The following is a 52,841-nucleotide window of genomic DNA, read 5'->3' on the forward strand; positions in this document are numbered from 1 at the left end:
CAAAGCGTCGTGCGAGTTCTTCACCGAAAAACTCGGCTTCGTGCTCGACTTTGTTTACGGCGACCCTCCATTCTACGGACAGGTTGTTCGTGACAACGCACGCCTCGCTCTGAGGTTAGTTTGCGAGCCTGTGTTTGTCGGCGACATCCGGCAACGTGAGCATCTGCTCTCCGGCTCGATCACGGTCGACACCGCCAGTGAGATCAAGCGACTCTTTCTGGATTTCCAAGCTGCCGGAGTGGATTTTCACCAAACGCTGAAGAAGGAGCCGTGGGGTGCTCGAAATTTCATTGTTAGGGACCCGGACGAAAATCTCATACTGTTTGCTGGTCCGGCCGACTAAATATATCTCAAATCTCTGAATACCGGCCTAGATTGCCGCAGAATTCCCGAAATCTGCGACACGCTTTTCCGGTAGATCAATGTCAGGTCTTCGTCGGCTCGACTGAGTCGGCGAACGTCCGCTCTAAAGGTCGAAAGACGACAATATCGAGTTGTGCAGTCATGTCTCCTATTGGCGCATTCCGGTCAATCAGGAGGATTTCACTGATACTCGCAGATAAGACTGTATGATTACAAGGAAATCGATTCCGCTTAATCAAGCTGATCGATAATGAATGTCCGCCGTCCTGGATGAACCGATCGGCCGGTTTTCCGGGCAATTCAGTTTGGGTAAACAGTCGATCTGCACTCATGTTTTCACCTGCCTTCTCGATTGTTCCGGATCATCTTCTTGAGCCACTTGTCCCAATCGTCGTTGCTCATTATTGACAGGGTCTTCGCGGCGTCCCGGTACCGATCTCATGGCAATCGTCGCAAGTAAGCATTGGAGCTGTTGCATGGCAATCTACAAGGGCGCGCTGGCATTGCTGGGAAAGTCGGAAACCGACGCAGCGGTCGTGGACTACTTGAAGTCGCTGGGTGCGACGCTCCCGCTCGAGCGGCCGCCACGCGGCGAGAAGGAAACGAACGTCGAGGTCCCCGGTCAACAGATTGAACTGCTCTTTACTCTCGGAAGCGAGTTGCCGAACGGGACGCGCTTTGCGGAAGGGGAGTTGGTTCTGCGTACATTCTTCGTTCTTCCGGAGGAAGCAGGAAGACCGATCGATGGAACGCCTTTCGATCTCGATATGACCATGACCCGGGAGCAGGCGCGAGCAAAGTTCGGGGAGCCGGAATGGAGCAGCGGTGGTAGTTTGAAAAACGATCGCTGGGTGCTTGGAGACAAGCGGATGCTTCTAAGCTTCACCTCGGACGAACGGCGCATCCGACAAGTGTCGGTGTCGCAATTGTTCGAGTGAGCGGGTGTTGACCCGATCATATGGTCCTCACCTGTTTCTGCAACCGGCAATTTTGATCTTGGTGGCGCAGAACAGACCTCCCGAAACCGGTATCCGTCACCGCGTGAGGGACCCGCTGTCATAAAACTGAAGCACTCCAGTTGCTAGTGATTTGCAATTGCAAATCAGGAATGATGTATGACCGAGTCCGCATCTGAGACGAAGATTCTGCTGCCTTTGATAGTGCTGTCTGTCGCCCAGTTGATAGGGTGGGGCGCGGTCAGTTTCCCGGCGGTCGTCAGTCGGGACATGGCGGCGGATCTCAACGTCGATATGTCGACGGTCTTTGTCGGAACGACCGTTTTCTACGTGACGATGGGTGCCTGCGCTCCTTTTCTCTCGCGCCTTTTCACAAGCGTTGGAGCGCGTCCGGTCATGATCGGCGGAACGATCATGTCGGCTTTGGGCCTGGTGCTTGTGTCATTGTCGCATTCGCCGATCACTTATTTCCTGGGCTGGCTGGTTCTCGGAGCGGCGGGAAGCGCCAGTCTCACCACGCCGGCACATATCCTGCTCAACGAGATCGCAGGCCGGAATGCCGCGCGGGCGATTGCCAGCCTGGCACTGGTTTCCGGCTTGTTCGGCACAGTGTTCTGGCCTCTCACGTCGTTCCTGTCGGCGGAAATCGGATGGCGCGGCACGTGCGAAATCTATGCCGCGGTCATGATCAGGGTCTGCCTGCCGCTCTACATTTTCGGCCTGCCGCGACGGAGCAAAGGCGCAGCGCCTATCAAGGCGACGACGTCTCAGGGTTCGGCAAGGTCCTATGACCGGACCTTTTATCTCATCGTCGCGGCCATCGCGCTCAATGCCTTCATCACCTTCGGCTTCAGCTCCATTCTGATCGAGCTCCTGAAGGCGGAGGGCCTGAACCCCGCGCAGGCGCTTGGCTACGGCTCGGCGCTCGGCATCGTGCAGATTTGCGCTCGGGGGCTTAATATCATCACGGAAAAACGGTGGGACGGCGTGACGATAGGAGTCGCGTCATCGGTAATTCTGTGCGGATCGCTGGTCATCCTCGTGATGGCCCAGGGGTCGGCGACGGCCGTGGCCATCTTCCTGGTTCTCTATGGCATCAGCAGCGGGGCGCTCGCCGTCGCAAGGTCAACCATACCGCTCGTCTTCTATGACAAGGGAGAGTTCGCAAAGGCGCTCTCGCGGATCGCCCTGCCATTGAACTGGATCTCGGCGATCTCTCCTCCGGTCTTGATTTCCCTGATGACCAGTCTTGGCAGCAGGGCGGTGCTGATCCTGTGTCTGGTCTGCTCCTGCAGCGCGATCTTCGTCCAGCTTCTTCTCAGGGGCCGGCGCCCGATGAGCGAAGCAGTCGCCGGCGCATCCTAGGCTGTGAACTCATAAATGCGTGCGGGATCATGTGGGTAGAGAAAGCGGAAGTTCCACTTGGAGCCGTCAACCGCTATCATTGCACGACCTAATCATTTTCCATGACGCAGAGACGTTAGGGTGCACATTGACACGACCGAACGAGAAATGGCTTGAGATTGCGAAGGGCTCCCTACCTTGTCGCATCTCCTTGCGAAGCTTGGATGCTTCAAACCTCGGTGATGTTGCCGAGAGCCGAATTCGTGAGGGCTATACGCAAGACGAGATTGATGAGGGTACAAAGATGCTCGATTCGGTGGAGCTCCTTGAACAATGGGAACCCGCCAATCCCAGAAGTGTTGCGCTGGCCATGTGTCTAACCATTGGGTGGGACGACGACGTAGGAGCCGACGATTTCCGTGTCTATGTCGTGACCAGCGATTTGAGATCCAGCCTGCCGCGGCGGTCTAACGCATGGGTTTATGTCGATGTGTTCAAATGGCACGATGTCTTAGCGAGTCTTCTCAACATCTTGGTGAAATGCGAGCGCGGGACGTGGGACGATAGTGTTCGAGAACTTAGAAGGTGTTTCGACTGGGAATATGAAGGCATGGCGGGAACGTGATCTAACGTCACCAACGGGTCGTTTTCCGATCTGGCTACGAAGTAATGAGTCTACGTTCTAGAATTCCTCCTCCCGGCTGGTGTCGTAGCGCAGGCGGTTGTCCTCGATGTTTTGCCTGTTTTCGGCCGCCCAATCGGCGAGGGGCCGCACGGTTTCCGACAGGGAAAGCCCGAGCGGGGTCAGCGTGTATTCGACCTGCGGCGGGGTGCTGGGGTGAACGGTTCTTGCGATCATGCCGTCGCGCTCCAGCGTCTTCAGCGTCCGCGTCAGCATCTGCTGCGAAATGCCGCCGACCTGCCGTTTGAGCCCGTTGAAGCGCAGCGCACCCAGCCGAAGCGCGACGACGACCTGGATCGTCCACTTGTCGCCGACGCGGCTCAGGATCTCGCTGACGCCCCTGCAGTCTGCCGCTGTCGGCCTGGCGGTCACATCCATCTGACCAGCTCCCAAAGATATGCTTTTGACGGACAATTCTAGGTCCCATAAATGGCCGTGGTCAACATTCCAGACCTTGTCTTCGACGAGATGGGTCTGCCACCAGGAGACCACCATGAACCTCATCTACTATCCGGGCGCCTGCAGCCTTGCCGATCATATTGCGCTCATCGAGACCGGGCTTTCCTATCGCCTCATCAGCATCGATCATGGCAAGAAGACGGAGGACGGCCGCGATTTCCTGTCGATCAATCCCAAGGGCTACATTCCGACGCTCGAACTGGAGAACGGAACGATCCTGACGGAGAACCAGGTCATCCTGGCCTATATCGCCGAGACGAGCGGCAAGCTCTTGCCCAAAGACGGCATCGTTCGCTGGCGGGCGCTGGAGGCGCTGGCCTTCATGTCCTCCGAGATCCATTCGCGGTACAACCCCTTCTTCCGGAATTTCTCCGAGCTGGAGAAGGAGCGTGCCCGCGAAAAGCTCGCGCAGGCCTTCGCAATCCTTGCCGACCAGATGGACGATAAAAAATTCCTCGTCAGCGACGAGATGACGATTGCCGATTGCTACCTGTTCTGGGTGCTGATGGTCGCGCCGAGAAGCGGCGTCGACCTGCCGGAGGCGCTGCGCCGGTTCTTCGAGCACATGCGGGCGCTGCCCTGCGTGGTCAGGGCATTGGCAGAGGAGGGGCTGGGCTGATCGGATGGCCGGGGCAAACTGACCGCGCACGTTCCCTGGCCACGCGTCGCTCCGCCTGCGGAGAGATATTTGCAACAGCACGTTGCCTGAAACCCTCAGTGCGCTCCTGATCGGAATCTTCAGACGGTCTGCAGGATATTTGCGACGTCATGCATTATCTCGGGAGTAAATGGCTTTCAGGCTTTCGCCTGTTCATAGGCCATGAACAGATCGGTTACGAGAACGCCGTTGATCCGCATCCCAGTCAAATCGGCATCCTTGATGTCCGAATCTGCCAACGTGACGCCGCTTATGGTCAGTCGCGACAGGTTTGCATTCGTGATGGCGGCTCCAGACAGATTGACGTTATTAAAGCGCGCGTCTGCAAGGGTGATATCGTCAAAAACCGCTTCGCTTAGATTGGTGTCCGTGAATCTTGCCTTGGTCAAAACAGCGTAAAACCGTGCGTCCGCGAGGTTGACGCCATCGAAATTAGCGCCTGACATATCGGCGCGTTCGTAATGCGCTCCCTGCATCTGAGGGCCATCAAACTGGTTGTGTTCCTGGCGATCGCTCATTGTTGTACCCTCCGGTTGATGATTGTGACCTGGAGAATGCCAGATTGCGTCATCGTTTGCGACCGTCGAATCTGACATAGAAACGAGCCCACGCAATTCTGGCCGCCGTTCGTCGCAGGTCACAAAAGTCGGCCGCGAAAACACGGCATCATCTTGAGGTCGCGGACTGAATGCGCCGGCGACCTGCGCCGCACTGTGGTCAATCCCAGCTTGAAGTTATCCGGCAAACCTTTAGTTTCTACCATAATAATCGCGGGAACATGCAGGCAATGACTGGGCAATCCGTTCATTCGTTCGAGATATTCGAGGAAGCAGCCTGCGATGCGGGAATCTATACTTGGGACATCGTCAGAAACCTCGTCTTCGCAGACAGCGCGCTCGCCGAGCTTTTCGGCCTCGACGCTGCCGCCACGGTGCGCGGCCTGCCGCTGGAGGACTATCTTGCGCGTGTCCATCCCGATGACCGGCCGCAACTGGCAAAGAAGATCTCGGAAGTGCTCGTTGCCGAAATCGCACAACAGAGCACCTATCGCGTAGAGGGCAGGGACGGGCGGTACCGGATGGTCGCCGCTTTCGGCCGAGCCTTTCGCGATCACAGCGGATCACCCATCCTCTATTCCGGCATCGTCGTTCCGATGGACGAGCGCGAGCATCAGGGATCGCTGACGCATTAGAACGGCCTTGCCGTCAATCCGCACAAGCTCGGGCGTTCAGCCGCAATGCAACTAACCCTTTGCACTCCACATCTGAAATGTCTCGGGCTGGTGTTCGTCCGCAACCGCCTCCAGATAACGCGGCTTCCATGAGTCTCTGATGAACGTTTCCATCGTGGCTGGAGAGGCCGGCTGCGCTGGACGATCAAAAAGCAAAAATCTAGAAGGGATTAACCGCAAACCTGTCTTTTGAAGGAGCAAAAAATGAAACGTATCGAGATGGAGGTCAGCGGCGGCTGCCAGTGCGGCGCCGTGCGCTACCACGCAACCGCCATGCTCGACAATTCGCATCTCTGCCATTGCCGCATGTGCCAGAAGGCCTCGGGCAACATCTTTGCCGCGCTCGTCGCCGCGCCCGATGACGCGCTCATCTGGACACGCGGCAAGCCTGATGTCTGGAAGAGCTCGGAGCTTGTCGAGCGCGGCTTCTGCGCCAATTGCGGCACGCCCTTGTTCTTCCACCACCTCGAAAACGGCCGCACGAACCTGATGATCGGTTCGCTCGACGATCCAAACGCCTTCGCGCCGCATGCCAATACCTGCACCGAGAACATGGTGGCATGGTTCGATACGATCACGGGCATCGAAAATACCGGCGCGACCGAAAACAACGGCGCTGACTGGGCGGCGGCGATCAAGGAGAGCAGCAACCAGCACCCCGATCACGACACGACCTCATGGGCGGTCAAAGGGGCGGTGAGGGGGGCGTGATGGCTGAGTCCTGTTCCACTGGTCACCGGTGGGCGGGCTACGGCTCTATGCCGACGTCGAGCAGATCGATCGAGACGGCGACCCGATCGAGGATGGGCCGGTTGTCCGGGCCGGTTGCGTAGACCCTGCGCTTCGTCGGGATCATCAAACCGCCGAAACTCCTGACGTCGCTGGCATAGTTGGCACTCTTGGTGCCGCCCATGATGTCGACGCTATAGTCATGGCGTCGCAACAGACCGTCCGCGTTGAAATAGAAGGTCTGCACGGTGGAATGGCTGGGGACAGTCGAGGGGAATGTTACCTTCAGCCGGCGCCAGATTTCATCCTCTTCCTGCCACGGCTCAATCTCCTGCGTCCTGAAACCGGGAAGCGTGAAGAGGAACGGCGTCGTCAGATAGGTCCACATGGCATAGCCGGTGAAATAGATCAGATGCTGCCGGTCCCACGGTGTGGGGATCGTATGCCCTTCGAAGAAGGAGCGCGGCGCGACGCGTTGCTCGACGACGTCGCCGCTATCCGCGACGATCGCCGTTCGCTCCGGCTCCCAGATGCAATGCTGCCCTTTCTCCAGGAAGGGAGTGAATTCGGTGTGCGGACGACGGGCGGAGACCGATGTGTGGATGTCGGCATAGACATCCGGCCAGCCCTTCACATGCCAGACCGCGCCGCCAATTTTGATATGGGCATGCAGTTGCTCGATCCGCTGCCAGCGTTGCAGGCCGCCATGCGCTTCGATTGCGAGATCCAATAGGTCGGTCACTCAAAGACCCTCCGGTTCGTGATGATCATAAAGGTTTAACTTTGAAACCTATCGACATCTATCTCCAATTGGTTTAACTTTGCAACCATAATTTGGATGAAAGGCGAGACAATGAAGGGCAAGCGGACTGACATGGGGGACGCCCAGTGCGGGATCGCGCGGTCTCTGCAAGCCGTCGGAGATTGGTGGTCGCTCCTCATCATCAGGGAGGCTTTCAAGGGGCTTCGACGGTTTTCCGAATTCCAGAAGAGCCTCGGGCTCGCAAAGAACATCTTGTCGGTTCGCCTGCGAAAGCTCGTGGAGGAGGGCATCTTCACGGTGGAGCCGGACCCCGACTCCGCACTCAGCCATCTCTATCTTCTGACGCCGAAAGGTTACGAGCTGAGCGTGGTCCTCGTCGCTCTCTGGCAATGGGGGGAGGAGCATTGCTTTGCGGAAGGTGAACTGAACTATGCAATCGTGGACAGCCTGAACGGACAGCCCTTGCAGAAGCTTCAGCTTGCGGCCGGGGATGGCCGGCCCCTGGGACCCCGGCAGTTTCGCATTGAAGCGTTCCCGGTCGACGGATAGGGATGACGAGCCTGGCAAGCGATGAGGTTATTCACGTCGCTCCGGTCAGGGTCTCGTCACCCCCGCTCATATCAGCCTGCGTTATTACAGCGCCGCGCGTCTTTTGAGACGCGCAAAGGACGCTGTAACACTTTGAGTTTCTGCATAATTTTGTTCTTAAATCGATTCCGATTTAAGGAATTATGCAGTGGGGATCGGCGTATTGAGGAGCTGCTGTTCCCAGAGATAGGCGATGCCGCTGCCGGCGAAGTGCTGGATGAGAATCTCGGTCAGCTCCTCGACATGCTCGGTGCGCGCCCAATCGCGTTGCCATTCGCCGGCGAGCGCCATCACGGTCATCGGGTTCGCACCGGCCGCGATCATGCGCTGGACGGCAACTTCGTGAGACTCCTTCGAAATCCCGCCCGACGCGTCGGTGATCACGGTCACGTCCCAGCCTTCGCCGGCGGCCTGGATCACCGGCATTGCGACGCAGACCTCGGTCCACAGGCCGGCGATGATCAGCTGCTTGCGGCCGGTCGCCTTGACGACATCAACCACATTCTCGTCCTGCCAGGTGTTCACCCAGGTGCGATCGATGACGTCCTGGTCCGGAAATACGTCGGTTATCTGCTTGAAGAGAAGTCCGCCGCGCGCCGCGATCACGCTGGTGAGAATGGTCGGAACATTGAAGGCTTTTGCCAGCTTCGCCAGCGCGGTCGTGTTGTTGACCACAGCTTGCGGATCGTGGCTGTTCAGGTTTGCGAGTTGATAAGGCTGGTGGTCGATCAGAACGAGTACGGAATCTTCGGGACGAAGAAGCGAGGCAAGGCCATTACGAAAGGTCATGAATATATCCTCTGCTGCCGTTTTATGTGTGAATTCGGGCTATCGGCAGACATGCGCTGACAGCCGCGCCGCCTGCGAAACGCACACTGTCATTCCTGTTTTCGTTACGGTAGCCTGCAACGGTGCCAAGCTGTGTCGCGAAATGGGGAACGCCAAATTGGAAATCGAAGATCTCAGGACATTCGTCGAAGTTGCCGATGCCGGCGGCGTTTCGCCTGCCGCGCGGCGGCTCGGCATCTCCAAGTCGATGGTCAGCCGGCGGCTCATCCGGCTTGAAGCCGAACTCGGCGTCCAGCTTCTGGCACGGACGACACGCGGCGCGGCGCTCACAGAAGCGGGGATCACGTTTCGGGATCATGCAGCCAGGGTCTGTGCCGAGATCGATGTGGCGAGAGAAACGATCCTGCCTTCCGGTGACCTTCGCGGCCGGCTGCGTGTTGCCGTGCCGCTGTCCTTCGGCCCCAGCCACTTCGCGCACGTGCTTGCGCAGATGGCGCAACGCCATCCCGAACTGCACATCCATGCCTCCTACAGCGATCGCTTCGTCGATCTCATCGCAGAGGGTTTCGATTGCGCGATCCGGGTCGGCTATCTGCCGGATTCCAACCTGGTCGCAAGGCGCATCGGTCCGCTCTACGGAAAACTGGTCGCAAGCCCTGATTATATCAGGAGGCATGGCGCGCCCGAGACGCCGGAGGATCTCGCCGGCCACGAGGCCCTCATGCAGGGAACGGAACCCTGGCAATTCCTCGACGGAGACGAGATCATCACGGTTCATCCGCGGGGGCGCTTCAAGGCAGACAATGCGCTCGCCCTTGCCGCCGCCGCCTTGGCGGGGCTCGGCATAGCCTGGATCCCCGAAGGCGTGACCCATGAGCATATCGCTTCCGGCGCGCTGGTGCCGGTCATGACACGCTATCCGCCACCGCCGGCGGGCATCTATCTCGTCCGCCCGGCGGGGCCGCATCCCGCACGGAAGATCCGCGTCCTCACGGACATGCTGATCGACTGTTTCGTGGAGGCTCCGCCGCCTTTGGGCGGAAGCCGCTGAGGGCACTGATGGCGCGAGGTCCGAATGGCGCCCGGCGCTCTCATCTGGCGGTATCTTTGGTCGCTTCCAGGCGATTGCGCTCGATTTCACTCATATTCGACAGAACCCAGCGCGTCAGCTGCGTTAAAGGCTCGGCAAGGGACCTGCCGAGGGTGGTAAGACTATATTCCACCTGAGGCGGGATTGTCGGATAGACCTTTCTGGAAACGAGACCATCGTTTTCAAGGGCACGCAAGGTGCGTGTCAGCATCTGCTGACTGATGCCCCCGATAAGCCGGCGCAGTTCGTTAAATCTCCTCGGACCATCGAGCAGCATCGTGATCGTCATGATCGTCCACTTGTCACCAATGCGACCAAGCATCTGGCTGATTGGACGACAGTCCATGCTCGTTCCCGGTTGCGGCGGCGGGGTAGGTAAATCCATGTGACCAGGCCCTAATTTTATGCGTTCTTGTGCTGATGCAGTCTGGCAGACATATCTAGTCAGCAAAACATACTACCACAGGAGATGTCATGACTGACCAGAAAACAATCGCGATTTTTGGTGCCGGCACAGGGTTGGGTGCTTCCGTCGCAAGGCGCTATGGAAAGGCCGGATTCCGCGTCGCACTCGTCGCCCGCAACGCCCAGTCTCTTGACCAGAGGGTGTCCGGGCTGTCGGCGCAGGGCGTAGACGCAACTGCCTTTCCCGGCGATCTCAGTGAGATCGACGCAATCGCGGCTCTGGTGGAAAAGATCGAAGAGAAGTCGGGACCGATTCACACCGCCGTTTTCGCGCCTGTCGGCAGCTTTCGTATGCTTCCGGCTGTCGATCTGACGGCCGCCTTGCTCAAGGAACTCGTCAATATCCTGACCTTGGCTCCAGTCGAAGTCGTCCGTGCGGTATTGCCGGGTATGCTTGCTCGCGGCAATGGGGCGATCATCGTCGCGGACGGTCTTTCGGCGGTAACGCCGATGGCCGGATTGAGCGGCCCAGGACCGGCCTTTGCCGCTACGCGCAATTACATCCTCGGCCTCCACGAAGAGATCAAGGCGCGCGGCGTGTTCGCCGGGATGCTCCACATCGGTGCCATGATCGACAACTCCACCGGCCTTCGAGTCGCGGCCGCAAGTGGCATGCCGCTCGATGATCCGCGCTTAACGACGATCGATCCCGACGTACTTGCGGAGGAAATCTGGTCGATGGCGGCCGACCGGTCCCGTGCCGAGTCGATCCTGCCGGCCAGTCGCTACCCGCATTGATCAACAGGGCCATCGTAAGGGGCCAGCGGCAACACCGCTGACCCCGCTCAAGATGAGCTTTGTTCTACGCATAGCCCGCCGTTGCGATCTCCTCACATCACGGCATAGCGGGCGCAGGACCAATCAGCGGACAAGGAACCCAAGCACGGCTGCGTTTGCCAGATCGATGAAGAATGCGGAGACGAGCGGCAGGATGATGAACGCGATGGTCGCTGCACCGTGGATCTTGGTGACCGCCGTCATATTGGCGATTGCCGTCGGGGTAGCGCCGAGCGCAATCCCGCAAAAGCCGGCGGAAATGACTGCCGCATTGTAGTTGCGCCCCATGGCCGGGAACACGACGAAGATGATGTAGACGATGGCCGCAAGCGTCTGCACCGCCAGCACGATTGCCAGCGAAAGGCCGAGCCCGCTCATGCCCCACAACTGCATGCTCATCAAGGACATCGCCAGGAATATGTTCAGCGAGAGATCGGATATGAGCGCCAGGCCGCGGGTGTGCGTCGGCCAGGGCAGGCGCGGCACCAGGAACGGAACGCTGTTCGTCATCACGATGGCGACCAGCAGGCAGACGACGAACAGCGGAAGATTGATTCCTGCGTCGAGGATAATCTCGTGCAGGGCGTAGCCGATGATGATTGCAACATTTGTCACCAGCAACGTGCGCAACAGGCTGATGTAACTGACATCGTCCTCGTGGCCGGCAACGGCCTCCCGCGACACCCCGATCGTCAGCTCCTCGTCCTTGGGGCCGCTCAAGCCATTCCGGGTGATCAGATACTGCGCGACCGGTCCCCCGACGAGGCTGGCGACGACCAGGCCGAGCGTTGCGCTGGCAATGCCGATTTCGAGAGCATTGGTGAGACCGAAACGGCTCGACACGATCGGAGCCCAGGCAATCGTCGTGCCGTGTCCGCCGATCAGCGAGGTCGAACCGAGAAGGATTGCCATGCCCGGCGGAAGACCGAGCACCGCGCCGGCTCCCATGGAGAGGAGGTTCTGGATCACAAGAAACGCGAGCGTGAGGGCCAGCAGGATGAGAAACGGCTTGCCGCCGGCAAGGAGATCGGAGACCCGCGCGTTCAGGCCGACGCCGGTGAAGAAATAAAGCAGCAGCATGTCGCGTGCGCCAAGCGCAAAGCTGATCTCGATGTCGAAGAACTCATAGGCGACGAGCGTCACGAGTGCTGCCAGGAGCCCGCCCGTGACCGCCTCCGGGATGCTCCAGCGGGTGAGGGCGGGGATGAGCCGATTGAGGTTCGCGCCGGCGAAGAACACGAGGATCGCTATGGTGAACGACAGCAGTCCCGGGACCTGTATTGTCGACATGTGCCACCTTCACCGCCACGCGCCTTGTCGGTTGCAAAACACTGACACACGCGCTTTGACTGAACCAGTGAAAATATTGTTTTGTCGTCTCGCCGCTATCAGGGCATGACCTTTGTTCGTCGGAACTTTAGCGCTCGGTGCGGGGCGCATTACGGCGCTTCAAGGCACACGCTCCATCTTTGATAGGCCGGTCGATCCGCCGAAACTGCTCAGACCGGTCGAACTTCGGCAAGCCGTCTGACTGCGTACTCGTCCTGCCAACAGACGGCGGCTTCCCATGCGGCTGATGCCTGCGCGGCTATGTCATGCGCGCCGTCATCGAGATCGGCGGCGTTGCCGGGCAGTACGAGGTCAAGATCGGGGACGTCGACGTGTGACTCATCCCAGTCGATCAACGCGACCCGATCTGCGGTCATGCGGACGTTGCCGGGGTTGTTCGGGTTGCCGTGGACAACGCATGTCTGACGCCCGATCAGCCGCGCCCACGCTGCTCGACATCGAATAACGCCCTCAGGCGGCATCGTGGAAAGGTTGATCCTCGTTCCGGTTTCGGCATGCAGGAGGTCGGTCGACGACCGCCAGCCTGGGCGCTGCGGCCAGCCCTGCGTCAACCGATGCAGCTCGCGGAGCGTGTCGGCCACGCGACGCCAGTCGGACTGCGTCTCGGGCGGTCCGCCTTCCATGTATTTCATCACCACCAGACCGTCCACGAACAGCCGGCCGTCAGCCGTCGGGATCGGCACTGGAACGGTCATGCCTTCACGGTCGAGGTGTTGGAGCAGCTCGGTTTCCCATGCGAGATCAGCGTCGGTTCTGGAGCCGAGACGACCGACTGCGATCTGCCCATGAACGCGAACGCTCCACACATCATTGGCAACTCCACCCGTAAGGGGTTCGATGCGAACCGCATCGTCACTCCATCGCTTGAGTGCTTCCCATCCCATTGGCGATATCCCTGGCGGCCTGATTAAATTGACGGAAGAAACAGCGAAAATTTGCGACGCCACGATGTTCCATGGTGGCGCAAAGCGGTCAAGGCTTTCGTCGGCTCGGCTCCAACTCGCTCGTTCGTCCGCCACCACCTCAACCAAGCCTATGCAGAGGTATTGTCAGATATCAGGGGAGGGGCTCATGGACAGCTACCGGAAATTGCTGGTCTTGGGAATGAACGAGGCAATCAGGCAGGGCGGAATATCCCTTGCTGCCCCGCCCGGTAATGGTCCAACCGACGAGGATGGTCACCTGTTTGCGGGTATCGCCGGACATCCGTCCGTGGTGCTCTGGAAAAGCATCAGCTACGGCGAGTTGCGTGTTTCGGTCTGGTGGAACTACGACCATTCGAAACACCCTCAGGCCGAAGCCTCAGGGAACCAACGCGAGACATTCTGTCTCAGCAAGCCGTTGGCCGACAGAGTCCAGTACCGGAAATTCGTCGGCGCGACCGCCAGCGCCTGGCTTGAACGGGAAACGGGCAGGCACCTTATGGGGCGTGGAAGAGGCTGTGTATTCGATACGTATCTTCGGGCTGACATGAAGGAAAAGCTTCATGCCATTCCTGATCCAAAACCGGAAGGCTACAAAGCCGAGGGGCGACTTTTCCTTTAGATCGCTGCTGCGCGCTCGCGGATACCGCAATACATCCCCAACGACTGCGTTCCCGCGTGCCTCAGGTCATGTCAGCATATGCGCTGTATTCACCGGATTGCCTGTCCCTGAAAAGATAGACGGCCGGCTGGCCTCCTCGGGTGATTTCCGCAACGTCGAAGTCCTCAGGAAAGTGCCACTCGTCCAGCGCCTTCCGGCAGGCCGCCATTTTTGCATCGTCCGCTTCGGCCAACAAGGCGGCCCCATCGATCTCGCCAACGAACACCATGGCGTCCGTCTCGGAAAAGAGCCATCGATTGGTCTGCCAGCTTTCAAATCCGGGCGTCCTCTTACACACCGTATCCTGGCGAGATTTTGCGAGATTTGCTACTTTTTCGTCTGGTCAGCAAAAAATACGATAGGCATACTTCCTAGGATCTTATTGTCTTCGTCGACTATCAGCATCGACGATGTTTTCGTCTCGAGATGATCGATGGACGTAGCTTCGATCTTCAGCTCGCCAGACATCCGGTTCCCGCCCGAGCCCCACATCCTTAGAAAAACTGGCCCGTCAGAGTTAAAGATAGCCATTTGAACTTTTGGATCGGCTATTTTAAATCCAATTATAGACATCTCGCCCCCACTGATTTCATATACGCAATCAAACGTGAGCCCTGTGATTTTTCCATCGTTTTGCGATGTGCCCGACCTGAACTCCATATAAAAATCACTTAGAGCATTATCGTTTTCCGCTAAATATTTCTCGATTTGATCGTCTGTCATTCCTTTAACGGCCCCCGAGTTAGGAACGGAGATCCTGCCTATTGAAAGGTGTGATGGACCTTTTGTTTCAGTATATTCTGCAAGAGCAATGGAGTCTGAGTGCTTATCAGGGTTATTCTGTTTTTTTATGGATATTTTTGGATATACTGTTGGTACTGTTGTGTGTTTTGGATTGTTATTTGGGCCATACTCTATTGTTGTATTTCTCTTTTCAATGCCATTGGCTTCATAAGAATACATCGAAAATAATGTTTGTTGGAGTCGGGGCCAGCCTGAAAGGTTAATTTCTTTCCACTCTATACGAGCTGGATTTGCAGCAAGGTTTCTAACGCAATGACAGATATACTTTGTATTGTCTTTTTCCCAAGCCCATGATTTAAATTCGAATGCGGAACTGCCGTCGTTGATAATTCCTGCGGCACCCTCTTTGCTATAATCCCCTTCGAAAAAATTGGTGGGACATGAAAACGACGACGCATAAGCAACACCTAAACCGGTACCTGCTAGCAATCCGAGGAAAGTAACCGTAGCCAACCACGCACGGACCTGACCAAAACTGCTTACTCGAACCATTTTGACCTCCCTCACGTTCGCCGGCGGCAGTTAACTGCGCGCGTCCTGCTGATTGCCCCGGACCTGATCCACGGCGTTGATGATTCCCATATAGTCCTTCACAAGATTTACGAATTGACCAAAATAAAACCCAAGTATTATTCCGCCCCAATTTGAAAGTTCTGGCGGTATTGCTCCTCTGCCGCTGACCGCGATCACGACAACACTTAAGATGATAATTAATGCTATCAGGCCGGCGATAACGCTAATTACGTTGATCAATCTTCCGATTGATGCGGCAGAGAGTTCAATTCTCCGCAGAATCATACGTTCTTGCGCACTCGTATTCTGCGAGACGTCAGATGCGTCCTCCATTCGCCACCCCCTAGGCAAAAAGTACAAATAAATACTAAAGTATGTATTTGTAATTTACAACCTTTAACTTGTATTTGAGGTTGATCTGAGAAATTACAACTCGGATGTAAAGACAGTGAAGCTTGCGGGCGGAGAGAAACGATCGTGAGACACGATTGGTGCAGGCGTCGCTACGATGAGCATAAAGTGAAGGTGCGGGGGACCGCCTTCGCCGCCCATCGGTCCTAACCGAATTTTCCCTCGCCAGCCGACACGGCCAGGAACACCGCCTTCTGCGCCTCGAAAGCACGCTTATATGCCGGCCGTGCCTGCCCGCGCGCGATGTAGGCGCAGAGGTTGGGATATTCCTCCAGCAGGGGCGATCCCTCCAGCCTCAAGAGAACCGAGATCATCTGTAGGTCGCCGGCGCTGAAGTTCCCGTCCAGCCATTCGGCAGTGCCAAGCCGGGCGGAGAGTTCGCCGAGCCGTTTGCGGATGCGCCCGTGGACGTAGGTCTGCCGCTCTTCGTACCAGCTCTCCTTGCCCTCCTGGAATCTGGCGGTTTCGCGGTCGACGATGACGGGCTCCATCGTCGAGACGGCAGCAAAGAGCCAGGCGATGGCGCGGGCGCGGGCGTTGGCATCGTCAGGCAGCAGGCCCGGATGGTGTTCGGCAATATGCAGGACGATCGCGCCGGATTCGAAGAGGGCGAGATCGCCTTCCTCATAGGTCGGGATCTGCCCGAAAGGCTGAAGTGCCAGATGGGCGGGCTCTCTCATCGCCTTGAACGAGACGAGGCGGACCTCATAGGGCTGCCCCACTTCTTCGAGCGCCCAGCGAACGCGCATATCGCGCGCCAGGCCTCTGCCGCGATCGGGCGAGCGTTCGAAGGCGGTAATGGTAATCGTCATAATATCCTCCATGATCTAGCCGTCTGGAAGACGAGCGGCCGGGCGGGAATCCGACAGATGATGCCGGACATAATCCCTGCGCGGACCTAGCGGGGCCGGCCTTGCGCCATCGGTCAACCCCTGGAACGATAGCGTGCCGGTCACAAAGAGCGAAGCTTGTCAGGCTGCGTTCAGGTCGGAGGGCAGGGTGCAAAAAAAACGCCTGCCTAATGCGAGCCGAAGGTGTCTGCTGTGGTCATGGCAAAGTCGTCGAGGCCGCCTTTGATAAATCGAGGATGGCGGATGCGAAGGCATGAGGGGCCTCCTGCGGTAGATTGTGACCGGCGCCGGGTATGATCCGCCGTTCGTATCCCGCTTTGAAGTGGCGTTCATCGAGGTCGATCGTTACAGGAGGATCGACGCCATCATCTCCGCCTTGAAGAACAATCGTCGGCACGGTGATGTCCGGCTGCCTTGCCAATTGATCTTCTATGGCTGCAACACCGGGATCGCCGGGGCCATAGCCGAAGCGATGCCTGTAGGAGTGAATGACGACATCGACGAAATCGGGATTGTCGAAAGATGAGGCAGTGCGGTCGAAGGTTGCGCTATCGAACATCCATGTCGGTGACCAGATTTTCCAGATGAATTCGCATAGGCCGCGGCGGTTTTGTTCCAGGGCCTTGCGACCGCGTTCCGAGTGAAAATAATACTGATACCAATATCGAGCTTCTTCCTCGGGTGGCGCGGGGTCTCCCGCCCGAGCGATGTCCTGAATGTTGTAGCCCACGCCGCAGCTTACCAAACCGCGTACCCTGGTTGGCCAGAGAGCCGCAACGATGCACGCTGCACGCCCGCCCCAGTCATAGCCGCCAAGAAAAGCGGCCTCTATCGAGAGCGCCTCCAACAGGGCCAGCAGGTCCGCGCCCAAGGCAGCTTGTTCACCGGAACGCGGGGTATTTCCGGAGACAAAACTTGTGGCTCCAAAGCCTCTGAGAAAGGGCACAATGCAGCGGTGGCCGGAGGCTGCCAGTATTTCTGCCGTCTCGTCGTAGGCGTGTGCGTCATAAGGGAAGCCATGTAGCAATATGGTTGTTACCCCATCCGCCGGGCCTGTGTCGAAATAGGCAATATCCAGCGTTCCAGCACGGACTTTTTTCATATCAATGTCCCCCGGGAGAGAATTTCAGCTTAGCGAGGTCGTGCATGTGGTCAATGCCGCCTCGATCGCCACGGGCGGCCTGGCTCTGGAGGGCATGGCGCAAAAAAAGGCCCGCCTGGCTAGGGCGAGCCCAAGGTTGCCCTGGTCGGGCAGGGGAACGTCAAACGGTGGAAAGAGCCTCGCCGCTCCAGGCCTCCGGAGCCGCAGGCCGCGGAGCTGCGTTTTCGGCGGCGCGGCGGGCCTGCCGCTGGCTGGCGGCATCGAGCAGCGCGGCGAAGGAGGCAAGGCTGATCCTGTCGGCGCGCAGCATCTCGCGGATCAGCGGATCCCTCAGCATGTCCGATGCGGTCATCTCATCCATGGCCTGTCCTCCATATCCTTACCTATGGTAGGCTGCATTTGCAAAGAACACATGTCAAGGTGGTGGCAAAAGCAAGGCAGGGGCGGTTTCTGCGATAGGGCCTGTGCCACGGGGCTCTGCGCTGCCGCTTTCACGCCGGCAAGCCTGTTGCGATATAAATAAAGTGCCACGAGGGGCAGACCAGACGATTAGAGCGCAGGTATCACAGCCAGCTATGGCCTGACCATGCGGGTGCTGGGCGGTCGATCCGATTATGCCGGTATATGTTCGGCGGAGCCGGAAGCAACTGCCTCGGGCTCGCGGGTATCGGCATATTCAGAGGGATTCGAGGAGATTGAGGGCAACGGGGCTTATGCTAAGCTGCGGCCAGGGTGACTAGGCGGGAGGTTCGAGTGGACCCCAAGATCTCTTCATATGGGACTGTGCAAGAGGCGTCTTCACGCCCTCCGGCTATTGGCCTGCTCTTGGCAGGCGACAAGACTTATCCGAGTTTCGCCGCCTTCATGGAAGAGATGCAGGAGCTCGGCTACAGGGACGGTGAGAACATCCGCTTCGACGCGCGCTTCGCCCAGGGTCATCTGGAGGCTCTGCCGGCACTGGCGGCGGATCTCGTTCAGTGCGGCGCCGATGTGATCGCCGTGATCGGCGCCGTGACTTATTGGGCGGCACGCAAGGCGGCGCCGAATCTACCGATCGTCTTCGCGATCGTGCTGGACCCAGTCTCGGCAGGCATTGTTGACAACGCGCAACGGCCCGGCGGCAACACGACGGGATGCACGAACTTCGATCCGGAGCAAATCGGCGAGCAGATTCGTATCCTCAAAAGGGTAGTCCCCGGCCTCCGTCGTCTGGCGGTTCTGGGAGATGCGGGCGTACCGGACATCCTGCCGAACCTGGCAAGGCAGGAGGCAGAGAAGGAAGACCTGGGCGCACACATCTTTCTCCTGAAATGCGAAGACGATTTCGCGCCGGCCTTTGAAGAGTTCGCGGCACAGGGCGCCCAGGCTCTCATCTGCCTGGAAGTGCCGCGAACGACCACCCATGGGGCCGAGATCGTTCGGCGCGCCGCCATAGCCCGGCTTCCGGCGATTTTCAGCAGGGATCATGCCAGATTCGATCCGCCGATAGCCTATGGCACAAGTCTCGCCGCCGCAGCTCGCCGTATGGCGGTACAGGTCGATGAGGTTCTCAAGGGGATAGAGGTTGCCAGGATTCCTGTTCAGCATATCCGCCGCCCCGAATTGATCGTCAATTTGAATGCTGCCAGAGAACTGGGGATCACGCTGCCGGCGGACCTGATGGATTCGGCTATCAACGTTTAGCAGCAAGCGGCGAGCGACGGCGGTCGTGGTCATCGTCATGGCTGTTCTCCGTGAGCTCTCTGGCAAGATGACGAGCGAGCGGGCGCGCATTCGACAGCTGGTGCCAAATTTTGCCAATGGTCATGCTGCAGAATATCCGTCAGTCCCAGGTGCCGAGCGAGGTCGGCCCATTGTTCGAGCCACTACACCCATCTGCCGGCAGGCGCCGTCAACTCTTCGGGCCGAAATTGGACTACTGTCAACAGTCTTGAATTTCGTCCATCCGGTTGACACATCTGACTTGCATTAAAAAACCGAAAATTGTAATCTAACAAAAATCTAATTTAGCGTTATCTGGATAAAATAAGTGACGACTGGGGACTTCCTAAGAAATTCCAGGGGTTGGCTTGCCTGCTGCTGAATTGGGCATCGGGCCTTTTCCGTGCATGAAATGTTGTCGCTGTTTGAGCGGCTGTTTTGGAACTCAACGTCCGATTGCGACTTCCATCGGCGGCGGTCGTAATGTGCTGCGCAGAGTGTTCTAGTGCTGGAGATGGGGGCAAAAAATTGAAAAGAGCCGCTTCGCATATTTGGCGTTGATCATTGTAACGGTGTGTTCTGCGCGGCCGTGGCGGCTGATGCCCGTCGCCTTCAGTCTTTGAAAGCGCTTGGTGGAGAACCCAGTCTTTCCGTATCCGACAAAGAGGCGAGCAATGTCAGTGGCCGGGAGGCCGGGAAGGTTCAGATCCTCATCTTTGAAGATGGCCCGCTGAACGGCGCACCCCGGCTTTACGAAATGTCGCCGCCGAATCCGTGACCCAGGCAACGGTCTCTCAGCAGGCTCAAACACTCCGATTCATCAAGGCCAACCTTGACCGATCAGACAGAGCATACGTGGTTCAACCGCACCTGCGCTGGTCAAGAACCGCTGACGTAGCAACCTTACGCCTTTGCAGAGCGATATCTGCATGTCGAACTTAAGGAGGAAGCCGTGCCATTTAGACTTTCACGTGGCGGACCGAACGTTATCGCCGAAGTCCAGCGCTGGCAGTATTTTCTGCTCAGAATTGGCATCAATCAGGCCGGACAAATTGACGGCGATTTTGGCATGAAAACGGAGACAGCGACCAAATTTTTCCAGGTACAGTCTGGTTTGACTTCAAACGGCAAGGTCAATGACCAGACGCTTCAAAAAGCTGCAGAGCTCGGCTACACGATACTGCCGGACAACTATTATTCAGATCGCGCGGGCACTTCCTTCCCAGCTGAACCAAACAATCTTGAAAGTCCGTCCAACGCGTCACGCAACGCGGCTTTTACATGCTTTAAGTTCACTCAACGACCACGAGCGCAACGCCCGGACGCGGAAGCGATCGTTATGAAGGGGAGTTGCGACGGCGCCCTGCCGGATTGGACCGCGGCAAAAATCACCGAGATCCCTATGCCGCAACTCAGGTTCGCGCGCGGGTTTAACGGCAAGGTGCGCTGCCACAAGCTCGCTGCACCAATGTTGACCAAGCTGTTCGAAGCATGGGAACGGGCTGACCTTCTGCATTTGATCATGAGCTATGAGGGTTGCTTCGTGCCACGTTACAAGCGTAACCAGGCTCCGCCCGGCGCAGGCGGACACGGCGAGAAAAAAAGTGTCGATGTCAGCGCCCTCAGCAACCATTCGTTTGGCTCTGCATTCGACATCAATTTTCCCGACAATATGTTGGGTCATGTTCCCGCGCGCTGTGGCATGCGAGGCTCGACCCGGGAGCTCGTTCGTGCCGCTAACGATCTTGGCCTGTTCTGGGGGGGACATTTCAGCACACAAGACGGCATGCATTTCGAGATCAGCAAAGTGTCCTGATCAAGAAGCTGCCTGCTTGCGCGAAGCAGCCAAGGAGGACTTTATGAAGCGCCGAATGAACCCACTGCTTGCCGCTGGTCTATTGGCAATGTTGCTGCAAGGAGAGATCCGCCAGGCCGAGGCCGCGGACTGCCCCTTCGCGGACTGGCGTACCTACAAGAACACGGAGCTGCGCCGTACCGCCGATCACAAAGCATATTTCTGGATTACCAGCCGCACGGCGATCGATGCGGATGGTGCGCCAAGAGCCTATCATCCCGACGATGTCGGAACGCCATGCGGCGCCACCGGCGCAGGCCTCGATTGCCCTGCCAACGCCGGATATCCGAACAAGTCCTGGTGGCCAACGGTACTGGCTGCGGATCCTGCCAACCCGGGCAAGGCTTTCGTTCAGCCCTCGGGTCCTGCTCAAGGATTTTTTGTGTCCAAGACGGCGCTGCAGGACTCCGCCAACGGAAACGAGCGCGAAACGGCGCGCTATGTCGATGCTTCGACAATCCCGTATGTCGTCTTTCCCCGGCCGTTCTTCCAATTGGCGGGAACAGGCAAGCTGGGAGATCTGGGGATCGCATATCATCTCCAGACGGGGAAGAAGACAGCCTTTATCGTGGCCGATATCGGGCCTGACGAACCGCTGGGTGAGGGCTCGATTGCTCTGTTTCAGGCACTTGGCGGCAACAATCCGAACCCGCGCACCGGAGGCGGCGTGGCAAGCGGTAAGGTGTTATATCTCGTTTTTCCACGATCGGTCGAACAACGCGCCCGAAAGTGGCCAATGACACCGGCACAGATCGACCAGGCGGTCGAGACCTTGCTCGGGACTATCGGTGGCGAGAGTGTTCTTCAGACCTGTGCCTCCTCAGGCTGAGAGACCGGAGCCGGCAAAACCATGGCTCGACCCCGGTCAGGTTAGGGTGAGGGGGCCACACACTCAGGCCTTTCAGGTGTTCAAGCCGCCGGGGATGGTGAGCACGAATCCTTACAGCGAGGTTCGCCAGGAAGCGTGAACGACTGGAACGCTCATTCGTCCGACATTAGATAGAGCGTCTTGGTCGCCGGGAAACCGCCCAAAGCTGGTGTCTGAGCAACCCTGTCAACCGATCGAAGCAGAGATATGCCCAATGGATGAGAGCTGCCCCGTCCTCACCCCTGCCGAACGGCAGGTCAACGAGATCCTGAGTCGGACCGAACAGGCCATGTTTGCGACGGTGCGCAAAGCTATCGAGGATGCCAGGAACCGGGCCGGCGAAGAGCTGCAGACTGTCGGATCTCGGGAGATGCTGCCTGCCTATGATTATTTCGCCGCGGTGATGCATCAGAAACTGTTCCTGATGTTATGCGGCGCCGATCCCGATACGTTCGAGGGCGGGAATCCTGAGATCGCCGCGCGTCTCCTCGACAATGGCCGCAACATATCCATCCACTACTGGGCAGGCAAAGACCCGGCGAAGTCTGCGGGCTAGCAGCCGCACCTTCACATATCTCAAAACGCCCCCTTCAGCGCCTCCATCACCACTCGAACAGCCGGCACATCCTTGATCTCGGCGTGGACCACCAGCCAGACCTCCCGCGTCAGCGGATCTTCATCCTCGATCCGCTGCAGGCCATCCGGCACCGCGAAATCCGGCAGCATGACGACACCGCCGCCGAGCCTTGCGGCGGCGGCCTGGAACTCCAGAACCGATGAGCGGATCGCGATCGGCCGGCCGGCGGCGCGTTCGAAGAGGCGCAGTTGCTGCGGCGAGGCGTTCATGCCTTCGTCATAGCCGATGAAGGTCCATTGCGCCTCCGGCACGGTTTCGAGATAGGCCTTCGATGCATAGAGATGGAAGGCGATCTGCCCGATCCTGGCGATGGCGTAATCGCCATCTTCCGGCCGCGACAGCCGCACCGCGATATCCGCCTCCCGGCGGTTCAGCGAGGCGAGCCGCTTTTCGCCCACCAGCGTGATCTCGATGCCCGGATGCTGCCGCCTGACGGCGACGACAGGTTTGGCGAGAAGCACGCTCGACAGCGCCGGCGGGGCGCTGATCCGCACATGGCCGCGCATGTCGGTGGCGCTCGTGCGGCCAAGCTGCTCGATGACAGCCGTCTGCTGCGCGACGAGGGCCGCGTGCCTCGCAACCTCTTCGCCTTCAGCGGTCAGGACGATGCGCCGCCCGCGGCGGTCGACGAGCTTGCGGCCGAGGTTCTTTTCGAGCGCGCTGACGCGCCGGCTGATCGTCGCGTGCTCGACGCCGATCTGCCGTGCCGCCCCGAGAAAGGTTCCGGCCTGCGCCAGCGCCAGGAAATGCCGGATATCGTCCCAATCTATCTGTGTGAAATTGGCTATCTGTGTGAATTCCTTCCCAATCATTGTGCGACAATAGGGAATTTTCACACATATGACCACCGGCTAGTTTGTCTTCCTGTAACGGAGCCCCCACAAAGGAAATTGAACGATGACCGACCAGATCGTCCTGCTGAATGCCCCCGGCGATGTCACCCAGTTCCGGCTGCAGGATCAGCCGCCGCAATCCCCCGCTGCAGGCGAGGTCAAGATCCGTCATCAGGCCATCGGCACCAATTTCCTCGATGTCTATCACCGCAAGGGGCTCTACGCGCTGCCCTCCTATCCCGCCGTCATCGGCGTGGAAGCGGCGGGCGTCGTCGAAGAGGTCGGCCCCGATGTCACGGCGTTTTCGCCGGGTGACCGTGTCGCCTATGCCGGCCCGCCGGCCGGTGCCTATGCCTCCACCCGGATCATCGCTGCCGAAAGGGTAATCCGGCTTCCCGATGCGGTCTCGGCGAAGATGGCGGCAAGCTCGCTGCTCAAGGGCATGACGGCCTATATGCTTTTGAAGAAGGTCTGCAATGTCGGCGACGGCAGCACCGTTCTGATCCATGCCGCCGCCGGCGGGCTCGGCAGCATTCTCGTGCGCTGGGCCAAATCGATTAGCGCCACCGTCATCGGCACGGTCGGTTCGGCCGAGAAGGCAGCGCTCGCCGCCTCCTATGGCGCCGACCACCTGATCGTCGGGCGAGGGGCCGATATCGTCGCCGAGGTCAAGCGGCTGACTGATGGAAACGGCGTCGATGTCGCCTATGACGGCATTGGCGGCGATATGCTCCTGAAGAGCATTCGCGCCGTGCGACCGTTCGGTACCGCTGTCACCATCGGCCAGACCGCCGGCCCCATCCCGCCCGTTGCCGTGGAAGAGCTTCGGCCCGGCAAATCGCTCTGCCATCCGAGCATCATGGCCTGGTGCGCCGATATCGGGCGCTACCGCGAGGCCGCGGAGGCTGCGATATCAGCGATGGAGCGGGGTATCGTCTGCGAGATCGCTGCCGAATACGGCTTGGCGGATGTTGCGAAGGCGCATGAGGAGATGGAGTCGGGGCGGTCGGCGGGGAGCATATTGCTGCTGCCGTGATGGCGAATCATGCCGCATGAGAAGATTCGCGCATCGCCGGTTTTCTACCAGTCGCTGCACCTTTGAAACCCTTTAATACCGGTGTTTGTGGAGCCACAAATTGCGGCGCAATCGAATGATCGCGGAAGTTATGATCGGCCCCGAATTGTCAGGAAAGGGAGCGCGATAGGAGGTTTAGTTAAGACTAAATTATCAATGCGCTGTGAGATTTTATATCGGCCGGCAAGCTGGTCAGGCCACTTCGGGAGGAGACTCGCATGAAACGCCCAAGCATCAAGCAGGCCCTTGTTCTGACGCTGTCTGCCATCAGCATTTTCGTTATCAGTCTATCCTATGTTTCGCTGAGTACGATCTCCACGATCAGCTCGCACGCGGAGCAGATCGGGCACTTCTGGATGGAGCGGCTCGTGACGGCGCGCGAGATCAAGGGCAGTTTCCTCGATCTGCAACTGGCTTATTCCGATTTCCTCCTGGATACGACGGCCGAAGACCAGGGCGCCGGCACGCAACGGATCGCCACGGCGGCCACCTCCCTCGACACGTTCGTCCTCGACTATGAAAAGGGCGTTCGCACCGAGCGGGGGCGGGAACTGATCGATCAAATCAAGCCGGAGCTTTCCAAATTCCGTGACATGGCGGAGCAGATGGTCGCCCTGCAGACCAGCGGCAAGCCATCCGACGCCGCCCGCCTCTTCAAGGATATGATGGAGCCGCAGGCCAAGGTGGTGAACACTCGCATTGGCGATCTCGTTGAGTTCATCCTCAGCCAGGCGGGAAGTTTCGTGGCTGCGAGCGGCGCTTCGGCGAATTCGGCCTTCACGCTGACGGCGGCGATTGCAGCGCTCGCGGTGACGATCGCTGCGGCTGGCATTGTGTTCGCAATCCTGGGAATTGCCACTCCCATCCGCAGGATCGCATCCGCAATGGGGCGCCTGTCAGCCGGAGATCTCGACAGCGATATCCCCTATGCCGGTCGCGCCGACGAAATCGGCGACATGGCGGGTGCCGTCGAAGTCTTCCGGCAGAATGCGCTCAATGTGGTGCGGCTCGAAAGGGAGGCCGCAACAACGCGGAGCGAAGCCGAAGCGGCGCGCGCGGCGGCTCAGCGGCGGGCCGAGCGTGAGGCGGAGCAGTTGCGCTTCGCGACGACGGCGCTGGGTGAGGGACTGCGGCGTCTGTCGGAAGGCGACATATCCTTTCAGCTTTCCGAGCAATTCGCGGCGGAATATGAAGCGCTGCGCCAGGACTTCAACGCCTCGCTGCACCAATTGGGGATGACGATCGGTGCCGTGCTGCAGACGGTGCGCAGCATAGATAACGGCACCAGCGAGATCGCATCGGGTGCTCAGGACCTGTCGAAACGGACCGAGCAGCAGGCGGCTTCCCTCGAAGAGACCGCGGCTGCTCTCGATGAGATTACGTCGACCGTCTCGACAGCGACCAAGCGGACGGAGGAAGCACGTCACGTGGCGAGGGAAGCCAATGCCAGCGCGCAGCATTCGGCAACCGTGGTGTCGGAAGCCGAGCAGGCGATGCGCCGCATTGAAGGCAGTTCGCAGCAGATTTCAAACATCATCGGCGTGATCGATGAAATCGCCTTCCAGACGAACCTTCTCGCATTGAACGCCGGTGTCGAGGCGGCCCGCGCTGGCGAGGCGGGCAAGGGTTTCGCCGTCGTGGCGCAGGAGGTCCGGGAGCTTGCGCAGCGCGCCGCTCAAGCGGCGAAGGAAATCAAGGTGCTCATCCAGCAGTCGTCGGCCGAAGTCGAGAACGGCGTGAAACTCGTTCTCCAGACCGGAGCGTCGCTGAAGTCGATCGGCGACTATGTCGCGCAGATCAATCAGGTCATGGACGCGATCGCGACCGCGGCACGCGAACAGTCGACCGGACTCGCCGAAATCAACACCGCCGTCAACCAGATGGATCAGTCGACGCAACAGAATGCGGCGATGGTCGAACAATCGACCGCAGCCGTCGCGTCGCTGTCTTCAGAAGCAGGGCGTCTGCGCGAGCTGGTCAACCAGTTTCAGGTGGGGGCGACCGGGGCAGGCGAGCATGGATGCAACGCCCGGTCGGCTGAAACCGGCGCGGTGGTCGATCTGGTGGCTGCACGCCGCATCACGCAACGATGAAACCTGCGAGCGAGGAGCGCTGTCATGGAGCGGGCACCGTCTGCGGGGATCTCAACGGCAGCCCCGTCCCCTTGCAACGCAGCGTGTATTATAAACTGCGTAATACGACAGCTACAGCCTCACCTTGTGGGAAGCTGATAACCTCCTCCGGTAAAGGCCAGTCCGCTAAAGCCTCCGGCTCGTCCTCCCCGTCGACAGTGACGGTCCTGAGCCGTGAAGCGAGTTGGTCGAACGTGGTCCGCGCCTGATGCGACAACTCGGTCGAAACTGGGGAGAGGTCCTTTGATGGACCCCAGTAATCCCACGGCTTCAGTTCCAGCTTACGCAAGGCTGCCATTTCTCGAAGCAGGCTTCCCGCGACGAACCACTCCCCGCCAAGGTCGAGACTCGACACGCCAAATCGGGAGGCGATCTCCGGCTCGTCTTTGATCCGAAACCATGCCTCGCTTGCTGTTAGGAACCGCTCGCGCGGCACGTCCAGCGTATCGAAGGAAACTCCCCCGATCGCTGCAAACTCCACATCGAGCCGTTTCCAACGCGCGCCGTCATGCCATTCGCAAAGCCAATGATCTTCCCAATGCCCAGGCACCAGATAATCGGCAAACCCGACACGGAGGCGAGCGGGGGTGCCGCGCTCACGAAATCTGCTAACCGCCAGTATAGCAAAGTCCCGGCATACGCCGCCGACCTTGTGCTGTGCGGAAACGCCGTCAAGCAAATTGCGTTTTACGGCGACAGCCAGAATCTCTGCCACCGAACGAAGCTCCAGATCGGCGGCCTGTTCAGGTTTGAAGCCTCGTTCTTCGGACTCGGCCCCGCGAGGATGCTGCATGAACGAGCTGATCCACCGGGCAAATGACTTAGGCTCGACGCCACCGCGCATCAAGGTTTCGCGATAGGGGCCAGGTTCCGAGTAGACGCTTTGGGAAGCATAGAAGGATTTGTGCATTGGTGTCTCTTTCCGTTGAGATTGAGACACGACAAGAAGGGCAAATTTTCAAAAATTGTCAATCGAGCGACGCGGGCTACAGGCGGCCCGCGAAGTTTCTCACGAGCGCCAAACCTTCCGGCCAATCGCCGAGTTCGCTTTGGCCGTTGATGTGGCCGGCCGCACCGATCACCGTCAACGCGCTTCCCCATTGCTCTGCCCGCATCTCGGCATAGGGCAACGAACCATAGGGATCATCCGTACTTGCCACGATGAGAGAGGGAAATCGAAAGCGCGTCCGGGGTGGCTCTGCGAAGCTTGCCGCCTGTGCGGGAAAAGCCGGAGACGCCGGATCCGGCACGGCGACCAGCATTGCCCCCTTGATCGGCAGATCGGAACCTTCATGCCAATGGGCGACGAGCAGGCAGGCGAGGCTGTGGGCCACCAGAACGGGCGGCCTTCGCGCCGCACGCACGGCCTGCTCCAGCGCCGCGATCCAGTCGGAAAGATCCGGCTCGTCCCAGCTCGCAGGGTCGAAACGGCGGATGGAGGGATCGGCGCTCTCCCAACGGCTTTGCCAATGGAGCTCGCCGGAATTGCCGATGCCCGGCAGATGGATGATTTCGGTCATGCTTCGCCTCTTTAAATCTACGCATCAGGCTTTCCGAAAATGGATTCTGATTTTCGGGCCGATGCTTGTGATTACGGCATCAACATGACCGTTTACTCAGAGATGATAAATTGGCATTCATCGGAAAAGTTCACCGCAAACCGATGGATTCAAAGTCGATGGCAAAACATTTCGATAGTCGTGCCGAGCTCGATCCAACCGACATTGCCATGATCGAAACCCTGCAGGGCGACGGGCGCATCAGCGTTTCCGAACTTGGAAGAAGGGTCGGCCTCTCTCAGCCGGCAGCGTCGGAACGGCTGAAACGGCTTGAAGAACGCGGCATCATCAGCGGCTACAGGGCTGTCATCGATCCTGCTTCGGTCGGGCTCGGAATGATGGCGATCATCCGCCTGCGCACCACGCACGAATATATCAAGACCTGCCTGAAGCAGTTTTCGGAAATGCCTGAGGTCATCGAGGTTTTCAGGCTGACGGGAGAAGACTGCTTCCACCTGAAAGTCATCGTGCCTTCGCCGGCGGAGCTGGAGAGCATCGTCGATGCCATTGCCCGCTACGGCTCGGTCAATACTGCGATCGTTTTACGCAGCGAGCCCGCCAAACCCATCGGGCGCGCGCTCATAATGAAGGGCTGATTTCGCAGCAATCGCGATAGAGGTGCCATGGGCTTCGTTGCCAGGCTCAAACAGCGGCGTCGTATCGCAACGCGATACGACGAACTCGCCGCTTTCGTCAGTTTTTACGCATGTCGTTGCCGCAAAACCGCTACACACTTTTGCGCGACATGCTTTAATTCGATCTCACCGTCTTGCTGGCGATCAGCATCACGAGCTCTTCCGAGGCATCGGCAAGCGCCAGTGCCAGTTCCGCTGCTGACCATCCATGTTTCTGCAGATTGGTGAGCATTCCCATCATTGCGATTTCGACGTCCCTTCTGCAGTTCGCAGTCTGTTTCAATTCGATGTGGTTCTGGTCTTCGGTCGTGATCATCTTAGCCTCCGTTTGCCCATGAGAGGGCAGCTCGCATCAGAATTCTCCAGGTTCGATAGAATGGGGTTGCGCGTCAGCATCAGGCTCATACGCATAGACTCAAGCGCCTGAGCTTGCGTGCAACCCCTGCCTTCGTCACACCTGGCCTTGCCATCGATCGCCTCAATCCTCCCCCCAGTTGAGAGATCGAGGAGGCCTGCGCAGCCGGTTATAAGTATTCTTTTTGGCGACTGCGGGTTGAGTGACGAAGAGTCTCCGCAATAGGCCGAAGCCTATGCAGAACACGCACGGATATTTCCCGGACAGTTCATCGCTGTCCGCCTCGTATTCTGTGTTTCTTCTTGAATTACTGCCGTTTCACCTGGAATTGCTCCGTCTCGACGCGGCGCTGGCAGGTGAAATATTCTGGTCTTTTCTGTCTTCATTCAGGAATTAACCGTGGCTATTTAAATACAGCCATGGGACGCAATTGTCGTTATTCCCGCGTCCTGAAACTTATCGTTCCGTCCATTTCTGCTCCAAAAGGAGTATGAGACGGTATGAGAGGGTGAATGCAGGCATGACGGACGAAAGCACCGTCGATCGCGATCCCGGTCACAAAGCCGCCGCTCAATCGTCAGCAAATTGCCCCGCCACCGCCGCACTGTGCCCTCTTAAAGGTCCATCGTTGCGACCTCGCCAGCCTCCAGCGGCTGAGCGATCGACCGAGGCGGTCCTGCTGCCGATCAAATCATGCACGTGAAAAGGAATGACTATGATCACTCGTTACACACCCGTCGCAACGATGACCGCTGCGGTCTTCTGCCTGCTTGCCCTCGGCCCGGCATCCGCCGAGGACCTGGCCCAGGCGCAACAGCAGCCGCCGGCGCAGGGCCAAGCACCGATGCAAGGGCAGACCGGCGACAATGGTGCCGCCGCCCCTGTCAGCGATCAGAAAATCGACGCCTTTGCCGTCGCCTATCTGCAGGTCGACAAGATCAGGAAGGAATATTCGGCCAAAATCGGCGCGACGACGGACGAAGCTGCGAAGCAAAAGCTGCAGGAAGAAGCCAAGAAGCAGATGGTCGACACCGTCGAAGCCTCCAAGGACATCTCTGTCGAGGAATACTCGTCGATCCTGACGGCCGCACAGAGCGACCCGGCTCTCGCCAAGAAGGTTCTGGAAAAGATCGGCGCCCCGCCGCCGGCGCAGCAGCAATAGGGCTGCGCGCTTCTGCATAATCCTCAAATCGCAGAGGATTGCGTCGAGGAATTCAGCTCGATTACTGGGGCAAGGTCAGCGCCATCCTGGCCTGGTTCCCCCGATCACCGACGATCGCCTTCTGCTCGTTCGCCAATATCGGCATGCGGCGGGCAGGTTCTTCCTGGAAATACCGGGAGGCGGCCTCGACGAGCGGGACGTCGACAGCGAAAAGGCAGCCCGCCGCGAACTGGAGGAGGAAACCGGCTACATTGCCCAAAACTGGCAATTGGTCAGCACGCTATATCCAAATCCGGCCTCTCACACGAACCGCCTTCACACCTATCTCGCAACCGGCGCCGAGCCCAGGTATCAGCAACGGCTCGATGCCGGCGAGGAGGGCCTGACCGTTCATGCCCTTCCCATTGCGGAGGTACTGGATGGGTTGCAGGCCGGCTTGATCGGCCAGGCCCTTCATGTCTCGTCCATACTTCTGGCGCTCCGGGTGGCCGGGCGGCTGAGATGATAAGCCGGGCACGCCGGTCGGTCCCCTTGCGTGCCGCTCATCCCTGGGCTATATACTGAACCATATGGTTCAGTATTCGACAGCTCGTCTCGATGCCTCGTTCGCCGCGCTTTCGGACGCCACCCGGCGCGGCGTTCTGGAGCAGCTCGGACGTGCGGACGCTTCGATCACGGACCTTGCCGAAAAGTTTCATATGACCCTTACGGGCATGAAGAAGCATGTCGGCATTCTGGAGCAGGCGGGGTTCGTCACCACTCAGAAGGTCGGGCGCGTGCGCACCTGCAGGCTCGGCCTGCGCAGGCTGGAGGAAGAGGCGGCCTGGATCGAGAGCTACCGCCGGCTCTGGGACGCACGCTTCGATGCACTGGACAAACTTGTCGAGGAACTGAAACAGAAGGAGAAGGACGATGGAGAGTAAGCCTACCCTGACGAAAAACCCCACGACGGAGGTTCGCAAGTCCGAGCGTGAGCTGGTCATTACGCGAACCTTCAATGCCCCCGCGCGCATCGTGTTTAAGGCATGGACGACGCCCGAGCTGTTCATGCGGTGGTGGGCGCCGAAGTCGATGGGCGTGCCCTTGCTTTCCTGCGGGATGGATGTTCGCGTCGGAGGCGGCTACCGTGTTGCGTTTGGCCACGATGCCTCGAGCGCCACGGAATTCTTCGGCAAATATCTCGAAGTGATACCGAATGCGCGCCTGGTCTGGACGAATGAGGAAAGTGATGACGCTGCCGTGACCACGGTGACCTTCGAGGAGAAGGACGGCAAGACGCTGCTCACCCTGCACGAACTCTATCCCTCGAAGGAAGCGCTCGACGAGGCCTCCGGTATGGAGGGCGTGATGTCCGAGCAATTCGAGCAACTGGACGAGCTTCTCGTCGAGATGGGCGCGGGACGGGCGTGAGGCTAGCCGGCCGCCTGGCTTTAGGCCGGTCCAGAGAAAACCCCGCCCCAAACCCATCCTCTCGGATGCCGGGGTCGAGCCACGGGTCTCGACCCGTCCTTCGGACCCCCACAAGGAGGAGGGGTTGGGGAGGGGTCTTTTTCAGCGTCCGCTTACCTCAGCCGCCCGGCCACCCGGAGCGCCAGAAGTATGGACGAGACATGAAGGGCCTGGCCGATCAAGCCAGCCTGCAACCCATCCAGTACCTCCGCAATGGGAAGGGCATGAACGGTCAGGCCCTCCTCGCCGGCATCGAGCCGTTGCTGATACCTGCGCTCGGCGCCGGTTGCGAGATAGGTGTGAAGGCGGTTCGTGTGAGAGGCCGGATTTGGATATAGGGTGCTGATCAATTGCCAGTTTTGGGCAATGTAGCCGGTTTCCTCTTCCAGTTCGCGGCGGGCTGCCTTTTCGCTGTCGACGTCCCGCTCGTCGAGGCCGCCTCCCGGTATTTCCAGGAAGAACCTGCCCGCCGCATGCCGATATTGGCGAACGAGCAGAAGGCGATCGTCCGGGGTGATCGCAACGATATTGACCCAATCGGGATAGGACATCACGTAATAGGGCGAAATCGTCACCCCGTCCGGCGTCAGGCAGTCGTCGGCACGTAAATTCAGCCACCGATCCTGAAGGATCGTCCTGGTTTCGAGCACCTTCCAGCCATCGTCCATGCAAGATTCCCCTGTTTTCGATCTCTTGGATCCCGGACAATAGCGTATGTCCGTTTTTTTTGAGTAGCGGAAATGCTGCAGCCGTGTGAGACGTCGATTTCATGAACCGTCTCTGCTATCGATCGGCTTTTGCCGAGCCCCCCGCATCGATGGTCCGTCTTCTCGTCACCTATATGGAACAGCTTGTGCCCCCGTCCGGCGTTGCGTTGTCATCTCCCGTCGCGGCCGCCGGCATCGCCAGGGAGCGTCCCGATGCGGAGGGCTATCTTCAGCTTTATCGATCCGTCGGGATGCCGCTGCAATGGAACGAGCGTCTGCGGATGACAAGGGAAGGCCTGTTGGCGTTCCTGCGCAGCAGTTCCACCGCTCTCTACATTCTGCGGCATGACGGACGATCCGTCGGGCTGTGCGAGTTTACGGGCGTCGGCGAAAGGGAGGTGGAGCTGAAGCACTTTGGCCTCATTCCCGAGGTCCAGGGCCGTCGTCTCGGGCCTTATCTTCTGGATTGGTCGCTGCGGGCTATATGGGCTTATCTGCCTGACCGCGTGTGGCTCCGCACCGACACCTGGGATCACCCGAAAGCCAAAGCCACCTACGAGCGCATCGGCTTCAGGGCCTATGCCGAAGTCTGGGAAGAGTTTGCGGACTGATCCTGCGTCGCAAGCCATCGCCTGCCACGGCAAGCCGGGGCAGGGTGCGTGCCCCCTGAAAGAGCACGCACACCATCAATTGACGATCAGCGAAAGCCGCCGGCGGCGGTCAGTCGCTCGCCGGTCAGCCAGCCGGCGTCGTCGGAGGCGAGGAAGACCGCGATTCTCGCGATATCGTCGGGCTGGCCGATGCGCCCGAGCGGGGTCTGGGCCACGGTGGTGTGCTCCAAATCGGAGCCGATGACGCCTATGCTATGCGTGCCTTCGGTCTCGATAATGCCGGGCAGGATGGCGTTGACGCGGATCTTGCGCGGGCCGAGTTCATTGGCAAGCACGCTGTTGATGGCGTCCACCGCTCCCTTGGTCCCGGCATAGACGGCGGTGGCGGGCGGAGCCATGCTGGTCACCACGGAGGAAATGTTGATGATGCTGCCGCCCTCGCCAATGTGTTTGACGGCGGCCTGGGTGGTCAGCAGGAGGCCGAGTACGTTCACGTTGAACTGGCGGTGATAGTGTTCCTCGGTAATCTCGTCGATCGCCCCGAATTCGTAAACGCCGGAATTGTTGACCAGCACGTCGAGACGGCCGAATTCCTTGATCGCAGCGTCGATCAATCCCTGTGCCTGCTCGGCCTTCGAAACATCGCCCTGTACCGCGATGGCCTTGCCGCCGGCGGCCGTGATCGTCTCGACGACGGCGTCTGCACCCGCCTTGCTCGAGGCGTAGTTCACCACCACTTTTGCACCCTCTGCGGCGAGCGCCCTGGCAATCGCAGCGCCGATCCCCTTGGAGGCTCCTGTCACGACGGCGACTTTTCCAGCAAGCTTAGACATATCAGTTCCTTTCGACCCGGAGTGCCGCCGGGAGTGACGGCTTTCGTTCCGTAGTTCAGAAATTCGGAACTGTTGATCATGATATCAAGTGGCCCTATATAAAAAATCATGAGACCGCTCTTTCACCCAGCCATCGAGGACTTGAAGCCGGAAGCGATCCTCTATGCGCTCTCCGATCCCGAGCGCGTGGCGATCTTCGCACAGATCGCGGGCGTCGGCTCCAGCGGCACGTGCACTGCGCTTGCCAATCTGGGCGGGCGCGTCATCCCCAAATCATCGCTGTCGCAGCATATGAAAGTGCTGCGTGAGGCCGGCCTCATCCGGGGCGAGCGTCATGGCGTGGAGATGCGCAACCATTCGCGCTGCCAGGAAGTGGATCAGCGCTTCCCCGGTCTTATCGCGGCCATCCTCAGCGCTTACGGGCGGCGGCCGGAGGAGACGAACGCAGGGTGAGCCAGACGGTCAAGGTATGCGTGCGCGCCTGAGAAAGTCTCAGGCTCCAGACCGCCCGCCATGTCTAAAGGTGTGCGAATGAGGCGAGCAGGTCGGCCGCGACGACAAGATCGTGCGTTTCGAACCCTTCCGTGAAGTCATCATAGACGGGCTGCAGCATCTTGCGTGCATCATGCGCCCGCGACGAGACATGCCGGAGCCTTGCGAGATCGCAGGCCGATCGCAATCGCCACGACAAGGCGCCGATTTCCTGGGCCAGCGCGATCGACTCGATGAGAAGCGTCTCCGCCTCATCAGGCCGGACCTCGGCCATTAGAATCGAGGCCCGGATGCGCAGAAGCTCGGGAACGCACCACTGCTCGTTCTGCGCATGGGCGCAATCGAGCGCTTCCTGGATGGTGGCGGCGGCCTCCACCAGGCGGCCGCACTTGGCCAATGCGTCCGCAAAGCCGCCGAGATAAAAAGGGAACCGTGCCAGATGCCGGATGGCGCGGAACTCCCCGACAGCTTGCTCGAGCAGACCCAGTGCTTCGGCCGACGTGTCGCCCTGAGCGCAAACCACGGCACCGCGACAGAAGATGGCGACCGGTCGCCAGATGACGATGCCATGCCGTACGATCTGCTCGTCGAGCATCGCGGCAATACGGCCGCAGTCCTGGTAACGCCTGCTCATGAGGAAGGTCAGGCTCGCCCATGCGAGCGCATTGCTCAGAGAAAGCTCATGCCCGGTCTTTCGCGCGAGCGCGATCGTCACTTCCGTCGTCTGCACGGCCGTGTCGGTGAAACCCGTAAGCCACTGTATGTGCGACAGGATGTTCCCGACGTCGACATTTCTGTCATACAGGAAACGCGCGAACCGCGGGTCGTTGGAGTCCTTCAAATAGTTTCCGTAAAAGCGTTCGATGCGTTGCCGGGCGCCTTCAAACCGGCCTATGAACAGATCGGCTACGGCCAGATGCGTCTCGCCGGCCGGCAATGCGGAAGGGTCCGCTGCGGCGGCGACTGAAACGAAGGTTTCAAGCGTTGCGATGCCGGCATCGTGTTCGCCGCCGAACAGTTGATATGTTCCGATCATCCGCAGGCAACGGAGTTGATGGTCGACATCGCCGATCCGAACGGCAATTTCCAGCGCCCGTCGCATGGCGTCCATTGCCTCGGGTATGGCGCCGCGCATGAACATCGTCGCGCCTGCGAACGACACCTGAAGCTGCATCTCGGCCGCCGTTCCGACAAGTCCGGCTGCATCCAGTTCCTCAAGCGCCCGCGCTACGCGAATGCGGCATTCTTCGGTAAGAGAGAAGTGGTTCCAGAGCAGGCATCCCGCGACAGAGAGCCGGATGTGCAGCGATCTGTCCGCGGCAGCCCCTCCGGTCCAGTCCAGCGCCGAGCGCAGGTCGTCGAGCGTGCCTCCATAGGCGCGTGCCCAATCCGGGGCAGGGCGGATGGCCCACTCGCTCGATGCGCGCTCCAGAACCGCACAAATATGCTCCGCATGCCGGCGGCGGACGATCTCCTCCTCGCCGCTCGATTGCAGCCGTTCGAGACAGTAGGCTCGCGTCGTATCCAGCAGGCGATAGACAAGCTTGTCGGCAACGACATCCACGGAAAGCAGAGACTTTGCGACGAGGTTGGCCACGTCATCGATCACCCGCACCCGTTCGACATCCTCACCGGCAACGGCGCAGGCCGAATCGAGATCGAACGAACCGGCAAGGACCGACAGTCGGCGCATGACCGCGCATTCGCCCTGCGAGAGAAGATCATAGCTCCAGTCGATCACTGCCGCCAGTGTGCGATGGCGCTCGGGTCCGGCGCGATGCCCGCTCAGCAGCCGAAATCGATCGTCCAGATGCGCGAGCAGTCCGTCCGTGCCGAAGGAATCCACGCGCGTCGCCGCAAGTTCGATCGCCAATGCAAGACCATCGAGCCGCCGGCAAATCTCCGCGACCGTCACTGCATTGGCGTCGCTCAGTTCGAACGACTCGAGCCTGTCGGTCGCGCGATCCACGAAGAGCTGAATGGCGGGATACGTGAGCGCTTCGGCTGCTTTCAAGTCGGACGACGCGGGCGGCGCGTCCAGCCCCGACAGCCTGCGGACGCGTTCGCCTCTCACGCGGAGCGGCTCCCGGCTGGTGGCGAGAATCCTGATGCGTGGCGCTTCGGCCAGTATCCGATCCGCACAGAAGGCCGCCGCTTCGATGATATGTTCGCAACTATCGAACAGGAGGAGCATCTCGCAATCGCGGAGATAGCTGCCTAAGGCAGCCAGCATATCCGCTGAGTGCGTTGCCAGACCGATTGCACTCGCAATGGCAAAGGGAACAAGCGAGGGATCCTTCAACGGCGCCAGATCGATCAGCCAGACGCCGTCTCCGAACGACCCGATCTTCTGCTCGGCGACGGCCAGCGCAACCGTCGTTTTTCCGATGCCGCCGGCACCGACGACCGAAACCAGCCGGGATGCGTCCAAATCGCGCCTGACGCCTTCGATCGCATCAGCCCGCCCGAAGACCCTCGTGGTGGCGATCGGCAAATTGTGTCTCCGTATTGCCGCGGCCGTCGAGGATGGCGCGAAGCCAGACAATCCATTGACCGCGACTGGCGCGATGAACCGGTAGCCCCGGCCCGTAACGGTGGCTATGTATTGCGCGGCCCCAATGCCATCGCCGAGGGCTCGTCTCAAGGCAGCCATGTTGACCTTGAGGTTGCCATCATCGACGACAACGTTCGGCCAGACGCGCGCCATCAACTCGCTCTTGTTCACGAGTTCGCCCGGGCGCTCAACCATGACCGTCAGGATGTCAAGCGCGCGGCCTCCTATCCGAACCGGGGCATCGCCTTGCAAGAGCAGCTGGCGGTCTGGAATGAGCACGAAAGGCCCAAAGGAGAAGGATCGGGAAGGCCGCTCGTCAAGGTCGCTCGTCACAATCTTTTTCCTTCGATGAAGGCCACGAGATCAGAGAAAAGTCTCGCCGTCCGCATCGTCGAAGCTGGCGTGGGTCGGAGCGGCGGAGCTCATAACCAGATTTTACCAAAATTAACGAGCGGCAGATGGCATACACATGTAGATTGGCTGCGTAAGCATAAATCCGGTGCCCCCGAGCATTGATAGTCTTGCGTAAAGGGCGTGGCCCTGATTGCACGGTAGAACACTGCGGTCGCACAGGCGGCCAACTATTCAGCATGTCAGTGATACAATCCGACGGCACAGATGTCTTTGGCGCAGTCTAAGATGCCAAGCTCCCGCCGGCTGTCAATATAGTATTAAAACGCGATCAAGGGGCACGGACCAAGTGTCCTGCATTGCCAGGCGGTGACGAGTTGGCGGATCGAGACCGGATGCCCCCGGCCATGTCACTCGTCGCTGCCCAAAGACCGCACGTAAGCGAGTGACCTCGAACGCGCGAGGTCGCCTTCATGGGAACTGCGATGGGGATTGCGGACACCCTTGGCCGGAATCCGCCCTTAGCCGGGATCTCCGGCAGCATCGTCATTCAATCGGGGAAAGCCATGACAAAACACGTCTTGTTCATCGTCACCAACGCATCCGTGATTGGCCCGCACAGTCGCAAGACCGGCTTCTTTTTCGCCGAGGTCGCTCATCCCTACGATGTGCTCGACAAGGCCGGGATCGCAATCGAGTTTGCCTCACCCGCAGGCGGATGGACGCCGTATGACGCGTATGACGAGAAGGACCCTGCTCAGAAGGGATTTCTCGAGAGCAAGGCCTTTCGTCGCCTCAATCACAGCCGCAAGTTAGCCGAGGTGGACGCCGCGGATTACGACGCCATCCTGATCCCCGGCGGCCTCGGGCCGATGGTGGATATCCAGCGCAACGCGGACGTCCAGAGGGCTGTCGTGCGCGCCTGGAGCACGGACAAGCTCGTCAGTGCCGTTTGTCACGGCCCGTGCTCGTTGCTCGGCGTGGAGCTCGGTGACGGCACGCCGTTCGTGCGCGGCAAGAAGCTCACATCCTTCTCGAAAAAGGAGGAATATGACTATGCACGAGATGACGTGCCTTACGAACTCGAGGACGCATTGAGGGCGGAAGGCGCCGAGTACTCGTCTGCGTCCAACTGGGAACCTCACGTCGTCGTCGATGGCCGCCTCATCACCGGCCAGAATCCCGCGTCGGCGGGGCCGCTCGCACAACAGCTGCTCGCCGCTCTGAAGGAGCGGGCGTAAGTCTCTCGGCACCGCGGGGCATGTCGCCGCGACCGGCCCTCTTGCCGGCAGGAGCCGACATTGCGCGGCTCGCGCCTCAGACAGGAATGAACCATGTCCACTCGCATGAAGATCGTGGGTATCCTGACCGCGCGCCCTGGCAAGGTATCCGAACTCGGAGCGTTTCTCTCGGCAATGCGAGTGCACAGCCGGGCCGAGCCCGGAAATCTGCGGTGGGATATCTGGCGAGACAAGGCCAATCCCGACCGCTTCGTGCTCGATGAGCTTTATGCCGATGACGCGGCCGTCGCCGCGCATCGCGAAAGTGCGCACTTCAAGGATTATGCCGCTGGCATCGGCGATCTCGCCGAGCGAACACCGATTACTCTCGACCCAGTCGAGGTCGATTAATCCAGGGGAGAGAATGCCATGAAAAGCGTGATAACAGGATTGCTCGCCGTCATGATCACAACCGCTTCCGCCGTCGTCGGCCACGCAGCCGACAAGCCTGTGTCCATCGTGCTGGTGCACGGCGCGTTCGTCGATGCCTCGGGCTGGCAGCAGGTCCACGACATCCTTTCCGCCGAGGGCTACGAGGTGCTGGCCGTCCAGAATCCCACGATTACCCTGCAGGGTGACGTCGATGCCACCAGGCAGGTCATCGCCCGGGCCAGCAAGCCGGTGGTCCTTGTCGGCCATTCCTATGGCGGGGCCGTCATTACCGAGGCCGGCAGCCTGCCAAAGGTCAAGAGCCTGGTTTACCTCGCTGCATACGCGCTTCAAGCCGGCGAGTCGGTCTACGACATCGGCACGGCGCCGACGCCGGGCGAAGACAAGGCGCCGCTGCTTCCGCCAAGCGACGGATTTCTGTTGGTAGACTTTGCGAAGTTCCCGACATCCTTTGCAGCCGACGTCGATCCCGCCAAGACGAAGTTCATGGCCGAGTCTCAGGTTCCCTGGGGGCTCGGCGCTGTGCAGACAAAAATCACCACGCCGGCGTGGAAGGAAAAGCCCACCTACTTCATGGTGACAAAGAACGACCACATGATCCCGCCCAGCCAGCAGCGTTCCATGGCAGCGCGTGCCGGCGCCAAGGTCGTTGAAATCGCCTCCAGCCACGCCGTGATGCTTTCGCATCCGCAGGAGGTGGCGGACTTTATCACCAGCGCGGCCGCGCCGACGAACTAAGGCACGCCCATACCGTCTTAACGCCCTTGCGAAGAGTGCCGGAGGATTGAACAGGCAGCCGTCGACGAAGCCAAGGTTATCGAGGAGAGGAGAAACGCATGAGAGCCGCGCGCATACTCCAATATCACAAGCCGCTCGTCCTGGAAGACATAGCGGTTCCCGATATCAACGCGGACGAAGTTCTGGTCAAGGTTGCGGCATGCGGGATGTGCCGCTCCGACGTTCTTTTGGTCGACGGATTTTTCCAGAACTACGGCGATATTCCCCCGCCGGTTATCCCGGGCCATGAAATCACCGGCACGATCGAGAAGATTGGCGACGTCGTATCGAAGGCCGCGGGGCTGGAAGAGGGTGATCACGTCGTGGTCGCGCCCGGATGGGGCGATGGCGTATGTCGCCATTGCCAGGTCGGCAACACGCATATCTGCGCCAATGTGCGTTGGCCCGGCTTCGGCACCTATGGTGGCTTTGCGGAATATATTCCCGTTCCGGCACGCTACGTTATCAAGGTCGCGAAGCATTTGAAATTTGAAGAGCTTGCTCCGCTGACCGATGCCGGATTGACGCCCTATCGCGGCATCAAGAAGATCCGCGATGCCGGTGGCCTCGGACCTGATCGGGTGATCGGCGTGTTAGGCATCGGCGGGCTCGGTGCCTATGCGGTCCAATATGCCAAGCTGCTTGGCGCTGGTGCGGCCGTCGTTGCATTCGCCCGCAATCCGGACAAGCTGGCCATCGCAAAGAGCTATGGCGCCGACCACATCATCGATATCAAGGGCAAGTCCGCTGGCGATATCGGCAAGGAGCTCAAGAAGGCCACCGGGCAGGACAAGCTCGATGCGATCATCGATTGCGCCGGTGCGCGGGAGATGATGCAACTGGGGTTCGCCTTGTTGGCGATCAGTGGCCACTATGCGGATGTCGGCTTCATCGCCGATCGCATCGACATTCCGTTGTTCCCGCGAGTCTCCGGCGAGCAGACATTTCATGGGTCTTTCTGGGGTAATAACGCCGACCTCAGCGAGGTGATGGCGCTCGCCGCCGCAGGCAAAATCCAACACACTATCAAGACAATCAGTTTCGATGAGATCAACGAATATCTCGATCTCCAGCGGGACAATAAAGTCGTCGGGCGGGCGGTCGTGAAGTTCTGATGCCGTCAAGGCCCGATGCAGCCGCCGAGCAGTGCACAGGAGTTTGAACATGTTCCAAAAGGCCTTTGAACCGCAATGCAGGGCGGTGGTAACCCATTGCACAGATGCGGCGCAACACCGGCGTCGCGGTTTGACGCTGTTTGCGCTGGCGTTTGGAAGCTTCTGCATCGGGACGTCCGAATTCGCCAGCATGGGCGTTCTGCAGCTCTTTGCCGAAAGCCTCGATATCAGCATACCGGTGGCAACAAATGCGATCACGGCCTATGCGTTCGGGGTCGTGATCGGTGCCCCTCTCGTCACGCTCGCTGCCGCGCGATTTAACCGGAAGAGCCTGCTTCTGGCATTGCTCGGCCTTTTCATCGTCGGCAATATTCTCTCGGCGCTTGCCGCCAATCTCGGCATGTTCGCGCTCGCCCGCTTCATCAGCGGTATGCCCCAAGGCGCTTATTTCGGTGCCGGCGCCGTCGTCGCCTCCTATATCGTGGGGCCTGGACATGGCGGCAAGGCCTTTGCCCTCGTCATGACGGGATTGACGGTTGCGACCATCATAGGCTCGCCGCTCGCTACCTTTCTCGGCCAGAACCTCGGCTGGCGGAACACCTATTTCGCCGTTGCCGGCGCGGGTGTGCTGGCGCTTCTGGCCCTTTGGGCATGGGTGCCGCGAACCGAGGCGCTGGACGGCGGGCCGATCGCACAGGAACTGAGTTCGCTCCGCCGAGGCTCCGTCTGGATCATGATGCTGGTCGCCGCCTTGGGCGTGGCGAGCATCTTCGCCGTCTACACGTTCATCGGACCGTTCGTGACCGATGTCGCTGTCATCGACAGGGCATGGATCCCGGTGGCGCTGGCCCTCTTCGGTATCGGCATGACGGCAGGGAACCTTATCGGCGGACGTATCGCCGACAGCCACCCTTCGTGGGGGCTCGTCGTTGGCTTCGGCAGTGCGCTCATCGTACTGGCGGTCCTCGCATCATCAGGGGGAAATGTCGCGCTGCTGATGATCGGCCTCTTCGGTGTCGGCACGACGATGATGATTGCCATCCCTACCATCCAGGTAAGATTGACGAGCTTTGCGCCGGAAGCACCAACTTTGATGGGCGCCATGAACCTGGCGGCCCTCAACGTTGCCAACGCCATCGGCGCCTGGGCCGGCGGAGCGGCGATCGCGGCCGGATTCGGCCTTCTCTCGGCGGTCTGGGCCGGGTTCCTCTTGACGCTTCTTGGCCTGGTCGTCTTTGCAATCACGCTGCCGCGCGCGCCTCAACTCGCTGCTGCCTGAGGCGATAGCGTACCGTTTAGGGTGTCGATGGAGATCGAAGCGTGGCGATGATATCAAGTATGAGCTCCCGCCGATGAAGAAAGAAAGCCGGTCCTTTAGCGATATCTGCGCCGGAATTGACAAATAATATTTCCGGCCGTGTCTCTATCAAAGATAAAGGCGCATTCGATACTGTTTATTTACCATGCAATATTAAGTTCCGAGAACGTGCTCGCTCAGGAGGTGGATCGAGCGCGTAAACGGCGGTTTGCCGCATCTTGGGGATCGATCATGAAGCTCACCATTGCCAGAAATCTCGCCATCGTGGGCATTGCCGTTTCCGTCGGCATGTTCGCTTCCTTCGGGCTGCAGCAGGCCGCACTCGAACGGCTCAAGGTCAACGGGCCGATCTACGAGCAGATCGTCTATGGCAAGGACCTGATCGCCGATATCCTGCCGCCGCCGCTCTTCGTGGTCGAATCCTACATGCTGTCGCATGAGGCCAACGATTTTCCCGACCTTGTTGATGCCAACCTCGCCAAGATCGCGACGCTGAAGGCAGCCTATGAGGATCGACGCGCCTATTGGCAGACGACCCGCCTGCCGCAGCCGCTCAAGGACGAGCTCAACAGGCAAGTGCTGGCCAAGGGCGACAACTTCTGGAAGGTGATGGAAGAGGATGTCATCCCGGCACTCAAGACCGGGAAAGGCGGTGCTGCGGCCGAACCGATGGTCAAGCTGAGAACCGCCTTCCACGAACATCAGGATGCGGTCGAAAAGCTGGTGGTCAATTCCGATACCTATCTCAAGGGGCAGGAGAAGAATGCTGCCGATGAGATCATGACCTGGACCTCGGCCGCCGCAGCGGCTTCGCTCGCATCCTTCCTGCTGCTGCTTGCCGGCCTCTATTTCTTCCGCCGCCGCGCCATCCTGCCGATCGATGGCATGAAGCGTTATATGAGCGGCCTTGCCAATGGCGATTTCTCGCAGGACGTGCCCTTTGCCGAGCGCAGCGACGAGATCGGCCAGATGGCGCAGGCCGTCGTCGTCTTCCGCACCAACTCGCTCGAGCGCCGCGAAGCGCATCTGCGCGAGGCGGGAGCCAAGGAAGCCGAAGTGACCCGCGAACGCCAGTTGGCCTTGGAGCGTGCTTCCGAGGAATCCGCCCGTGACGAGGTGATCCAGTCGCTCACCCGGGCACTCGATGAACTGTCGCGCGGCAATCTCGGCTTCCGCATCGATACCAGGTTCTCATCCGCCTACGAAGAGCTCCGCGCTGCCTTCAATTCCAGTGTCGATACACTGTCCAGCTCGATCGATGCCGTCTCCGGCGCGACCAGCACGCTGCGCCATTCTTCGCATGATATCGCCGGCGCCATGGAGGCGCTGTCGAAGCGGACCGAGCAGCAGGCGGCGACCATCGAAGAGACATCGGCCGCACTCACCGAAATCACGTCGGCCGTCGGCAATTCCTCGTCTCAATCGGCCGAGGCAAGCCGGATGACTGATGAGACCAGCAAGGCCGCGCTGCAATGCGCCGAGTTGATGCGCGAGGCAATCGCGGCAATGCAGCGGATCGAGGGTTCGTCCGACCAGATCGGCTCGATCATCAACGTCATCGACGACATCGCCTTCCAGACCAACCTTCTGGCGCTGAATGCCGGCGTCGAGGCCGCCCGCGCGGGCGAAGCCGGCAAGGGTTTTGCCGTCGTGGCACAGGAAGTGCGCGAACTTGCCTCCCGCTCGGCCAATGCCGCCAAGGAGATCAAGGTTCTGGTCTCGACATCTTCGGACCAGGTCGGCTCGGGCGTGGCGCTCGTCAACCGCACGGGCGAAGCGCTCTCCCACATCGAGACCAGGGTCCAGCATGTCGGCCGGCTGATCGATGCCGTGGTCACGTCCTTGAACGTGCAGTCCTCGGCGATCGGCGACATCAACAGCTCGGTTCATGCGATGGACGAAGTGACCCAGCGCAACTCCGCCATGGCGGCGCAAACCAATTCGGCCTGCAAGGGGCTCAACGAGCAGGTCCTGGCGCTGGAAGAGATCGTTTCGCGCTTCCGGATCGCCGCTGCACGGCCCGTTGTTGCGGCAACTCGCGCCGCCTGAGCCGAATTGCTCCAGCTACTTTTTGGGCGGCTCGAACAATTCGATGGCGTTGCCGGCGGGGTCTTCGACGAGGACCTGCTTGCCGCCCATTCCGGCGACGATCTCGTTGCGAAACCGTGTGCCTGATCTGCGCAGGCGTGCGACCTCGTCTTCGATATTGTCGACCTCCAGCTGGATGCGGTTCCATCCGCCGGGTTCGGGCCGGCGTCCATCCGGCATGGGCTGGGACGCGCCGCCTGGCCCGGTCGTGCCGTTTACGAGCAGGCGAAGATCGCCTCGGGTGAGCATGGCGAAGCTCGGCGCCGGATGCATGGTGAGCGTAAAGCCGAGCGATTGCGTATAGAAGGCAATCGCTGCATCGACATCGTCGACGATATAACGAACGCTGACTGTGGCCATTCAATTCCTCCTTCGGATAAGGTAGGGGCGTGCAGCATCGGATATATGGCGTTCGGGTCGAGATCTTGTAGCCGTGTGAGGGAGATCGGGAACCGGGACCGGAGGGCAGGCGTTCGGCCTGCAGCCGCCAGACGGACTGGCGGTTCATCGAAACCCGAACCATGGGAGAATACTGATGGTCAGTGCAGCCGATCGAGATCCGCGTCACCATACGCAGAAAATGCAGGTGCGCCTTCAGGAGATGATGGACCATCTGCGGGAAGATATCGTTCATGTCGACGAGCCGCAGCTGAAGGCGATGTTCGAAACTGCAGCCGAGGTGCTGGGCGGGCTGAAGAAGGCATTCGGCGATTACGAGAAGAAAAACGAGCCGGCCTGGAAATAGGGCGGGCGAGCAGATATCGTCGCCGGCAACAAGGTTATCTTCGACGTTGGCGGGACGCGCGCTGAATACGATGCGATCGACGTGAAAGAACTCTGAGGTGAGGGGAGATCGATATGTTGGATTTGAAAGCTCTTCGAACGCTTCAGGGTGAGGACGAATACAATGCGGCGTTGAAGGAAGTCCGGCCGTATTTCGAGAACGAACCCGGCGAAGGGTCCGATGACGCTGCGCATTTCGACGCGCTCGTCCTTCTGATCTTACAGTATGAGACCAGGCACTATCGGATCCCGGCTGCGAGCCCCCGGTTGAGGTGATCAAGTCGGCGATGGCGGCGAGGTTTCGTCCAGCTAACGCAGAAATAATTCTCGTTCAGGTTTTCAAGTTTTATGGAAAAGTGAGATGTGGAGGAGGCGGGATGCATTTCCTTGGAGTTTTCGCGATCGGAAGTCTCATAGGGGCGGGGATTTTCCACGTCGGCATGCTCATCGCTTTCGAACGCTTGGCAAATGAGGTGAATAAATACGGACCCAATTTGGTGACCAAAATCGGGAAGGGCCTCCCGGAAATTGATCTGCGTAGTCAAGCCATCCCATCAGAATTAAAGAGCAAATTCGTCCTTTACAGGCGGGCGTGGGCGGTTGTCATTTCGATTTTTATGATGCCGGTCGCAGTCTACTTGTTCACCAAGGCATTTGTTGCGGCAGTTTAAGCCCCTCCCACCTGTGGGGAGGGGTTGGGGAGGGGCCTTTTCTTACGGTCGGAGATCAAGCCCCTCGCGCCAACCCATGCTCCACCAGCCGGTCGATGACCTCGGCATAGGCCACACCGCTGGCGGCCATCGCCTTGGAATACATGCTGATATCGGTGAAGCCCGGAATGGTGTTCACCTCGTTGACGACGAAGCGCATGTCCTCCATCAGGAAGAAATCGACGCGGGCCATGCCGTCGCAGCCCAGCGCCCGGAAGGCGCGGGCGGCCATGTCGCGGATGCGGGTTTCGACCTCGGCGGGCAGTTCGGCCGGCACTTTCAGGGCAGCGCCGTTCTCGTCGAGATATTTGGCGGTGTAGCTGTAGAAGCCGTGGCTTTCGGCGGGCGCGATCTCGCCGGGGCGGGAGACGAAGAGGCCGCCCTTCGTGTCTTCGAGCACGCTGCATTCGATCTCGCGTCCGGCGATGAATTCCTCGGCGATGAGCTTGCGGTCATGGCTGAAGGCCTCTGCCAGCGCGGGGGCGAATTCCTGGCTGCCGGAGACTTTTCGCACGCCGACGGAGGAGCCCTGGCGGGCCGGCTTGATGAAGAGCGGCAGGCCGAGCGCGCCTTCCAGCGTTTCCAGCGCAGGCGGGCTTTCCTGATCCAGTGTCACCGAGCGGGCCACCGGCAGGCCGGCGGCCTTTAGCAACTGCTTGGCGATATCCTTGTCGAGCGCCGTTGCCGAGCCCAGGATGCCGCAGCCGGCAAGCGGCACGCGCGCCACCTGGCAGAGCCCCTGAACGGCGCCGTCTTCCCCATGCAGGCCATGCAGGACCGGGAAGAGGATGTCGATCCTGCCGGCATCAGTGGCCTTGCCATCGGGGCCGATCGCCAGCATTCGGCCATGGCCGCCGGGCACGAGGCAGAGTTCGGTGCCGGAGGAGGGCTTGTCGAGTTCGCCATCGATGAAGCGGCTCTGCAGCCAGCGGCCGTCCTTGCTCACGAAGACGGGCAGGGCGTCATATCGTTCGGGATCGAGCGCACGCATGACATTGGTGGCCGACATCACGGAGACGTCGTGTTCGCTGGAACGGCCGCCGAAAAGCACGGCGATGCGCAGCCTGGATTGGGAAGGGCTCATGAAAATCTCCTTGAAAAGAATTGCGCGGAAACAAAGCCTCTAAAGGCCGACCGCAATGCCTCTGTTGGCGAAGAAGCGGTCGAAGGTGGCGAGCGGCAGGGTGACATCGGCCTGGGTGGCGCGCTCGTGGCCGGACGGGTTGTGGAAGCGCACGCTGCCTTCATCGGCCGCCGTCACCAGCACCAGATGGCCGCCTTTGCCTGGCGGTTCGCGCTCCGGCCAGCGGATCGCGCTGCTGACCGAGGCGATGAAGAAGCGATGGGAGGAGAGGATTTCGGGAATGGTTTGCGCCGGCACCTGTGTCTTCACATCCGCCGAAAGCCCGAAGCGCTCGCGCACGAAGGTCACGAAGGGCGCATAGATCAGCCCCTTGATCGAGGCGTCGGCCTCGTTGACGATATAGCCGCCATAGCTGGTGCAGGTTCTTGCGAGCGAGAGGATCGGATGCGCCTCGCCGCGGGCGGCCAGGATCATCTTCAGGCAGGCCATGCCGCAGACATTGACCGCCCAGCGCGCATATTCCTCGATCGTCTCGGCGCCGGAATTTTTCCAGTTGACATCGCGGTGCAGGGCGCTCGCACCTTCGGCCAGCACGGGCAGGGTCATTTCAGGTGACTCCCACTGGCTGAAATAGGGCACGTCGAGCTTTGCTTGATTCATGTCGTCTCCTGGGCATTGCGATGCGAATCCCGCTTGAAAGTGGCTCAATCTAAATGCATTCTGACAAGACTTTGAAGGTCCACTTTGCTCATCGTGCGTGAGCCACTTGTACCGGCTATTGGGGGTGGGGAGCTTTCATGACGCTGACGAGAAGACGCGAAGCGCCATCGGCTTCTTTCCGGCCTGATCTCGATCCGTCGTCATCGGCACCTTTGCCGCGGCAGCTTTACCTCTCGTTACGGAATGCCGTGGCGGAAGGGCGGCTAGCCGCCGGACAGCGACTGCTCTCGACGCGGCTTGCCTCAGCGGAATGGGGCATTTCGCGCGGCGTCATTGCGGAAGCCTATGAAATCCTGATGTCGGAGGGTTTTGCGGTCGCCCGTCACGGCTCAGGCACCTATATCGCCTCTTCTGTTCCCGAAGGTGCGACGCGGATCGATCCCTCGGATGCCGCCAGCGCGCAAACCATCCGCCGCAGCGTGTCGGCCGCCGCCATCAATATCCTGACGCGCGGGCCGAGCCTGGAGCCGCAGAAGGCCCTGCCATTCGTCACCGGCCGCATCGCCCATGACGAGCGCACGGCGCGGCTTTTGAACCGCATCGCCGCAGGGCATATGAACTATGCTTTCGAAGGCTATGGCGACATCCAGGGCGACTTGCGGCTGAGAGCAGCGATCAGCGCCCATCTTGCCGTCTCGCGCGGGGTGCGCTGCAGCCCCGACCAGATCTTCATCACGGCGGGTACGCAGCAGGCGCTCGACCTTGCCTTCCGCGTGCTGATGACGCCAGGCGATACGGCCGTCGTCGAAGATCCCTGTTATCCGCCGGCGCGGCAATGCCTCGTCCTGAACGGCATCGATGTCGTCGGCCTGCCGGTCGACGCTGACGGCATCGATATTTCCCGTCTGCTGGGCGGAACGCTGCCGCCGCCCGCCGCCTTCTACGTCACGCCCTCCAACCAGTATCCGGTCGGCTCGGTGCTGTCGCTCTCGCGCCGGCTCGGGCTGCTTTCCTATGCCGAGGAGAACGATTGCTGGATCATCGAGGACGATTACGACAGCGAATTCCGCTATCAAGGCCACCCGATCGCCTCGCTGCACGGCCTCGACAAGGCAAACCGCGTTCTCTACACCGGCACCTTCAGCAAGGCGCTGCTGCCGAGCCTGCGCATCGGCTATCTCGTGGTCCCCGCCGATCTCGTGCCTGCCTTCCGCGCCGTGCGCCCCGCCGTCGACCGTTGCCCGCCGAGCTTCCAGCAGCGGGTGATCGCCGATTTTCTGGAGGAGGGCTATTTTCCGGCGCATCTGCGGCGGCTCAGGGAGCGGCTTCGGGCCTCGCGCGACATGCTGGCGGGGTTTCTGGGGGAACGGTTGGCGGAGCATCTGGCGGTGCTGCTGCCGGATCAGGGCATCAATCTCACTGTCAGGAGCACCGGCGGCTGGGACGACGACACGGTGGTTTCCGCTGCGGCGCTGAGGAAGGGCGTGGTGGTGATGCCGCTGTCGCGGATGAATGTGGTCTCGACAGATCGGTCGCGGTTGCTGCTCGGGTTTTCCGGGCTTTCGGAGGAGGAGGCGGATATGGGGACGCGGGTGCTTGCAGAGGTGTTTGCGGGTGGGACGTTTTTGACGGTAAGGTGAGGGGGCTGCAGAACCGAGCATTTATTAAGGCGGCGGGCTCCAACCTTCCTCCAAAGCGAACCTTCGGAACTTTTCTGATTCGGGAGTATCGGCATCGCTACCCCCGCAGGATCTTCTCCATCGCTTTTCCCTTGGCCAGTTCGTCGATCAGCTTGTCGAGGGTGCGGATCTCCCTCATGGTCGGCTCCTCGATGTCTTCGACGCGCACGCCGCAGACGATACCGGTAATCAGCGATCGGGAAGGGTTCATCGCAGGCGCCTGCGCAAAGAAATCCTCAAAGCTGGTCTTCTGCGTCAGCTGATCGTCCAGGCTTTCCGGGCTGTGCCCCGTCAGCCAGCAAATGATCTCATCGACCTCCGCCTTGGTGCGTCCCTTCTTTTCGGCCTTGGCGACATAGTGGGGGTAAACGCTCGCAACGCTGACGGAATAGATACGATGCTTCGTCATGCCTCCTCCCAAGGGTTTCAGATCTTCCTTGGTGGAAGATAGCCGAGAGCCGCGTCGTGTCACCCTTTGCGGCGCGATTCCGCCGGATCTTTGCGTGGGACGCGTGCCGATGCCGCCTTGGACAGGCCGAGTACACACCGTCTTCGGGGCGGCCCGAAGCGGTCGTCAGGACTGGCCGCAGCATTTCGCAGCGGTCGCCGATCCGCAGCAGGTGGTGGCCTGCGCCTGCTCGGCGAGCCATCGGTCACGCGGCTTGCAGCTTGCGGGTCGCGGCGAGAGTTCGACATGCACCGCGCCGGCGCGGAGCGTTGGCATCGCCGCGCAATAGAGCTGCATCGGCTGGACACCGTCGCTGACTTCGAAGGTCAGCCTGGCGGTATCGTCGAGCCTGACGTGTTCGGTAACCTTGCGGATGATGGCGTAGAACTTGCCGGCGGGCATGTGGGTGCGGTCATCCTCGTCGATGTCCCAGAGCTGAATGAAAATCTCCGTCCAGGCCTCCGGGTTGGCGCCGCAGTCGAGCGCCGAGAACTGGCCTGCCTTGACCTCAGTGACGTGATAGCCCGGCTTCACCGGTCGTCCGTCGTAATAGAAAATCAGCTGACAATCCCTGGCTGCCGAAAGCACACCCATGAGGTCGCCGAGGCAGATATCGTCCTTGTGCATTTTGCTGTTGTCGATGGCGTTCATTTGCGCTAATCCTCGTTTCAACGATTCAAGGATTGTTGAAATATGGATCAACGTCAAGCCCTCATCGCATTCGGCGCATTGTCCCAGGAAACGCGACTGCACATCATTCGCATGCTAGTCGTCACCGGCCCTGACGGCATGGCGGCCGGCGCGATTGCGGAGAAGCTCGAAGTTTCGCCATCGAATGTGTCCTTTCATTTGAAGGAACTCGAACGTTCCGGCCTGATCGCGCAACAGCGCGAATCCCGCTCGATCATCTACACCGCGAACTATGAAGCGCTCGGAGGCCTTGTTCGCTTCCTGATGGAAGACTGCTGCTCCGGTCACCCGGAAATCTGTGCGCCTGCCGCTGAGGTCGCGGCCTGCTGCACCCCTAAAATGGAGGAGAAACTGCAATGACCACTGACCGCGTCTACAATGTGCTCTTTCTCTGCACGGGCAATTCGGCCCGTTCGATCCTGGCGGAATCCATCCTGAATACGGAAGGCAAAGGCCGCTTCAAGGCCTATTCGGCCGGCAGTCAGCCGAAGGGCGAGGTCAATCCGCATGCCCTGAAGGAGCTTGAGGCACTAGGCTATCCGACAACGGGCTTTCGCTCGAAAAGCTGGGATGAATTTGCAGAACCGGGTGCGCCTGAGATGGATTTCATCTTCACAGTTTGCGACAGCGCTGCCGGCGAGGCCTGCCCCGTCTGGATCGGTCATCCGATGACTGCTCATTGGGGCGTTGAGGATCCAGCCGCCGTGGAAGGCAGCGAAGTGGAGATTGGCCGCGCCTTCGCCCAGGCCGCCCGCTTCCTGAAGAACCGCATCATGTCCTTCATCAGCCTGCCGCTCGCGTCGATCGACAAACTGGCGCTGGAATCGCATCTGCGCCAGATCGGGACGATGGAAGGCGCCAGCATCAAGCAGCCCAAGGCAAGCTGATGGGTTTCGATCTCAATCAGCAGGCCTTGGAAGGCCATGACGACGGCCTTCGCGCCGCGCTTTCGGGTGCCGGGCTTCCGGTCGATGACCTCACAGATGCCGACCGACGCTTCTACCGGTTTTCGCGTGATCGCGAGACTGTCGGCTTCGGCGGACTGGAACTCTACGGAGAGTGCGCGCTTCTGCGTTCCATCGTCGTGATATCCGATCGCCGAGGCCTTGGCTTCGGCCAGGCGATCACCCTGAGCCTTCTCGATCAGGCCCATATGGAAGGCGCCGACGCCGCCTACCTGTTGACCGATACCGTCGCTCCCTTCTTTCAGGCGCTCGGGTTTCGTTCCATCGCCCGCGATGAAGCGCCGGCGGCCATCCTGGCGACGCGGCAGGCGGCAAGCCTGTGCCCGGCATCCGCCGCCCTGATGGTCCGGAGCCTGCCGGCATGAGCGCGCAGACATTTCCGCTGTCACGGCGATTGGCCGCCGAAGCTCTGGGCACGCTGTTGCTGGTGGCAACCGTCGTCGGCTCGGGCATCATGGCCGACGGTCTGACGGATGATACGGCGCTGGCGCTGCTTGCCAATACGCTGGCGACCGGTGCAATCCTCGTCGTGCTGATTACCGTTCTCGGTCCAATATCGGGTGCGCATTTCAATCCGGTCGTCTCGCTGGTCTTTGCGCTGCGCCGCGAATTGCCGGCCGGTTCGGTTCCGGCCTATATCGCTGCGCAGATCCTTGGCGGCATTGCCGGCACGATGCTGGCGCATGGCATGTTCGCCCTGCCTTTGCTGCAAGCCTCGGACACGATACGGTCAGGCGGTGCGCAATGGCTCGCCGAGGTGACGGCGACCTTTGGCCTCGTCTTCGTCATCCTGTCAGGCATCCGCTTCCGCGCCGATGCCGTGGCATGGCTGGTTGGCCTCTATATCACCGCCGCCTACTGGTTCACGGCATCCACGTCCTTTGCCAATCCGGCCGTCGCGATTGCCCGATCGATGACGCACACATTCTCCGGCATCCGCCCGATCGATCTGCCGGGCTTCATCGTCGCGGAAGTCGTCGGCGCATTGCTGGCGACGATGCTCGTCGGCTGGCTGCTGATGGACGCCCGCAATCCCGACACCCTCACAGAGACGGAACCCACCCCATGACCATGGACGTCACGATCTACCACAACCCCGACTGCGGCACATCGCGCAACACGCTGGCGATGATCCGGAACGCCGGCATCGAGCCCACCGTGATCGAATATCTGAAAAACCCGCCGTCGCGCGAAGAACTGGTGAAGATGATTGCCGATGCCGGCCTGACGGTGCGGGAGGCGATCCGCGAAAAGGGCACGCCCTACGCGGAACTCGGCCTCGACAATCCATCCCTGACGGACGAGCAATTGCTCGACGCCATGCTCAAAGACCCTATCCTGATCAACCGGCCCTTCGTCATCACGCCTTCCGGCACGCGACTCGCGCGTCCTTCGGAGGTGGTTCTGGATATTCTGCCGGATACACATAGGGGCGCTTTCACCAAGGAAGACGGCGAGAAGGTGCTCGACGCCGAGGGCAAGCGCATTGTCTGATCTGCCTGCTGCTTCGCCGGCACATCTGCGCCAGGTCGACTT

64 protein-coding genes and 1 pseudogene (2 of these 65 only partly in view) are annotated in these 52,841 nt (G+C 60.0%); 40 read left to right on the forward strand and 25 right to left on the reverse strand.

The annotated features are described in order from the left end of the window. The 4 genes from FHT82_RS27530 to FHT82_RS27545 all read left to right on the forward strand — a co-directional run. Positions 1-343, forward strand: partial view of a VOC family protein gene (locus tag FHT82_RS27530; RefSeq protein ID WP_183735879.1) — the 3' portion only. 302 nt of this gene lie to the left of the window's left edge; the window shows 343 of its 645 coding nt (coding positions 303-645); its start codon lies beyond the left edge, outside the window; the stop codon is at positions 341-343. A gap of 496 nt (positions 344-839) precedes the next feature. Continuing rightward, a complete protein-coding gene (locus FHT82_RS27535; RefSeq protein ID WP_183735880.1) occupies positions 840-1,301 on the forward strand; it encodes a hypothetical protein in 462 nt (153 codons plus the stop codon). A 177-nt stretch (positions 1,302-1,478) separates the two neighbouring features. Then, on the forward strand, positions 1,479-2,684 hold the full coding sequence (locus FHT82_RS27540) for an MFS transporter (protein ID WP_183735881.1): 1,206 nt from the start codon (positions 1,479-1,481) through the stop codon (positions 2,682-2,684). A gap of 127 nt (positions 2,685-2,811) precedes the next feature. Continuing rightward, positions 2,812-3,288, forward strand: coding sequence for an Imm8 family immunity protein (locus tag FHT82_RS27545; RefSeq protein WP_183735882.1), 477 nt, complete (start codon positions 2,812-2,814; stop codon positions 3,286-3,288). A 57-nt stretch (positions 3,289-3,345) separates the two neighbouring features. Here the strand turns inward: FHT82_RS27545 and FHT82_RS27550 are convergent, their stop codons facing one another. Then, positions 3,346-3,723, reverse strand: a complete 378-nt coding sequence (locus tag FHT82_RS27550) for a helix-turn-helix domain-containing protein (RefSeq protein ID WP_183735883.1) — start codon at positions 3,721-3,723, stop codon at positions 3,346-3,348. 115 nt (positions 3,724-3,838) lie between these two features. Between FHT82_RS27550 and FHT82_RS27555 the strand changes: the two genes are divergently transcribed. After that, the gene (locus FHT82_RS27555; protein ID WP_183735884.1) at positions 3,839-4,423 is read left to right on the forward strand and encodes a glutathione binding-like protein; all 585 of its coding nucleotides are present in this window, start codon (positions 3,839-3,841) and stop codon (positions 4,421-4,423) included. Between the two features lie 176 nt (positions 4,424-4,599). Here the strand turns inward: FHT82_RS27555 and FHT82_RS27560 are convergent, their stop codons facing one another. Then, positions 4,600-4,980, reverse strand: coding sequence for a pentapeptide repeat-containing protein (locus tag FHT82_RS27560; RefSeq protein WP_183735885.1), 381 nt, complete (start codon positions 4,978-4,980; stop codon positions 4,600-4,602). A gap of 269 nt (positions 4,981-5,249) precedes the next feature. Here FHT82_RS27560 and FHT82_RS27565 point away from each other — a divergent pair, with 269 nt between their 5' ends. Continuing rightward, positions 5,250-5,654, forward strand: coding sequence for a PAS domain-containing protein (locus tag FHT82_RS27565; RefSeq protein ID WP_183735886.1), 405 nt, complete (start codon positions 5,250-5,252; stop codon positions 5,652-5,654). Positions 5,655-5,897: 243 nt separating this feature from the next. After that, entirely contained in the window at positions 5,898-6,404 is a 507-nt protein-coding gene (locus FHT82_RS27570) for a GFA family protein (protein ID WP_183735887.1), read from the forward strand. 37 nt (positions 6,405-6,441) lie between these two features. Here the strand turns inward: FHT82_RS27570 and FHT82_RS27575 are convergent, their stop codons facing one another. After that, positions 6,442-7,164, reverse strand: a complete 723-nt coding sequence (locus FHT82_RS27575) for a hypothetical protein (protein WP_183735888.1) — start codon at positions 7,162-7,164, stop codon at positions 6,442-6,444. 111 nt (positions 7,165-7,275) lie between these two features. Here FHT82_RS27575 and FHT82_RS27580 point away from each other — a divergent pair, with 111 nt between their 5' ends. Continuing rightward, positions 7,276-7,734, forward strand: coding sequence for a helix-turn-helix domain-containing protein (locus FHT82_RS27580; RefSeq protein ID WP_183735889.1), 459 nt, complete (start codon positions 7,276-7,278; stop codon positions 7,732-7,734). Between the two features lie 180 nt (positions 7,735-7,914). Here FHT82_RS27580 and FHT82_RS27585 read toward each other — a convergent pair whose 3' ends face one another. Continuing rightward, a complete protein-coding gene (locus tag FHT82_RS27585; protein ID WP_183735890.1) occupies positions 7,915-8,562 on the reverse strand; it encodes a hydrolase in 648 nt (215 codons plus the stop codon). Between the two features lie 157 nt (positions 8,563-8,719). On the opposite strand from FHT82_RS27585, the gene FHT82_RS27590 reads away from it, so the two are divergent. Further along, a complete protein-coding gene (locus FHT82_RS27590) occupies positions 8,720-9,613 on the forward strand; it encodes a LysR family transcriptional regulator (protein ID WP_183735891.1) in 894 nt (297 codons plus the stop codon). Positions 9,614-9,653: 40 nt separating this feature from the next. On the opposite strand, the gene FHT82_RS27595 is transcribed toward FHT82_RS27590, so the two are convergent. Next, a complete protein-coding gene (locus FHT82_RS27595) occupies positions 9,654-10,037 on the reverse strand; it encodes a helix-turn-helix domain-containing protein (protein ID WP_183735892.1) in 384 nt (127 codons plus the stop codon). Positions 10,038-10,126: 89 nt separating this feature from the next. Here FHT82_RS27595 and FHT82_RS27600 point away from each other — a divergent pair, with 89 nt between their 5' ends. Further along, positions 10,127-10,855 carry an SDR family NAD(P)-dependent oxidoreductase gene (locus FHT82_RS27600; RefSeq protein ID WP_183735893.1) on the forward strand — a complete coding sequence of 243 codons (729 nt, stop codon included), beginning with the start codon at positions 10,127-10,129 and terminating at the stop codon, positions 10,853-10,855. A gap of 123 nt (positions 10,856-10,978) precedes the next feature. Here the strand turns inward: FHT82_RS27600 and gltS are convergent, their stop codons facing one another. Together gltS and FHT82_RS27610 are read right to left on the reverse strand one after the other, a co-directional pair. Continuing rightward, positions 10,979-12,184, reverse strand: coding sequence for a sodium/glutamate symporter (gene gltS, locus FHT82_RS27605; RefSeq protein WP_183735894.1), 1,206 nt, complete (start codon positions 12,182-12,184; stop codon positions 10,979-10,981). 209 nt (positions 12,185-12,393) lie between these two features. Continuing rightward, positions 12,394-13,128 carry a phosphotransferase gene (locus tag FHT82_RS27610; protein WP_183735895.1) on the reverse strand — a complete coding sequence of 245 codons (735 nt, stop codon included), beginning with the start codon at positions 13,126-13,128 and terminating at the stop codon, positions 12,394-12,396. 187 nt (positions 13,129-13,315) lie between these two features. On the opposite strand from FHT82_RS27610, the gene FHT82_RS27615 reads away from it, so the two are divergent. Further along, the gene (locus tag FHT82_RS27615; RefSeq protein ID WP_183735896.1) at positions 13,316-13,789 is read left to right on the forward strand and encodes a hypothetical protein; all 474 of its coding nucleotides are present in this window, start codon (positions 13,316-13,318) and stop codon (positions 13,787-13,789) included. 61 nt (positions 13,790-13,850) lie between these two features. Here the strand turns inward: FHT82_RS27615 and FHT82_RS27620 are convergent. The 6 genes and pseudogenes from FHT82_RS27620 to FHT82_RS27645 form a co-directional block, all read right to left on the reverse strand. Then, positions 13,851-14,144 (reverse strand): annotated as a pseudogene (locus tag FHT82_RS27620) (CbrC family protein); the annotation flags it as partial. A gap of 11 nt (positions 14,145-14,155) precedes the next feature. Next, positions 14,156-15,124 carry a hypothetical protein gene (locus FHT82_RS27625; protein ID WP_183735898.1) on the reverse strand — a complete coding sequence of 323 codons (969 nt, stop codon included), beginning with the start codon at positions 15,122-15,124 and terminating at the stop codon, positions 14,156-14,158. A gap of 30 nt (positions 15,125-15,154) precedes the next feature. After that, a complete protein-coding gene (locus FHT82_RS27630; protein WP_183735899.1) occupies positions 15,155-15,478 on the reverse strand; it encodes a hypothetical protein in 324 nt (107 codons plus the stop codon). 224 nt (positions 15,479-15,702) lie between these two features. Then, positions 15,703-16,368, reverse strand: coding sequence for a glutathione S-transferase family protein (locus FHT82_RS27635; RefSeq protein WP_183735900.1), 666 nt, complete (start codon positions 16,366-16,368; stop codon positions 15,703-15,705). A gap of 235 nt (positions 16,369-16,603) precedes the next feature. Continuing rightward, positions 16,604-17,509 (reverse strand): alpha/beta hydrolase, encoded by a 906-nt coding sequence (locus tag FHT82_RS27640; RefSeq protein WP_183735901.1) that lies wholly within the window; start codon positions 17,507-17,509, stop codon positions 16,604-16,606. A 160-nt stretch (positions 17,510-17,669) separates the two neighbouring features. Next, a complete protein-coding gene (locus tag FHT82_RS27645; RefSeq protein ID WP_183735902.1) occupies positions 17,670-17,870 on the reverse strand; it encodes a hypothetical protein in 201 nt (66 codons plus the stop codon). Positions 17,871-18,262: 392 nt separating this feature from the next. Between FHT82_RS27645 and FHT82_RS27650 the strand changes: the two genes are divergently transcribed. The 4 genes from FHT82_RS27650 to FHT82_RS27665 all read left to right on the forward strand — a co-directional run bounded on the left by FHT82_RS27650 (position 18,263) and on the right by FHT82_RS27665 (position 22,489). Further along, a complete protein-coding gene (locus FHT82_RS27650; protein WP_183735903.1) occupies positions 18,263-19,192 on the forward strand; it encodes an ABC transporter substrate-binding protein in 930 nt (309 codons plus the stop codon). Positions 19,193-20,162: 970 nt separating this feature from the next. Continuing rightward, complete coding sequence (locus FHT82_RS27655; protein ID WP_183735904.1) at positions 20,163-21,026, forward strand: M15 family metallopeptidase; 864 nt, start codon at positions 20,163-20,165, stop codon at positions 21,024-21,026. Positions 21,027-21,042: 16 nt separating this feature from the next. After that, on the forward strand, positions 21,043-21,894 hold the full coding sequence (locus tag FHT82_RS27660; RefSeq protein ID WP_183735905.1) for a glycoside hydrolase family 75 protein: 852 nt from the start codon (positions 21,043-21,045) through the stop codon (positions 21,892-21,894). A 253-nt stretch (positions 21,895-22,147) separates the two neighbouring features. After that, positions 22,148-22,489, forward strand: a complete 342-nt coding sequence (locus FHT82_RS27665) for a hypothetical protein (protein ID WP_183735906.1) — start codon at positions 22,148-22,150, stop codon at positions 22,487-22,489. Positions 22,490-22,509: 20 nt separating this feature from the next. Here the strand turns inward: FHT82_RS27665 and FHT82_RS27670 are convergent, their stop codons facing one another. Further along, positions 22,510-23,382: a LysR family transcriptional regulator gene (locus FHT82_RS27670; RefSeq protein WP_183735907.1), complete on the reverse strand. Its 873-nt coding sequence runs from the start codon at positions 23,380-23,382 to the stop codon at positions 22,510-22,512. An 85-nt stretch (positions 23,383-23,467) separates the two neighbouring features. On the opposite strand from FHT82_RS27670, the gene FHT82_RS27675 reads away from it, so the two are divergent. Then, positions 23,468-24,439 (forward strand): quinone oxidoreductase, encoded by a 972-nt coding sequence (locus tag FHT82_RS27675; RefSeq protein ID WP_183735908.1) that lies wholly within the window; start codon positions 23,468-23,470, stop codon positions 24,437-24,439. A gap of 257 nt (positions 24,440-24,696) precedes the next feature. Beyond that, positions 24,697-26,571 (forward strand): methyl-accepting chemotaxis protein, encoded by a 1,875-nt coding sequence (locus FHT82_RS27680; protein WP_183735909.1) that lies wholly within the window; start codon positions 24,697-24,699, stop codon positions 26,569-26,571. An 88-nt stretch (positions 26,572-26,659) separates the two neighbouring features. Here the strand turns inward: FHT82_RS27680 and FHT82_RS27685 are convergent, their stop codons facing one another. Both FHT82_RS27685 and FHT82_RS27690 read right to left on the reverse strand, forming a co-directional pair. Then, entirely contained in the window at positions 26,660-27,520 is an 861-nt protein-coding gene (locus FHT82_RS27685; protein ID WP_183735910.1) for a transglutaminase-like domain-containing protein, read from the reverse strand. Positions 27,521-27,596: 76 nt separating this feature from the next. Further along, positions 27,597-28,130, reverse strand: a complete 534-nt coding sequence (locus FHT82_RS27690) for an alpha/beta fold hydrolase (protein WP_183735911.1) — start codon at positions 28,128-28,130, stop codon at positions 27,597-27,599. 158 nt (positions 28,131-28,288) lie between these two features. On the opposite strand from FHT82_RS27690, the gene FHT82_RS27695 reads away from it, so the two are divergent. Further along, entirely contained in the window at positions 28,289-28,765 is a 477-nt protein-coding gene (locus tag FHT82_RS27695) for an Lrp/AsnC family transcriptional regulator (protein WP_183735912.1), read from the forward strand. 154 nt (positions 28,766-28,919) lie between these two features. Here the strand turns inward: FHT82_RS27695 and FHT82_RS27700 are convergent, their stop codons facing one another. Further along, a complete protein-coding gene (locus tag FHT82_RS27700) occupies positions 28,920-29,120 on the reverse strand; it encodes a hypothetical protein (RefSeq protein WP_183735913.1) in 201 nt (66 codons plus the stop codon). 754 nt (positions 29,121-29,874) lie between these two features. Between FHT82_RS27700 and FHT82_RS27705 the strand changes: the two genes are divergently transcribed. From FHT82_RS27705 to FHT82_RS27720, 4 genes are all read left to right on the forward strand, one after another. Continuing rightward, positions 29,875-30,321, forward strand: coding sequence for a DUF4168 domain-containing protein (locus FHT82_RS27705; RefSeq protein ID WP_183735914.1), 447 nt, complete (start codon positions 29,875-29,877; stop codon positions 30,319-30,321). A 103-nt stretch (positions 30,322-30,424) separates the two neighbouring features. After that, complete coding sequence (locus FHT82_RS27710) at positions 30,425-30,826, forward strand: NUDIX hydrolase (RefSeq protein WP_348647668.1); 402 nt, start codon at positions 30,425-30,427, stop codon at positions 30,824-30,826. A gap of 64 nt (positions 30,827-30,890) precedes the next feature. Further along, entirely contained in the window at positions 30,891-31,244 is a 354-nt protein-coding gene (locus tag FHT82_RS27715) for a metalloregulator ArsR/SmtB family transcription factor (protein ID WP_183735915.1), read from the forward strand. Further along, a complete protein-coding gene (locus FHT82_RS27720) occupies positions 31,234-31,731 on the forward strand; it encodes an SRPBCC family protein (RefSeq protein WP_183735916.1) in 498 nt (165 codons plus the stop codon). The genes FHT82_RS27715 and FHT82_RS27720 overlap by 11 nt, the downstream gene beginning before the upstream one ends. 152 nt (positions 31,732-31,883) lie before the next feature. Here the strand turns inward: FHT82_RS27720 and FHT82_RS27725 are convergent, their stop codons facing one another. Further along, positions 31,884-32,438: an NUDIX hydrolase gene (locus tag FHT82_RS27725; RefSeq protein ID WP_183735917.1), complete on the reverse strand. Its 555-nt coding sequence runs from the start codon at positions 32,436-32,438 to the stop codon at positions 31,884-31,886. A 101-nt stretch (positions 32,439-32,539) separates the two neighbouring features. Between FHT82_RS27725 and FHT82_RS27730 the strand changes: the two genes are divergently transcribed. Then, positions 32,540-33,088: a GNAT family N-acetyltransferase gene (locus FHT82_RS27730; RefSeq protein WP_246698236.1), complete on the forward strand. Its 549-nt coding sequence runs from the start codon at positions 32,540-32,542 to the stop codon at positions 33,086-33,088. An 86-nt stretch (positions 33,089-33,174) separates the two neighbouring features. Here the strand turns inward: FHT82_RS27730 and FHT82_RS27735 are convergent, their stop codons facing one another. After that, a complete protein-coding gene (locus tag FHT82_RS27735; RefSeq protein WP_183735918.1) occupies positions 33,175-33,921 on the reverse strand; it encodes a glucose 1-dehydrogenase in 747 nt (248 codons plus the stop codon). A gap of 108 nt (positions 33,922-34,029) precedes the next feature. Here FHT82_RS27735 and FHT82_RS27740 point away from each other — a divergent pair, with 108 nt between their 5' ends. Beyond that, a complete protein-coding gene (locus FHT82_RS27740) occupies positions 34,030-34,374 on the forward strand; it encodes a helix-turn-helix domain-containing protein (RefSeq protein ID WP_183735919.1) in 345 nt (114 codons plus the stop codon). Between the two features lie 64 nt (positions 34,375-34,438). On the opposite strand, the gene FHT82_RS27745 is transcribed toward FHT82_RS27740, so the two are convergent. Beyond that, positions 34,439-37,300, reverse strand: coding sequence for a winged helix-turn-helix domain-containing protein (locus FHT82_RS27745; protein ID WP_183735920.1), 2,862 nt, complete (start codon positions 37,298-37,300; stop codon positions 34,439-34,441). Between the two features lie 584 nt (positions 37,301-37,884). On the opposite strand from FHT82_RS27745, the gene FHT82_RS27750 reads away from it, so the two are divergent. The 6 genes from FHT82_RS27750 (at position 37,885) to FHT82_RS27775 (ending at position 44,247) form a co-directional block, all read left to right on the forward strand. Next, complete coding sequence (locus FHT82_RS27750) at positions 37,885-38,559, forward strand: type 1 glutamine amidotransferase domain-containing protein (protein WP_183735971.1); 675 nt, start codon at positions 37,885-37,887, stop codon at positions 38,557-38,559. Positions 38,560-38,652: 93 nt separating this feature from the next. Then, a complete protein-coding gene (locus FHT82_RS27755; protein ID WP_183735921.1) occupies positions 38,653-38,949 on the forward strand; it encodes a putative quinol monooxygenase in 297 nt (98 codons plus the stop codon). A gap of 18 nt (positions 38,950-38,967) precedes the next feature. Then, positions 38,968-39,726 carry an alpha/beta hydrolase gene (locus FHT82_RS27760; protein WP_183735922.1) on the forward strand — a complete coding sequence of 253 codons (759 nt, stop codon included), beginning with the start codon at positions 38,968-38,970 and terminating at the stop codon, positions 39,724-39,726. Positions 39,727-39,824: 98 nt separating this feature from the next. Continuing rightward, complete coding sequence (locus FHT82_RS27765; protein ID WP_183735923.1) at positions 39,825-40,880, forward strand: NAD(P)-dependent alcohol dehydrogenase; 1,056 nt, start codon at positions 39,825-39,827, stop codon at positions 40,878-40,880. Positions 40,881-40,929: 49 nt separating this feature from the next. Next, positions 40,930-42,159 (forward strand): MFS transporter, encoded by a 1,230-nt coding sequence (locus tag FHT82_RS27770; RefSeq protein WP_183735924.1) that lies wholly within the window; start codon positions 40,930-40,932, stop codon positions 42,157-42,159. Positions 42,160-42,429: 270 nt separating this feature from the next. Continuing rightward, a complete protein-coding gene (locus FHT82_RS27775) occupies positions 42,430-44,247 on the forward strand; it encodes a methyl-accepting chemotaxis protein (RefSeq protein ID WP_183735925.1) in 1,818 nt (605 codons plus the stop codon). A gap of 15 nt (positions 44,248-44,262) precedes the next feature. Here FHT82_RS27775 and FHT82_RS27780 read toward each other — a convergent pair whose 3' ends face one another. Further along, the gene (locus FHT82_RS27780) at positions 44,263-44,646 is read right to left on the reverse strand and encodes a VOC family protein (protein ID WP_183735926.1); all 384 of its coding nucleotides are present in this window, start codon (positions 44,644-44,646) and stop codon (positions 44,263-44,265) included. Between the two features lie 175 nt (positions 44,647-44,821). On the opposite strand from FHT82_RS27780, the gene FHT82_RS27785 reads away from it, so the two are divergent. The 3 genes from FHT82_RS27785 to FHT82_RS27795 all read left to right on the forward strand — a co-directional run bounded on the left by FHT82_RS27785 (position 44,822) and on the right by FHT82_RS27795 (position 45,740). Beyond that, entirely contained in the window at positions 44,822-45,031 is a 210-nt protein-coding gene (locus FHT82_RS27785; RefSeq protein WP_183735927.1) for a hypothetical protein, read from the forward strand. A 113-nt stretch (positions 45,032-45,144) separates the two neighbouring features. Further along, a complete protein-coding gene (locus FHT82_RS27790) occupies positions 45,145-45,345 on the forward strand; it encodes a transcriptional regulator (protein WP_246698237.1) in 201 nt (66 codons plus the stop codon). A gap of 101 nt (positions 45,346-45,446) precedes the next feature. Then, positions 45,447-45,740, forward strand: coding sequence for a hypothetical protein (locus FHT82_RS27795; RefSeq protein ID WP_183735972.1), 294 nt, complete (start codon positions 45,447-45,449; stop codon positions 45,738-45,740). Positions 45,741-45,795: 55 nt separating this feature from the next. Here the strand turns inward: FHT82_RS27795 and FHT82_RS27800 are convergent, their stop codons facing one another. Both FHT82_RS27800 and FHT82_RS27805 read right to left on the reverse strand, forming a co-directional pair. Beyond that, positions 45,796-46,863 carry a D-alanine--D-alanine ligase family protein gene (locus FHT82_RS27800; protein WP_183735928.1) on the reverse strand — a complete coding sequence of 356 codons (1,068 nt, stop codon included), beginning with the start codon at positions 46,861-46,863 and terminating at the stop codon, positions 45,796-45,798. A gap of 39 nt (positions 46,864-46,902) precedes the next feature. Continuing rightward, entirely contained in the window at positions 46,903-47,523 is a 621-nt protein-coding gene (locus tag FHT82_RS27805; RefSeq protein WP_183735929.1) for a C39 family peptidase, read from the reverse strand. A gap of 137 nt (positions 47,524-47,660) precedes the next feature. Between FHT82_RS27805 and FHT82_RS27810 the strand changes: the two genes are divergently transcribed. Next, entirely contained in the window at positions 47,661-49,163 is a 1,503-nt protein-coding gene (locus tag FHT82_RS27810) for a PLP-dependent aminotransferase family protein (protein ID WP_183735930.1), read from the forward strand. Positions 49,164-49,260: 97 nt separating this feature from the next. On the opposite strand, the gene FHT82_RS27815 is transcribed toward FHT82_RS27810, so the two are convergent. Together FHT82_RS27815 and FHT82_RS27820 are read right to left on the reverse strand one after the other, a co-directional pair. Next, a complete protein-coding gene (locus FHT82_RS27815; RefSeq protein ID WP_183735931.1) occupies positions 49,261-49,611 on the reverse strand; it encodes a DUF2200 domain-containing protein in 351 nt (116 codons plus the stop codon). A gap of 165 nt (positions 49,612-49,776) precedes the next feature. Next, a complete protein-coding gene (locus FHT82_RS27820; RefSeq protein ID WP_183735932.1) occupies positions 49,777-50,301 on the reverse strand; it encodes a DUF6428 family protein in 525 nt (174 codons plus the stop codon). A 42-nt stretch (positions 50,302-50,343) separates the two neighbouring features. On the opposite strand from FHT82_RS27820, the gene FHT82_RS27825 reads away from it, so the two are divergent. The 6 genes in view from FHT82_RS27825 to arsH are tightly spaced (each overlapping or abutting the next) and all read left to right on the forward strand, a layout consistent with a single transcriptional unit that may run on beyond the window. After that, positions 50,344-50,700: a metalloregulator ArsR/SmtB family transcription factor gene (locus FHT82_RS27825; RefSeq protein ID WP_183735933.1), complete on the forward strand. Its 357-nt coding sequence runs from the start codon at positions 50,344-50,346 to the stop codon at positions 50,698-50,700. Further along, a complete protein-coding gene (locus FHT82_RS27830) occupies positions 50,697-51,227 on the forward strand; it encodes an arsenate reductase ArsC (RefSeq protein ID WP_183735934.1) in 531 nt (176 codons plus the stop codon). Before FHT82_RS27825 ends, FHT82_RS27830 begins: the two co-directional genes overlap by 4 nt. After that, positions 51,227-51,670 (forward strand): arsenic resistance N-acetyltransferase ArsN2, encoded by a 444-nt coding sequence (gene arsN2, locus FHT82_RS27835; RefSeq protein WP_183735935.1) that lies wholly within the window; start codon positions 51,227-51,229, stop codon positions 51,668-51,670. The genes FHT82_RS27830 and arsN2 overlap by 1 nt, the downstream gene beginning before the upstream one ends. Beyond that, positions 51,667-52,374: an MIP/aquaporin family protein gene (locus FHT82_RS27840; protein WP_183735936.1), complete on the forward strand. Its 708-nt coding sequence runs from the start codon at positions 51,667-51,669 to the stop codon at positions 52,372-52,374. Before arsN2 ends, FHT82_RS27840 begins: the two co-directional genes overlap by 4 nt. Beyond that, complete coding sequence (gene arsC / locus FHT82_RS27845; RefSeq protein WP_183735937.1) at positions 52,371-52,799, forward strand: arsenate reductase (glutaredoxin); 429 nt, start codon at positions 52,371-52,373, stop codon at positions 52,797-52,799. The genes FHT82_RS27840 and arsC overlap by 4 nt, the downstream gene beginning before the upstream one ends. Continuing rightward, positions 52,792-52,841: the start of an arsenical resistance protein ArsH gene (arsH, locus tag FHT82_RS27850; RefSeq protein WP_183735938.1), read on the forward strand. 658 nt of this gene lie beyond the right edge of the window; only the first 50 of its 708 coding nucleotides appear in the window; the start codon lies at positions 52,792-52,794; its stop codon lies beyond the right edge, outside the window. The genes arsC and arsH overlap by 8 nt, the downstream gene beginning before the upstream one ends.

Source organism: Rhizobium sp. BK275 (assembly GCF_014193555.1).
GTDB lineage: Bacteria > Pseudomonadota > Alphaproteobacteria > Rhizobiales > Rhizobiaceae > Rhizobium.

Bases quoted from the DNA above. Each gene is read 5' to 3' on its own strand.
- FHT82_RS27585 (WP_183735890.1), bottom strand. From the start codon at position 8,562: ATGACCTTTCGTAATGGCCTTGCCTCGCTTCTTCGTCCCGAAGATTCC.
- FHT82_RS27775 (WP_183735925.1), top strand. From the start codon at position 42,430: ATGAAGCTCACCATTGCCAGAAATCTCGCCATCGTGGGCATTGCCGTT.
- FHT82_RS27615 (WP_183735896.1), top strand. From the start codon at position 13,316: ATGGACAGCTACCGGAAATTGCTGGTCTTGGGAATGAACGAGGCAATC.
- FHT82_RS27600 (WP_183735893.1), top strand. From the start codon at position 10,127: ATGACTGACCAGAAAACAATCGCGATTTTTGGTGCCGGCACAGGGTTG.
- FHT82_RS27635 (WP_183735900.1), bottom strand. From the start codon at position 16,368: ATGACGATTACCATTACCGCCTTCGAACGCTCGCCCGATCGCGGCAGA.
- FHT82_RS27595 (WP_183735892.1), bottom strand. From the start codon at position 10,037: ATGGATTTACCTACCCCGCCGCCGCAACCGGGAACGAGCATGGACTGT.
- FHT82_RS27795 (WP_183735972.1), top strand. From the start codon at position 45,447: ATGCATTTCCTTGGAGTTTTCGCGATCGGAAGTCTCATAGGGGCGGGG.
- FHT82_RS27555 (WP_183735884.1), top strand. From the start codon at position 3,839: ATGAACCTCATCTACTATCCGGGCGCCTGCAGCCTTGCCGATCATATT.
- FHT82_RS27720 (WP_183735916.1), top strand. From the start codon at position 31,234: ATGGAGAGTAAGCCTACCCTGACGAAAAACCCCACGACGGAGGTTCGC.
- FHT82_RS27830 (WP_183735934.1), top strand. From the start codon at position 50,697: ATGACCACTGACCGCGTCTACAATGTGCTCTTTCTCTGCACGGGCAAT.
- FHT82_RS27610 (WP_183735895.1), bottom strand. From the start codon at position 13,128: ATGGGATGGGAAGCACTCAAGCGATGGAGTGACGATGCGGTTCGCATC.
- FHT82_RS27565 (WP_183735886.1), top strand. From the start codon at position 5,250: ATGACTGGGCAATCCGTTCATTCGTTCGAGATATTCGAGGAAGCAGCC.
- arsC (WP_183735937.1), top strand. From the start codon at position 52,371: ATGACCATGGACGTCACGATCTACCACAACCCCGACTGCGGCACATCG.
- FHT82_RS27815 (WP_183735931.1), bottom strand. From the start codon at position 49,611: ATGACGAAGCATCGTATCTATTCCGTCAGCGTTGCGAGCGTTTACCCC.
- FHT82_RS27690 (WP_183735911.1), bottom strand. From the start codon at position 28,130: ATGACCGAAATCATCCATCTGCCGGGCATCGGCAATTCCGGCGAGCTC.
- FHT82_RS27715 (WP_183735915.1), top strand. From the start codon at position 30,891: ATGGTTCAGTATTCGACAGCTCGTCTCGATGCCTCGTTCGCCGCGCTT.
- FHT82_RS27740 (WP_183735919.1), top strand. From the start codon at position 34,030: ATGAGACCGCTCTTTCACCCAGCCATCGAGGACTTGAAGCCGGAAGCG.
- FHT82_RS27755 (WP_183735921.1), top strand. From the start codon at position 38,653: ATGTCCACTCGCATGAAGATCGTGGGTATCCTGACCGCGCGCCCTGGC.
- FHT82_RS27840 (WP_183735936.1), top strand. From the start codon at position 51,667: ATGAGCGCGCAGACATTTCCGCTGTCACGGCGATTGGCCGCCGAAGCT.
- FHT82_RS27805 (WP_183735929.1), bottom strand. From the start codon at position 47,523: ATGAATCAAGCAAAGCTCGACGTGCCCTATTTCAGCCAGTGGGAGTCA.
- FHT82_RS27640 (WP_183735901.1), bottom strand. From the start codon at position 17,509: ATGAAAAAAGTCCGTGCTGGAACGCTGGATATTGCCTATTTCGACACA.
- FHT82_RS27810 (WP_183735930.1), top strand. From the start codon at position 47,661: ATGACGCTGACGAGAAGACGCGAAGCGCCATCGGCTTCTTTCCGGCCT.
- FHT82_RS27695 (WP_183735912.1), top strand. From the start codon at position 28,289: ATGGCAAAACATTTCGATAGTCGTGCCGAGCTCGATCCAACCGACATT.
- FHT82_RS27705 (WP_183735914.1), top strand. From the start codon at position 29,875: ATGATCACTCGTTACACACCCGTCGCAACGATGACCGCTGCGGTCTTC.
- FHT82_RS27670 (WP_183735907.1), bottom strand. From the start codon at position 23,382: ATGATTGGGAAGGAATTCACACAGATAGCCAATTTCACACAGATAGAT.
- FHT82_RS27730 (WP_246698236.1), top strand. From the start codon at position 32,540: ATGAACCGTCTCTGCTATCGATCGGCTTTTGCCGAGCCCCCCGCATCG.
- FHT82_RS27535 (WP_183735880.1), top strand. From the start codon at position 840: ATGGCAATCTACAAGGGCGCGCTGGCATTGCTGGGAAAGTCGGAAACC.
- FHT82_RS27580 (WP_183735889.1), top strand. From the start codon at position 7,276: ATGAAGGGCAAGCGGACTGACATGGGGGACGCCCAGTGCGGGATCGCG.
- arsN2 (WP_183735935.1), top strand. From the start codon at position 51,227: ATGGGTTTCGATCTCAATCAGCAGGCCTTGGAAGGCCATGACGACGGC.
- FHT82_RS27665 (WP_183735906.1), top strand. From the start codon at position 22,148: ATGGATGAGAGCTGCCCCGTCCTCACCCCTGCCGAACGGCAGGTCAAC.
- FHT82_RS27765 (WP_183735923.1), top strand. From the start codon at position 39,825: ATGAGAGCCGCGCGCATACTCCAATATCACAAGCCGCTCGTCCTGGAA.
- FHT82_RS27645 (WP_183735902.1), bottom strand. From the start codon at position 17,870: ATGGATGAGATGACCGCATCGGACATGCTGAGGGATCCGCTGATCCGC.
- FHT82_RS27685 (WP_183735910.1), bottom strand. From the start codon at position 27,520: ATGCACAAATCCTTCTATGCTTCCCAAAGCGTCTACTCGGAACCTGGC.
- FHT82_RS27770 (WP_183735924.1), top strand. From the start codon at position 40,930: ATGTTCCAAAAGGCCTTTGAACCGCAATGCAGGGCGGTGGTAACCCAT.
- FHT82_RS27760 (WP_183735922.1), top strand. From the start codon at position 38,968: ATGAAAAGCGTGATAACAGGATTGCTCGCCGTCATGATCACAACCGCT.
- FHT82_RS27630 (WP_183735899.1), bottom strand. From the start codon at position 15,478: ATGGAGGACGCATCTGACGTCTCGCAGAATACGAGTGCGCAAGAACGT.
- FHT82_RS27750 (WP_183735971.1), top strand. From the start codon at position 37,885: ATGACAAAACACGTCTTGTTCATCGTCACCAACGCATCCGTGATTGGC.
- FHT82_RS27550 (WP_183735883.1), bottom strand. From the start codon at position 3,723: ATGGATGTGACCGCCAGGCCGACAGCGGCAGACTGCAGGGGCGTCAGC.
- FHT82_RS27725 (WP_183735917.1), bottom strand. From the start codon at position 32,438: ATGGACGATGGCTGGAAGGTGCTCGAAACCAGGACGATCCTTCAGGAT.
- FHT82_RS27675 (WP_183735908.1), top strand. From the start codon at position 23,468: ATGACCGACCAGATCGTCCTGCTGAATGCCCCCGGCGATGTCACCCAG.
- FHT82_RS27700 (WP_183735913.1), bottom strand. From the start codon at position 29,120: ATGATCACGACCGAAGACCAGAACCACATCGAATTGAAACAGACTGCG.
- FHT82_RS27680 (WP_183735909.1), top strand. From the start codon at position 24,697: ATGAAACGCCCAAGCATCAAGCAGGCCCTTGTTCTGACGCTGTCTGCC.
- FHT82_RS27735 (WP_183735918.1), bottom strand. From the start codon at position 33,921: ATGTCTAAGCTTGCTGGAAAAGTCGCCGTCGTGACAGGAGCCTCCAAG.
- FHT82_RS27800 (WP_183735928.1), bottom strand. From the start codon at position 46,863: ATGAGCCCTTCCCAATCCAGGCTGCGCATCGCCGTGCTTTTCGGCGGC.
- FHT82_RS27820 (WP_183735932.1), bottom strand. From the start codon at position 50,301: ATGAACGCCATCGACAACAGCAAAATGCACAAGGACGATATCTGCCTC.
- FHT82_RS27570 (WP_183735887.1), top strand. From the start codon at position 5,898: ATGAAACGTATCGAGATGGAGGTCAGCGGCGGCTGCCAGTGCGGCGCC.
- FHT82_RS27790 (WP_246698237.1), top strand. From the start codon at position 45,145: ATGTTGGATTTGAAAGCTCTTCGAACGCTTCAGGGTGAGGACGAATAC.
- FHT82_RS27780 (WP_183735926.1), bottom strand. From the start codon at position 44,646: ATGGCCACAGTCAGCGTTCGTTATATCGTCGACGATGTCGATGCAGCG.
- gltS (WP_183735894.1), bottom strand. From the start codon at position 12,184: ATGTCGACAATACAGGTCCCGGGACTGCTGTCGTTCACCATAGCGATC.
- FHT82_RS27785 (WP_183735927.1), top strand. From the start codon at position 44,822: ATGGTCAGTGCAGCCGATCGAGATCCGCGTCACCATACGCAGAAAATG.
- FHT82_RS27540 (WP_183735881.1), top strand. From the start codon at position 1,479: ATGACCGAGTCCGCATCTGAGACGAAGATTCTGCTGCCTTTGATAGTG.
- FHT82_RS27625 (WP_183735898.1), bottom strand. From the start codon at position 15,124: ATGGTTCGAGTAAGCAGTTTTGGTCAGGTCCGTGCGTGGTTGGCTACG.
- FHT82_RS27560 (WP_183735885.1), bottom strand. From the start codon at position 4,980: ATGAGCGATCGCCAGGAACACAACCAGTTTGATGGCCCTCAGATGCAG.
- FHT82_RS27825 (WP_183735933.1), top strand. From the start codon at position 50,344: ATGGATCAACGTCAAGCCCTCATCGCATTCGGCGCATTGTCCCAGGAA.